General features: G+C 60.9%; 51 protein-coding genes, 1 tRNA gene and 1 riboswitch (2 of these 53 cut by a window edge). Of the genes, 16 read left to right on the forward strand and 36 right to left on the reverse strand.

Going from position 1 to position 57,496, the window contains the following annotated elements:
- From GNX18_RS12885 to GNX18_RS12915, 7 genes are all read right to left on the reverse strand, one after another.
- On the reverse strand, positions 1 to 288 hold the 5' portion of the coding sequence (locus GNX18_RS12885; RefSeq protein ID WP_166218602.1) for a GNAT family N-acetyltransferase. 249 nt of this gene lie to the left of the window's left edge; 288 of the gene's 537 nt are visible here — the first part of the coding sequence; the start codon lies at positions 286 to 288; the stop codon falls past the left edge of the window.
- A gap of 1 nt (position 289) precedes the next feature.
- Positions 290 to 1,165, reverse strand: coding sequence for a subclass B3 metallo-beta-lactamase (gene bla / locus GNX18_RS12890; protein WP_166218604.1), 876 nt, complete (start codon positions 1,163 to 1,165; stop codon positions 290 to 292).
- A gap of 25 nt (positions 1,166 to 1,190) precedes the next feature.
- Positions 1,191 to 1,694 carry a GNAT family N-acetyltransferase gene (locus GNX18_RS12895; protein WP_166218606.1) on the reverse strand — a complete coding sequence of 168 codons (504 nt, stop codon included), beginning with the start codon at positions 1,692 to 1,694 and terminating at the stop codon, positions 1,191 to 1,193.
- Positions 1,695 to 1,718: 24 nt separating this feature from the next.
- Positions 1,719 to 2,174, reverse strand: a complete 456-nt coding sequence (locus tag GNX18_RS12900) for a YaiI/YqxD family protein (RefSeq protein ID WP_166218608.1) — start codon at positions 2,172 to 2,174, stop codon at positions 1,719 to 1,721.
- Positions 2,174 to 2,407, reverse strand: coding sequence for a DUF3565 domain-containing protein (locus GNX18_RS12905; protein ID WP_138237114.1), 234 nt, complete (start codon positions 2,405 to 2,407; stop codon positions 2,174 to 2,176). The genes GNX18_RS12900 and GNX18_RS12905 overlap by 1 nt, the downstream gene beginning before the upstream one ends.
- A 100-nt stretch (positions 2,408 to 2,507) precedes the next feature.
- Positions 2,508 to 3,908 carry a hypothetical protein gene (locus GNX18_RS12910; protein ID WP_166218610.1) on the reverse strand — a complete coding sequence of 467 codons (1,401 nt, stop codon included), beginning with the start codon at positions 3,906 to 3,908 and terminating at the stop codon, positions 2,508 to 2,510.
- A 63-nt stretch (positions 3,909 to 3,971) separates the two neighbouring features.
- Positions 3,972 to 4,859: a helix-turn-helix domain-containing protein gene (locus GNX18_RS12915; protein WP_166218612.1), complete on the reverse strand. Its 888-nt coding sequence runs from the start codon at positions 4,857 to 4,859 to the stop codon at positions 3,972 to 3,974.
- Positions 4,860 to 5,042: 183 nt separating this feature from the next.
- On the opposite strand from GNX18_RS12915, the gene rep reads away from it, so the two are divergent.
- On the forward strand, positions 5,043 to 7,076 hold the full coding sequence (gene rep / locus GNX18_RS12920) for a DNA helicase Rep (RefSeq protein WP_138237117.1): 2,034 nt from the start codon (positions 5,043 to 5,045) through the stop codon (positions 7,074 to 7,076).
- A gap of 268 nt (positions 7,077 to 7,344) precedes the next feature.
- Here rep and GNX18_RS12925 read toward each other — a convergent pair whose 3' ends face one another.
- The 4 genes from GNX18_RS12925 to GNX18_RS12940 form a co-directional block, all read right to left on the reverse strand.
- Positions 7,345 to 7,764, reverse strand: a complete 420-nt coding sequence (locus tag GNX18_RS12925) for a cytochrome c5 family protein (RefSeq protein ID WP_166218614.1) — start codon at positions 7,762 to 7,764, stop codon at positions 7,345 to 7,347.
- Between the two features lie 150 nt (positions 7,765 to 7,914).
- On the reverse strand, positions 7,915 to 9,027 hold the full coding sequence (locus GNX18_RS12930) for a purine nucleoside permease (protein WP_166218616.1): 1,113 nt from the start codon (positions 9,025 to 9,027) through the stop codon (positions 7,915 to 7,917).
- A gap of 30 nt (positions 9,028 to 9,057) precedes the next feature.
- Complete coding sequence (locus GNX18_RS12935; RefSeq protein WP_138237119.1) at positions 9,058 to 10,533, reverse strand: adenosine deaminase; 1,476 nt, start codon at positions 10,531 to 10,533, stop codon at positions 9,058 to 9,060.
- A gap of 94 nt (positions 10,534 to 10,627) precedes the next feature.
- Positions 10,628 to 12,853, reverse strand: coding sequence for a TonB-dependent receptor (locus GNX18_RS12940; RefSeq protein ID WP_166218618.1), 2,226 nt, complete (start codon positions 12,851 to 12,853; stop codon positions 10,628 to 10,630).
- A 636-nt stretch (positions 12,854 to 13,489) separates the two neighbouring features.
- Here GNX18_RS12940 and GNX18_RS12945 point away from each other — a divergent pair.
- Positions 13,490 to 13,566 (forward strand) — tRNA-Arg (locus GNX18_RS12945).
- Between the two features lie 221 nt (positions 13,567 to 13,787).
- On the opposite strand, the gene dkgB is transcribed toward GNX18_RS12945, so the two are convergent.
- Both dkgB and GNX18_RS12955 read right to left on the reverse strand, forming a co-directional pair.
- Positions 13,788 to 14,594, reverse strand: coding sequence for a 2,5-didehydrogluconate reductase DkgB (dkgB, locus tag GNX18_RS12950; RefSeq protein ID WP_166218620.1), 807 nt, complete (start codon positions 14,592 to 14,594; stop codon positions 13,788 to 13,790).
- Positions 14,595 to 14,665: 71 nt separating this feature from the next.
- Complete coding sequence (locus GNX18_RS12955) at positions 14,666 to 15,865, reverse strand: MFS transporter (RefSeq protein ID WP_166218622.1); 1,200 nt, start codon at positions 15,863 to 15,865, stop codon at positions 14,666 to 14,668.
- 91 nt (positions 15,866 to 15,956) lie between these two features.
- Here GNX18_RS12955 and GNX18_RS12960 point away from each other — a divergent pair, with 91 nt between their 5' ends.
- Positions 15,957 to 16,844: a LysR family transcriptional regulator gene (locus tag GNX18_RS12960; RefSeq protein ID WP_166218624.1), complete on the forward strand. Its 888-nt coding sequence runs from the start codon at positions 15,957 to 15,959 to the stop codon at positions 16,842 to 16,844.
- 89 nt (positions 16,845 to 16,933) lie between these two features.
- Here GNX18_RS12960 and GNX18_RS12965 read toward each other — a convergent pair whose 3' ends face one another.
- The 9 genes from GNX18_RS12965 to GNX18_RS13000 all read right to left on the reverse strand — a co-directional run bounded on the left by GNX18_RS12965 (position 16,934) and on the right by GNX18_RS13000 (position 23,492).
- Positions 16,934 to 17,698, reverse strand: coding sequence for a HesA/MoeB/ThiF family protein (locus GNX18_RS12965; protein WP_138237125.1), 765 nt, complete (start codon positions 17,696 to 17,698; stop codon positions 16,934 to 16,936).
- Between the two features lie 28 nt (positions 17,699 to 17,726).
- Positions 17,727 to 18,182 (reverse strand): molybdopterin synthase catalytic subunit MoaE, encoded by a 456-nt coding sequence (moaE, locus tag GNX18_RS12970; protein WP_138237126.1) that lies wholly within the window; start codon positions 18,180 to 18,182, stop codon positions 17,727 to 17,729.
- Positions 18,183 to 18,188: 6 nt separating this feature from the next.
- Positions 18,189 to 18,434 (reverse strand): MoaD/ThiS family protein, encoded by a 246-nt coding sequence (locus GNX18_RS12975; protein WP_138237127.1) that lies wholly within the window; start codon positions 18,432 to 18,434, stop codon positions 18,189 to 18,191.
- A complete protein-coding gene (gene moaC / locus GNX18_RS12980; protein ID WP_138237128.1) occupies positions 18,427 to 18,918 on the reverse strand; it encodes a cyclic pyranopterin monophosphate synthase MoaC in 492 nt (163 codons plus the stop codon). Before moaC ends, GNX18_RS12975 begins: the two co-directional genes overlap by 8 nt.
- Positions 18,919 to 18,922: 4 nt before the next feature.
- Positions 18,923 to 19,465 carry a molybdenum cofactor biosynthesis protein B gene (moaB, locus tag GNX18_RS12985; protein WP_138237129.1) on the reverse strand — a complete coding sequence of 181 codons (543 nt, stop codon included), beginning with the start codon at positions 19,463 to 19,465 and terminating at the stop codon, positions 18,923 to 18,925.
- Positions 19,466 to 19,480: 15 nt separating this feature from the next.
- Complete coding sequence (locus GNX18_RS19765) at positions 19,481 to 19,615, reverse strand: hypothetical protein (protein WP_256367320.1); 135 nt, start codon at positions 19,613 to 19,615, stop codon at positions 19,481 to 19,483.
- Between the two features lie 3 nt (positions 19,616 to 19,618).
- Complete coding sequence (moaA, locus tag GNX18_RS12990; protein ID WP_166218626.1) at positions 19,619 to 20,596, reverse strand: GTP 3',8-cyclase MoaA; 978 nt, start codon at positions 20,594 to 20,596, stop codon at positions 19,619 to 19,621.
- Positions 20,585 to 20,723, reverse strand: a riboswitch (molybdenum cofactor riboswitch). It overlaps the preceding gene by 12 nt.
- 143 nt (positions 20,724 to 20,866) lie before the next feature.
- Complete coding sequence (locus GNX18_RS12995; RefSeq protein WP_166218628.1) at positions 20,867 to 22,072, reverse strand: alginate export family protein; 1,206 nt, start codon at positions 22,070 to 22,072, stop codon at positions 20,867 to 20,869.
- Positions 22,073 to 22,190: 118 nt separating this feature from the next.
- Positions 22,191 to 23,492 (reverse strand): nitrate/nitrite transporter, encoded by a 1,302-nt coding sequence (locus GNX18_RS13000; RefSeq protein ID WP_166218630.1) that lies wholly within the window; start codon positions 23,490 to 23,492, stop codon positions 22,191 to 22,193.
- Positions 23,493 to 23,809: 317 nt separating this feature from the next.
- On the opposite strand from GNX18_RS13000, the gene GNX18_RS13005 reads away from it, so the two are divergent.
- From GNX18_RS13005 to GNX18_RS13025, 5 genes are all read left to right on the forward strand, one after another.
- Positions 23,810 to 25,288 (forward strand): NarK family nitrate/nitrite MFS transporter, encoded by a 1,479-nt coding sequence (locus GNX18_RS13005; protein WP_166218632.1) that lies wholly within the window; start codon positions 23,810 to 23,812, stop codon positions 25,286 to 25,288.
- Positions 25,289 to 25,302: 14 nt separating this feature from the next.
- Positions 25,303 to 27,105, forward strand: a complete 1,803-nt coding sequence (locus tag GNX18_RS13010) for a bifunctional protein-serine/threonine kinase/phosphatase (RefSeq protein ID WP_166218634.1) — start codon at positions 25,303 to 25,305, stop codon at positions 27,103 to 27,105.
- 129 nt (positions 27,106 to 27,234) lie between these two features.
- The gene (locus GNX18_RS13015; RefSeq protein ID WP_166218636.1) at positions 27,235 to 29,319 is read left to right on the forward strand and encodes a ribonucleoside triphosphate reductase; all 2,085 of its coding nucleotides are present in this window, start codon (positions 27,235 to 27,237) and stop codon (positions 29,317 to 29,319) included.
- 47 nt (positions 29,320 to 29,366) lie between these two features.
- Entirely contained in the window at positions 29,367 to 29,528 is a 162-nt protein-coding gene (nrdD, locus tag GNX18_RS13020; protein ID WP_138237134.1) for an anaerobic ribonucleoside-triphosphate reductase, read from the forward strand.
- Positions 29,529 to 29,644: 116 nt separating this feature from the next.
- Positions 29,645 to 30,283 carry an anaerobic ribonucleoside-triphosphate reductase activating protein gene (locus tag GNX18_RS13025; protein ID WP_138237135.1) on the forward strand — a complete coding sequence of 213 codons (639 nt, stop codon included), beginning with the start codon at positions 29,645 to 29,647 and terminating at the stop codon, positions 30,281 to 30,283.
- 12 nt (positions 30,284 to 30,295) lie between these two features.
- Here GNX18_RS13025 and GNX18_RS13030 read toward each other — a convergent pair whose 3' ends face one another.
- The 9 genes from GNX18_RS13030 to GNX18_RS13070 form a co-directional block, all read right to left on the reverse strand.
- Positions 30,296 to 30,682 (reverse strand): putative zinc-binding protein, encoded by a 387-nt coding sequence (locus GNX18_RS13030; protein ID WP_138237136.1) that lies wholly within the window; start codon positions 30,680 to 30,682, stop codon positions 30,296 to 30,298.
- A 111-nt stretch (positions 30,683 to 30,793) separates the two neighbouring features.
- Positions 30,794 to 31,627: a peptidylprolyl isomerase gene (locus GNX18_RS13035; protein ID WP_138237137.1), complete on the reverse strand. Its 834-nt coding sequence runs from the start codon at positions 31,625 to 31,627 to the stop codon at positions 30,794 to 30,796.
- 41 nt (positions 31,628 to 31,668) lie between these two features.
- Positions 31,669 to 32,541 (reverse strand): U32 family peptidase, encoded by an 873-nt coding sequence (locus GNX18_RS13040; RefSeq protein WP_138237138.1) that lies wholly within the window; start codon positions 32,539 to 32,541, stop codon positions 31,669 to 31,671.
- 42 nt (positions 32,542 to 32,583) lie between these two features.
- On the reverse strand, positions 32,584 to 33,576 hold the full coding sequence (locus tag GNX18_RS13045) for a peptidase U32 family protein (protein WP_138237139.1): 993 nt from the start codon (positions 33,574 to 33,576) through the stop codon (positions 32,584 to 32,586).
- A gap of 32 nt (positions 33,577 to 33,608) precedes the next feature.
- A complete protein-coding gene (locus GNX18_RS13050) occupies positions 33,609 to 34,091 on the reverse strand; it encodes an SCP2 domain-containing protein (RefSeq protein ID WP_166218638.1) in 483 nt (160 codons plus the stop codon).
- 12 nt (positions 34,092 to 34,103) lie between these two features.
- The gene (gene narI / locus GNX18_RS13055; protein ID WP_166218640.1) at positions 34,104 to 34,799 is read right to left on the reverse strand and encodes a respiratory nitrate reductase subunit gamma; all 696 of its coding nucleotides are present in this window, start codon (positions 34,797 to 34,799) and stop codon (positions 34,104 to 34,106) included.
- A gap of 9 nt (positions 34,800 to 34,808) precedes the next feature.
- Complete coding sequence (gene narJ, locus GNX18_RS13060; protein WP_166218642.1) at positions 34,809 to 35,546, reverse strand: nitrate reductase molybdenum cofactor assembly chaperone; 738 nt, start codon at positions 35,544 to 35,546, stop codon at positions 34,809 to 34,811.
- A gap of 22 nt (positions 35,547 to 35,568) precedes the next feature.
- Complete coding sequence (narH, locus tag GNX18_RS13065) at positions 35,569 to 37,116, reverse strand: nitrate reductase subunit beta (RefSeq protein WP_166218644.1); 1,548 nt, start codon at positions 37,114 to 37,116, stop codon at positions 35,569 to 35,571.
- Positions 37,113 to 40,874 (reverse strand): nitrate reductase subunit alpha, encoded by a 3,762-nt coding sequence (locus GNX18_RS13070; protein WP_166218646.1) that lies wholly within the window; start codon positions 40,872 to 40,874, stop codon positions 37,113 to 37,115. The genes narH and GNX18_RS13070 overlap by 4 nt, the downstream gene beginning before the upstream one ends.
- Positions 40,875 to 41,171: 297 nt before the next feature.
- Here GNX18_RS13070 and GNX18_RS13075 point away from each other — a divergent pair, with 297 nt between their 5' ends.
- The 3 genes from GNX18_RS13075 to GNX18_RS13085 all read left to right on the forward strand — a co-directional run bounded on the left by GNX18_RS13075 (position 41,172) and on the right by GNX18_RS13085 (position 43,885).
- Positions 41,172 to 43,025, forward strand: a complete 1,854-nt coding sequence (locus GNX18_RS13075; protein ID WP_138237145.1) for an ATP-binding protein — start codon at positions 41,172 to 41,174, stop codon at positions 43,023 to 43,025.
- Positions 43,026 to 43,052: 27 nt separating this feature from the next.
- A complete protein-coding gene (locus GNX18_RS13080; protein ID WP_166218648.1) occupies positions 43,053 to 43,436 on the forward strand; it encodes a SirB2 family protein in 384 nt (127 codons plus the stop codon).
- A 152-nt stretch (positions 43,437 to 43,588) separates the two neighbouring features.
- Positions 43,589 to 43,885, forward strand: coding sequence for a hypothetical protein (locus GNX18_RS13085; protein WP_166218650.1), 297 nt, complete (start codon positions 43,589 to 43,591; stop codon positions 43,883 to 43,885).
- A 9-nt stretch (positions 43,886 to 43,894) separates the two neighbouring features.
- Here the strand turns inward: GNX18_RS13085 and GNX18_RS13090 are convergent, their stop codons facing one another.
- Positions 43,895 to 44,341 (reverse strand): Rrf2 family transcriptional regulator, encoded by a 447-nt coding sequence (locus GNX18_RS13090; protein WP_166218652.1) that lies wholly within the window; start codon positions 44,339 to 44,341, stop codon positions 43,895 to 43,897.
- A gap of 429 nt (positions 44,342 to 44,770) precedes the next feature.
- On the opposite strand from GNX18_RS13090, the gene GNX18_RS13095 reads away from it, so the two are divergent.
- Both GNX18_RS13095 and GNX18_RS13100 read left to right on the forward strand, forming a co-directional pair.
- Positions 44,771 to 45,448 (forward strand): DUF542 domain-containing protein, encoded by a 678-nt coding sequence (locus GNX18_RS13095; RefSeq protein WP_166218654.1) that lies wholly within the window; start codon positions 44,771 to 44,773, stop codon positions 45,446 to 45,448.
- Positions 45,449 to 45,484: 36 nt separating this feature from the next.
- Positions 45,485 to 47,770 carry a nitric-oxide reductase large subunit gene (locus GNX18_RS13100; protein WP_138237150.1) on the forward strand — a complete coding sequence of 762 codons (2,286 nt, stop codon included), beginning with the start codon at positions 45,485 to 45,487 and terminating at the stop codon, positions 47,768 to 47,770.
- Between the two features lie 100 nt (positions 47,771 to 47,870).
- Here GNX18_RS13100 and yegQ read toward each other — a convergent pair whose 3' ends face one another.
- From yegQ to GNX18_RS13115, 3 genes are all read right to left on the reverse strand, one after another.
- The gene (gene yegQ / locus GNX18_RS13105) at positions 47,871 to 49,166 is read right to left on the reverse strand and encodes a tRNA 5-hydroxyuridine modification protein YegQ (protein ID WP_166218656.1); all 1,296 of its coding nucleotides are present in this window, start codon (positions 49,164 to 49,166) and stop codon (positions 47,871 to 47,873) included.
- On the reverse strand, positions 49,163 to 50,338 hold the full coding sequence (locus GNX18_RS13110) for an NnrS family protein (protein ID WP_138237152.1): 1,176 nt from the start codon (positions 50,336 to 50,338) through the stop codon (positions 49,163 to 49,165). Before GNX18_RS13110 ends, yegQ begins: the two co-directional genes overlap by 4 nt.
- Positions 50,339 to 50,409: 71 nt before the next feature.
- On the reverse strand, positions 50,410 to 52,023 hold the full coding sequence (locus tag GNX18_RS13115; RefSeq protein WP_138237153.1) for an MFS transporter: 1,614 nt from the start codon (positions 52,021 to 52,023) through the stop codon (positions 50,410 to 50,412).
- A 334-nt stretch (positions 52,024 to 52,357) separates the two neighbouring features.
- Here GNX18_RS13115 and narL point away from each other — a divergent pair, with 334 nt between their 5' ends.
- The 3 genes from narL to GNX18_RS13130 all read left to right on the forward strand — a co-directional run bounded on the left by narL (position 52,358) and on the right by GNX18_RS13130 (position 56,817).
- Positions 52,358 to 53,014, forward strand: coding sequence for a two-component system response regulator NarL (gene narL / locus GNX18_RS13120; protein ID WP_138237154.1), 657 nt, complete (start codon positions 52,358 to 52,360; stop codon positions 53,012 to 53,014).
- A gap of 44 nt (positions 53,015 to 53,058) precedes the next feature.
- Entirely contained in the window at positions 53,059 to 54,297 is a 1,239-nt protein-coding gene (gene glp / locus GNX18_RS13125) for a gephyrin-like molybdotransferase Glp (protein WP_205827905.1), read from the forward strand.
- A 267-nt stretch (positions 54,298 to 54,564) separates the two neighbouring features.
- Complete coding sequence (locus GNX18_RS13130) at positions 54,565 to 56,817, forward strand: TonB-dependent receptor (RefSeq protein ID WP_166218658.1); 2,253 nt, start codon at positions 54,565 to 54,567, stop codon at positions 56,815 to 56,817.
- 157 nt (positions 56,818 to 56,974) lie between these two features.
- Here GNX18_RS13130 and GNX18_RS13135 read toward each other — a convergent pair whose 3' ends face one another.
- On the reverse strand, positions 56,975 to 57,496 hold the 3' end of the coding sequence (locus GNX18_RS13135; protein WP_205827907.1) for an alkaline phosphatase. It continues 1,176 nt past the right edge of the window; 522 of the gene's 1,698 nt are visible here — the last part of the coding sequence; the start codon falls outside the window, past its right edge; it ends in the stop codon at positions 56,975 to 56,977.

Consider the following 57,496-nt stretch of genomic DNA (forward strand, 5'->3'; position numbering starts at 1 on the left):
ACCGATCTCCACGGACGGCGCAAACGGCATATCCTCGGTCACGTTTTTGATGCCGACAAAACCGATAAACTGCTGGTCCTCCAGCGTTTCCACCGCCCAGAATCCCCAGCCGTGCTGTTCGATATGCGCGATCTGACGGTCGATTGCCGCATTGCTCTCGGCGCGGCTCAACAGTGCCGGAAAAAATTCCATCACGGCCGGGTCCGCATTCATCAACGCAAACGGTACGCGGTCGCTGTCCCGCCACTGGCGCAGTTGCAGGCGCTGCGTTGTTGGCTCGATGCGCATATCAGTGTTTGTCCTGCTTTTTTTCCTGACGCTGCTTTTCCAGCTGTTTGTCGAGCTGAAGCTGTGCCTGCACCGCATAGCTTTTGCAGTCCATTTCTGTTTCCTGTTTTGCTTCCTCGACATAGCGCCAGCCACTGGCGCCCGGGTGCGGTGTCAGCAACAGGTCGCAGGGGAGATCGCGTACCTTAGCGAAGGTAAAGCGGAAGTCGTTCAGCAGGTGCGGGTAGCGCGGGTTGTCGAGCAACTGATATCCCGGCGCGGTCAAGCTGTCCACATAGGCGATGTCCACAACTTTGCCATCGCGCCTGTCCTGCCAGGTCCACGCCATACTGCCGGGAGTGTGGCCAGGAATAAAATGCACTTGAAACTGCACATTCCCCAGTTCGACAGTTTCGCCATCCAGGACATAGCGATCGACGTTCACTGGCGGAAACATCAACCCGTCGCCAAAGTGAATATCCCCTGCACCGCCGCTCGCCAGCAGCCGCCCGGACTCGGCATTACTCACCAGGCGCGCGCCAGAGATACGCCGTATTTCCGCCAGCGGGCCGGCGTGATCGGCGTGCGCGTGGCTGTGGAAAATAAACTTGAGTTCCGAAGGCTCGATACCGAGTTTGCGCATATTCGCCAGCAGATGCTGTGCCGCCTGCGGCATGCCGCCGTCGATCAGCACCGCTCCGGCATCGGTTTTCACCAGCAGGGCGGTGAGCTCCTCAGTGCCGATCTGCCAGGTGTGCTCGGCAATCTGCAGCGGCACCACCGGCGTGCGCCAGGGTTCCGGCACCTCGTATGCCTTGAGCTGTGGCAGTGGCTGCTCCGTTGCGGCGGCGGTGATGGCCGTTGTGGCAGCGGCAACCGCGAGGAAAATTTGTTGCACAAGTGCACCGAAACCATTTTTCACCTTAATGCTCCACTTCCAGTAATTTTTCCATCGGCGCAATCATGTAGTGACACTCATCCAACCAGTCCACGGTTTCCGGATAATCACACACTTCAAAGCCCAGTTTTTCGTACAGTGCCTTCGCCGCGGAATTATTTTTCAATACAAACAGCGAGCACTGCGTGAAATGCAGTGCCTCACGGCCCTGAGCCGCCAGTCCGCGCACGAGCTGCTTCCCCACGCCGCGCCCGCGCGCGGACGGCGCAACTATCAGCCGCCCAAGATGGCAGTGGTCGAGGCGGTTATAAAACTGTCCGAACGCCAGCAGTTCGCCCTGCGCATTCTCGAGTGCAAAACTTGGCAGCTCTTTCCAGCGACAGTCCTCGGAAAAGCTCTGAGAATCAAACGGGTAGCGAAAACCGGGGCCACCCCACTGGGTGCACTGCTGCTGCGAACCAATCCAGCTCATCAGCTTCGGCAAGTGTTTTTGGTGAAACGGAACCAGTCGATTTCCGTACGTATCCATCGCTATACCTTGCGGGTTATCGGGTTAGTTTTTTCTGGCCTGTGCCAACCAGCGGTCCAGCTGATCGGCAAACGCCTTGCGCTCCTGCTGCCCCAGCGGCGGCGGGCCGCCGGTGTGGACGCCGCTGGAGCGCAGGGTTTCCATAAAATCGCGCATGTTCAGGCGCGCGCGGATATTCGCCTTGGAATATTTTTCGCCGCGGGGGTTGAGCGCGGTGGCGCCCTTGTCGATCACCTCCGACGCCAGTGGAATGTCCGCGGTGATGATCAGGTCTCCGCACTCGCAGCGCTGTACGATTTCGTTGTCGGCAACATCGAAACCGGCGGTTACCTGCAGTGCGCGAATAAAGGGCGACGGCGGTACCCGCACGTACTGGTTGGCAACCAGCGTCAACTCAGTCTGGGTGCGCTCGGCGGCGCGGAACAGGATTTCCTTGATGACGGTGGGACAGGCGTCGGCATCGACCCAGATCTTCGGCATTAGCAGTCTTCTCGCGGTTGTTCATCCGGACGTTCATCAACAGGCGCGCCCTCGTCGCATTTCCTGCAGTCGAGCTTATGGCCGAGCATCCGCGCACGGCCCTCTGCGGTGGTGACCCAGAGGCGGTTCTGCCAGGGCGGATCGTGGCGCACGTGCTGGTTGTGGCCGCAGGCGAGCTGGGCCACCCAGTGGTTTTCGTCGTCGCGGTGATAACCGCTTATCGGTTGAAGCATCGTTGTTGAAGCATGGATATTGAAGCTTGCTCGATAGCAGCAAGAAAAAAGGCACCTCGTTGAGGTGCCTTTATAGACAAATCCGCCCTGGAGGTAAAAGTTATTCTGGTGTTTGCACCGCGCCTGCCACTTCGGCGCTCCGGTTCCGGCGCGGCAGGCTGCCGTTGATACAGATCAACAGGAATACCGCGGCGGCGAGCGCCGTCCACACGTCGAACATGGCGAGCATATAGCCGATCACCAGCGCGCAGACCATTTCCAGCGGTTTCTTCACCAGCGGCGCAGCCACCAGGATGCAGGCGAAGGCGGTGAGTGCAAGAGTGAGCATCAGGGCAATGGCCATGATGGGTTTGATCAGGCTGATCCAGGGCCAGCACAGGTAGATCAGCGGCAGGCCGAAGCCGTAGTAGGAGCCGATGCCGCTGTGCAGGTCCGCCATTTTGTCGCGACCGCGGCGCCAGGTCTGGATGATCACCGCGTGCACGCCGGTCCACAGCAGGCCCTGGTAGGGAAACAGCGGCGCGAGTACGGCAGAGATTCCATTGCGCGCGGCCACCGCCAGCTGGCTGCGGCCGAAGTCCGCGTCGATGGGGTCGTCACCGCGCGCTGGCTGCGCGCTGCGAATCATTTCCGAGCCGGTGACGAAGTCGCCGAACAGGATCACATAGGCCACAAATGCCAGCGGCAGCACGTCCACATACATAGACAGCGGCGGCCAGCCGATGCTGAAGGGGGAGACCTTGGCGAGGGTTTCCGTCACCGGCGGAATGAACAGACCCCAGCGGATATCGAAGTGGATCTCGCCGGCGATCACCCCCACCACCGCGGCGGCGACAAAACCCGGCAGCAGGCCGAGGCTGCACAGGCTGTCGAGCCACTTGTGGCGCGCGCGCAGCATCTGTACCGGCGCTGAGAAGGTAAACAGCAGCGCCACCACCAGCGCGGTAGTGGCGCTGACGGGATGGCTCTGGAACAGCGCGATATCTTTCACGAACACCCGGTCCAGCGCGGAGATCGCCGCACCGAAAATGATCCCCGCTTTCAGTGCCACCGGCAGCGCGCGCATCAGTCGCTGCGATAGTCCAGACAAGCTGAACACCGTGGCGATGGCGGCGAGCGACAGCGACAGCGCGGTCATCACCTGGAAGCGCTCCGGCCCCTCGGGGTAGCCGCCGACAATGAACGTGAGCACCAGCGGGAAGGCGGGCGTGAGCATCCCCGGTGCGAAAGGCTCGCCGAACAGCAGGAAAGACGCACACAGGATGGTGTTGGCCAGCAACAGCAGTGCCAGGGATTCCTCGAAGCTGAGGCCGAAGTAGCCGATCAGCACCGGTGCCATGATCAGGCTGGTGCCGCTCGCCACCACCACACCCTGCACGAACTGCGAGGGCACGAACTTTAAATGCAGGAAGGGTACGCGGAAGGTAAACGGGCCCCAGCGCCAGCCGCGTTGCGACGCACTGGCATCAAGGGAAGTATCGGTGGAGTTGCTCTGGTCCATCGCCTGCTGCTCTTTATTGTTATCCAGTGTTTCGAGCTTAGGCGCGGCCAGCGAGGGCGGCCATTATTTATCAGGTAATGATCCGGCGCGCAGCAATTGGCGGTACAGCAGCGGGTGATCTTCGGGTACCGCCGCCAGCTCCGCGTCACTCACCACCCGGCGGTTGTCGTCGCGGTAGATACGGCCGATCAGCAGGCGCGGTTGCACCAGTTGCGAGGTGGACGAGAGGGTATCGTTATACACAGTGAGATTGACGATGCCCTCGCCGGTGTTCAGTGCCAGCGGGTAATCGCTGGTGTGGATGAGGCGGCGCGCGAGCTGCGGCCAGTTGTCCGGCAGCGCCCCCGCGGCCTCCAGCCGCGCCAGCATGGCCCAGCCCTCCGGGGAGTCGCTCTGCAGGGTTTCCATGGTCAGGTACAGGGCCAGGCCGCAGGACAAGGCTGTGCCATTGTGCAGGTATGGGCGCAGGCCATTGGGATTCATCACCAGCTCGTACATGTTGGGCGCCTCCAGCAGTGCCGGGTCCACACGCGGCAGGAAGAAGGCGAGCCAGGCCCGGTTGACCGAAATCACGCGGCCGAAGTTGTCCAGCGCAAATGCCGGCTCGGGCTCCGCGCGCGCCATGGCGTTCTGCATGGACTTATTCATCCACACCGCCAGTTCCGGGGTCTCAAACACCGATTGGTCGGCAGAGAAGCCCGCGGCAGTGAGCAGGTAGGCGCGGTCGCGGGCGCTCAGGCCGAAGCATTCCGCGAGGGCGCCGGCCACCAGTCGCGACGGCTGCGAGCGGCCGGTTTCCAGAAAACTGATATGGCGGGTGGAGACCCCGAGGTCTTCCGACAGCTGCTCCTGGGACAGACCCAAGGTCTTGCGCCAGAAATGCATCAGGCGCCCAAAGGCGCTTTCACTGCGGGATTGGTCCACCAGGGACAGCGGTGTACTGGTCTTCATGGTTCGGCCTGCTTTTTGTTATCTGAGCCTGCGCAGCAGGATTTCTCTCTGGCTGCTCGCTGGTAATTCTCTCGTCGCGTTGGTCAATATAAATCCAACCCCGGGCGCAGCCAACCCGGGGCGCGGCTGATAGAATCCGCACCTTCACGTTGTTTCAGTCGCTGCCAACTCCGCTGTACCCCTATGACCAAACTCAATCCGCGCCAGGCGGAAGCTGTCAAATACGTCGATGGACCCTGCCTGGTACTGGCCGGCGCCGGTTCCGGCAAGACCAGTGTGATTACGCGCAAAATCGCCTATCTGATCGAAGAGTGCGGCTATCAGGCGCGAAATATCGCGGCACTGACCTTCACCAACAAGGCCGCGCGGGAGATGAAAGAGCGCGTCGGCAAGCTGATCGTGGGCCCGGACGGCAAGAAGTCCAAGGCCTCCCACGGCCTCACCGTGTCCACCTTCCACAACCTGGGCCTGAACATCCTGCGCAAGGAGCACCGCGCCGCCGGCTTCAAACCCGGCTTCTCCATTTTCGACGCCGAGGACGCCCGCGGCCTGATCAAGGAGCTGATGCTGCGCGACGGCGATCTGGACACCGACCTGCTGGACCGGGTGCAGAACCAGATCTCCAACTGGAAGAACGACATGCTCACCCCGCGCAAGGCGCTGGAACTGGCGCAGAGTCCCGGGGAGCAGGCGATGGCGGTGGCCTACGGGCGCTACTGCGAGGCACTCAAGGCCTACAATTCCGTCGACTTCGACGACCTGATCCTGATCCCGGTGCAGCTGTTCGAATCCGATCCGGAGCTGCTGTACCGCTGGCAGCGCAAGATCCGCTACCTGCTGGTGGACGAGTACCAGGACACCAACAGCTCCCAGTACCTGATGGTGAAACTGCTGGTGGGCAGCCGCGGCGGCCTCACCGTGGTGGGCGACGACGACCAGTCCATCTACGCCTGGCGCGGCGCGCGCCCGGAGAACATGAGCCAGCTCAAACAGGACTACCCAAACCTGCGCCTGATCAAGCTCGAACAGAACTACCGCTCCACCAGCCGCATCCTCAAGGTGGCCAACCACCTGATCGCCCACAACCCGCACGAATTCGACAAGGCGCTGTGGTCCGACAAGGGCCTCGGCGACGAAATCCGCGTGCTCAAGACCACCAACGAGAACGAGGAAGCGGAGCGCGTCGCCAACGAGATCTTCCTGCAGAAGGCCCGCCGCGGCGCCAAGTTTATGGACTTCGCGGTGCTGTACCGCGGCAACCATCAGGCGCGGCTTATCGAAATGAAGCTGCAGGAAAACCAAATTCCGTATCAAATGTCCGGCGGCACCAGCTTCTTCGCCCGCGCGGAGATCAAGGACGTGATGGCCTACCTGCGTCTGTTAGTAAACCCGGACGACGACAACGCCTTCCTGCGCATCATCAACACCCCGCGCCGCCAGATCGGCACCAGCAGCCTGGAGGCGCTCGGCAACTACGCCAAGGGCCGCGAGGTGTCGATGCTGCAGGCGTGTACCGAGATCGGCTTCAAGGAGCACATCACCGAGCAGGGCTACGAGCGCCTGAACCGCTTCGCCCACTGGCTGCAGGGTGTCGCCCGCAATTGCGTCGACAACAACCCGGAAACCGCCCTGCGCGAAATGCTCGACGACATCGACTACGCCGGCTGGCTGTCGCAGAACGCCAGCAGCGAGAAGGTCGCCGAGAAGCGCATGGAGAACGTCTACTGGCTGCTGGACAGCCTGATGAAAACCATGGAGGGCACCGACGACGAGCTGGAGCAGGATGTGCGCCTGGAACAGGCCATCTCCAAGCTGATCCTGCGCGATATGCTCGACCGCCAGGAGGAAGAGGAAGCCACCGACAAGGTCAGCCTGATGACCCTGCACGCGGCCAAGGGCCTGGAGTTCCCCCATGTATTCATGATCGGCATGGAGGAAAACCTGCTGCCGCACCGCAACAGCATCGAGGACGACAATATCCAGGAAGAGCGCCGCCTCACCTATGTGGGCATCACCCGCGCCCAGCGCACCCTGACCATGACCCTGGCGGGCAAGCGCAAGATGTTCGGCGAGAACCAGGACACCACCCCCAGCCGCTTCCTCGACGAACTGCCGCAGGAAGACTGCGTGTTCGAGGGATTTGGCAAGGCGACGCCGGAGCAGAACCAGGCCAAGGGGGCGGAGACGTTGGGGTCGCTGCTGAGTATGTTTGACTAAACGGCAGGGCCGAAGGCGCCGTGAATACCTGGAGCGGCCGGAACGCTGTTTAGCACAGCCGAAGGCTGCCCGAAGGGCGAGGTGATGCGGCACACCGACCATGGATGGCCCGAGTGACTATCTCCGCCATGCCGGACTCGATCCGGCATCCAGCCCCACTGGGCACCGGCCCGCGCCGGTGTGACGGGCGAGAGAAATCCAGCACAATCCAGAAACAAAAAAGGCCGCTCACTGAGCGGCCTTTCTATTCTCGACGGTAAGCGATCGCTTACTTGCTGTTTTCCACCATATGGTCAACGGCCGCTTTTACCTCGTCGTCGGAGCAGGTCATACACAGACCTTTCGCCGGCATCGCGTTGAAACCGTTCAGCGCGTGGGTGTAGAGCGTATCCATACCCTTGGCAATACGCGGACCCCAGGCGCCGGCGTCGCCGAACTTGGGTGCACCCGCCGCACCGGTCGCGTGACAGGCGGCGCAGTGGCCGCTGTATACATCAGAACCGCTGCGGGCACCGCCGGAAGAGGCCGCTGTCGCGGGCGCTGCCGCCGCACACTCATCGCCCTTCATGCAGGTCTGACCAGCAGGCGCAATGCGCTCGGCGATCTGTTCATCCACAGACTGGGCCACAGCCATGGCCGCGCCAGCCGCTACGGCCAGGGCCGCCACGAAATTCAAAACTACTCTCATCCAATCCCCCTGAAGGCCCAAGCCGGCCCGTAGATTTCGGCGCAATCGCCACAAACCTCTGTCAAACAGCCGCGCATTATAAGCATAGCGCCGGCCCCTGCGAAGGCCTGTGCCGCATCCGCTTGCCCCGGTGGGGGGAAATCGGGCAAGTCAGTGGGCGTTTGCGGCGTAGGGCATCTGGTCCCGATAGGTGTCCCAGTCGTTCACCAGGGTATCCACCACGCGGCTGCCCACGCGGTAGGCGCTCTCCAGTGACAGCTGCAGGCCGGCGTAGTCCTCGCCCTCGCTGAGCAGGCTTTCCGCTGCGGTCATTCCCGGGTGCGGCACGGTAAAGTTGCTGGCGGTGCGCAGGACCATCAGGCGGTTGTAGTCCGCCCTGCCGGCACGGTCGAGGTAGGCCAGGGATTGAGCGGTGCCGGTGTCCTCCATCGCCGAGGAAACAAAGCTGCCCTGCCCCTCACTCCAGTAGTCCACCCACTGGTTCGCCCAGCGGTTCAGGTGGTCACCGTGCCAGAAAGTCATACCCGCCAGATTGTCGCCCTTCAGCACAAACGGTTTGCGCTGCGCGTTGGGGAAGTCGGTGAGCTTTTTGCGATTCTCGGCGATGGTCTCGTCATCCCCCAGATCGATATCCTTGGTAAGCTGAAATGCCCATTCGGTCAGCTGGCCGTTGATGCGGAACACCTCCCCCTGATTCGGCGGGCGTTTCTCCGGGTAGGGGCCCTTGCTGAACAGTGGAAAAATGCCGGTGGACCAATCTTCCGGCAGTTCGCGACTGTCGATTTCGTGCATCAGATCGCCGTCCACCAGCCACTCCGCCCAGGCAGCGGAACCAATAGAGGCATCCGCCGGATCGAAACCGGAGATACCAGCCACCAGCCAATAGGCCTTGCGGAGATCAAAGCGCGGATCCAGGCCCAGCGCCATCACCGCCGAGGAGGATTTATTGGTACCCATGCCGGTCACCATACCCAGCACGCCGGTTTCCGGATTCAGGAACAGGTCGTGGTGGGATTGCGGAAACGGGAAGCGCTGGCTCAGCTTCTGGCGTTCCTTCCACAGCTGGAATTCGCCGGCGGTATCCCCCTCGTCTTCACCGATTTCAAACATGTTCACCACCACGACTTTCACCGGAATCGGCAAAGACGATTGGGTACTCTGGTTTTCCGCGGGCGTTTCGGCCTTTTTTTCACATCCTGCCAATACCAGCAGCGAAAACAGTACAGAGGACAGCGTTCGTTTACAGAGCGAATGTTTCAACATCATTTTTCTCGCGGGTTCTCGTCAATAATTTCAATTGGCGGCCATGACCGGTGTGGAGAATTCACAGAGTTTGTAGTGCTTGCAGATAAAGCCGTGGCTGCGCGGTACCACGTCATCGAGTGCTGCGGAGCCGTGGCGCTGGAAGCGCTTCTTGAACTGTTCCAGCCGAGTTTCATAGTCCTGTAACAGTGCGCGCTTGGTTTCGTCGTCGGCAAAACTGTGTTGCAGGGAGTTGCGGGCCAGGGAGGTCAATTCCTCCCACGACAGGTTGAACTCTTTGACGGCAACAAAATATTCATCGGTCATATTGGAATCCCACATGCCGCGGTCATCGGTGGACAGCGCCACCGGAATGCCCATGCGCAGGTATTCCGGGAAGGGGTGCTGGCTGTAGTCATCCACATAGTCCAGCAGCAGGTTACTGATCAGGTTGATCTCCACCAGATAGTCGCTGTTGCGCATCAGCAGCATGGTGTCCGGGTCGCTAATCAGGTTTACCCCATGGCCGATCCGCGAAGCGCCCAACAACAGCGTATCGCGCACATGGTGATTGGGTTCATCCACTTCGCCGGCGTGAATCGCCAGCGGGATGCCCGGAATATCCCGGCGCAACTTGCGCAGGGTGGGCAGGAAACGCAGCGGGTAGCCTTTGTCGTTGTCCTCGCGGCCGACCATGTTGATTCCCACAAACAGGTCGCGATTTTTATTCACAAAGCGGTAAATCCATTCCAGGTCTTCCTCGGCGTTGCCGATAAATCGCAACAGGTAATACTGCATGCGCGCAGTCACGCCGGTGGCTACGGCATCGGACTGCGCCAGCCGTTTGCGGAAAATATCCGCCACCTCGTCCGGGGTAAACGCGCTGCCGTCGGGGCGGGTATAAAAGCGGGTCCCTTCCATGGTCTCGAGATAGCTGAGACCCTCGCGGGCGAAGGCCTGCATATTTTTCACCAGCATCTCGGCATTGATGTACGGGTTGCGGCCGAGATCGTTGAGGCGCTGCCAGTGGGTCTGGAAAAATTCCTCGCGTCCCTCGTGCTTTTTATCCAGGCGCAGACTGTTCATCCAGGCAGTTTTTTCCCCTGGATCCAGCGCGTCGATTTTTTTGTACTCGCCTTTTTCGCAATCGGAAAGTGCTTGATAACTGGAGGCCTGCAGATTGCGGAAATACATAAGATAGGGGGCCATGCCGAACATGTCGTGGCCGTAGCCGGCGCAGTTGTCGATGCGCACGCGGGTGTAGTATTCGTAGCCGCCGTTCAGTTTTTTATTGGTGGCCAGCTGGTACCACCATTCGCTGAAGTTGGAGCCGGTCAGGTGATTGTGCAGGTCTCCACCCTTCGGCAATGCGTAGAGAAAACGGTAGAGATCGCGGTCGTCGGCGGAGGCCTTGAACGCCTCGAACCATTGTTCAGCCGCGCCGGCGGATGGACTCACAATGCCCGCCAGCAGGCTCGCGCAGATACCCAGTGTGCGGAAGATGGCAGGCTTGAATCGCTTGGCCATGGTAACGATAAAACTCCAGCTGCAGAAACAGGATTAACCCGGAAAACACGCCCAGAAAAGAGTGTACCGGGTGAATGTGGCAATTGAATGCGAATCAGAAATTCTTGCGGAATTCCACCCCGAGGACACGCGGGTCGTTGACGAAGCCGGTCAGATTATTGAAATCGATCTGACCCTTGATGTTTTCCTCGTCGGTAATATTGCGCCCGAACAACGCCACCTCGTAGTCGCCGACAAAGCTGGTGTACCCCAGGCGCAGCCCGCCCTCAAACTGGTTGTCGATGGTGTACTCCTCAGCAGTATATAGCGCCAAGTGGGTCTCGCCCTGATAGGCCCAGTCGGTAAACAGAAACATTTCACCTTCGCTGCCCACTGGCAGGCTGTAGCGCAGGGTAAAATTGAACACGCTCTCCGGCGCGGACTGGAAAGGATTGCCGTCGATCATGGCGAGGCCGTCAACCGGCACCGGATCGGTAACGGTACACTGGCCGGACCCACAGTAGGCTGTGGTAAGGCCGGCATCCTGGATTTCGGTATCCGCGAAGCCGGCACCGGCGGTAAGCAGCAGATTGTCCGTCGCCACCCACTCCAGATCTACCTCAAAGCCCTTGCCCACGCCCTTGTTCGCATTCAGCAGACGATTGAAGTTGCCGCCGCCACCAACGGCGGTCAACTGGATATCGTCAATCTGGTAGTAAAACACCGCGACATTGAGGCGCAGAGTATCTTCCAGCAGGTCCGCCTTGTAACCCACTTCAAAGGACGTGATGGTTTCCGAGTCGGCGATGGATGGGCTGCCCTCGAACGCCACATCGCGTGCCTGGATGGACTGGGCGCGGAAGCCTTCCGCGATACGGCCATAGACACTGGATTCGTCATTGAGAACATAGTTCAGGCTGGCCTCCCAGCTCAGCTGGCCATCGTCGATCTCCACCGGCTCGTAGTCCTGGATACTGGCGGCATCGATGACCAGGGCAAACCCGTCGACGTTCTGCTCACCGACCACCAGCGACTTTTCGTCGTAGGTGTAGCGCAGGCCCAGGGTGCCGGTGAGCGCATCGCTGAAATCGTAGGAGGTCTGGCCGAACAGCGCCCAGGAGGTGTTGCCGTGACGGACGGTGGTAGCGCCGTAGAAGCCATCGATACTGGTGACATCCAGGTCCGAGTCGTAATAGAAACCACCCAGCTGCCACTGCAGCGGATCATTGGTATTGCTGGCGAGGCGGATTTCCTGAGTGAGCTGGGAGACATCCGCCCGGTCTTCGGTGAGCGCATCAAACGGAATAAAGCCGGGGCCGTCGCCTACCACACCGCCGTCGATATCGCCTTTGCTGGAGCCGTCGGCACGCTCGTAGGCGGAGATACTGGTCAGCAGCATATCGCCCAGGTTCCATTCCAGCTTCAGGGAGGAGCCGGCGCTTTGGTATTTCTGCGGGTTGTTGTCACCATTGTCGAAGTACACCGAATCGCGGTCGAAGTTTTCCTTGAGTTCACCCTGCGCACCCTGTTCATAGATATTTGCGCGGAATACGCTGGCGGTGCCGTCGAGATCGCGTTGGTGCACATTCAGCAGCCCGGAAAAGTTATCCGTCGGGGTCCACAGCAACTGCCCGCGTGCCGCCAGCTCGGTGAAGCCGCCCATCACATCGTCTTCACCGGTGTAGCGGTTATCGATCCAGTCGCCGCGCTCCTGCCTCAGCAAAGACAGGCGGCCGGCCAGTTTGTCTTCTACCAGCGCGCCGCCAAAGGCGCCCTCGATATTCGCGGTGCCCAGTTCCCCCGCCGCCACTTTCATATAGCCGTCGCTTTCCCAGGTGGGCCTGCGGCTGTCGAACTTGATCACACCCGCGGTGGTGTTGCGGCCGAACAGCGTACCCTGGGGACCGCGCACCACCTCCACCTGTTCCACATCGAAAATCGGGAAACTTTTCAGCACCACGTTTTCCTGCACCACGTCGTCAAAGACAATGGACACCGGCTGCGACGCGGCGAGATCGAAATCCGCGTTGCCCAGGCCGCGAATATAGAACCTCGGTGCGGCGCGACCGTTGGAAGACTCGGCATAAAGATTCGGCACTCGCGCCGCCAGCGCGAGAATGTCGTCGCCCGCGGTGAACATGCTGTCAAGGCGCTCCCCGGACAGGGCGGCCACAGAAATTGGCACTTCCTGCAGACCCTCGCTGCGACGCTGGGCCGTCACGGTGACTTCTTCCAGCACCGCCGCTTTGTGCCTTGTCTCACTCTCAGCAGCAACGGCCACAGCGGGCAGGGTTGCGACAATGGCGGTCGCGAGGAGGGTATGAGTGAAGGCCTTGCTCATTTGTCAGATTCCTTAGCACCGCACCCGGACTGACAGGTCTGCCGGCCAGTGGTCTTCGGTGGTCGTTATGGTTGCTGATGTGTATTCCGTAAATCCTTGCACCATAAAGAGCAACGACCGTGCCAATCATTAACCGTCCGGTCAGGTTTTTCTCAGGAATCCTGACCGCCCATGTGCCTGCCGCAACCACACAGGATCACCCCGATTGCAATTTCACTGACATGTGCGATGCTGATTTCATCCTATTCGCGGCGGTTGCTGGTCAACAGCACCACTATCTGGCCCCGCCTTGGGTTTCCGCACCGTTTTAACTCAAAGGTATCGCCCGGTTCCGGGGTGCCCACTATTTGCGCGGCTAAAATCCACTTCGGTACTGTCCTCCTGGCGCAGCAAAAGGCGCCGCCTGCAGCCGCTATCAGCTTCGAGCAGACCCCAAACGCCCCCAACACGTGACGGCTAACCCCGCGGCAGATGACGCCCGCCTTGGGACGTATTCGACACCCCGCCGCCGGCACTCCGATCATCCCGCCACCTCCCACAGACAGCCGGATGGCCGGGCACTCAAATCCGGCCTTTGCCCCGCCCCCCGGCTTCTGTATAATCCGCGTCCGCGCTGGCTGTCCCGCCGCGCGTTTTCCGCCCGTAGCTCAGCTGGATAGAGCGTTGCCCTCCGGAGGCAAAGGTCAGAGGTTCGAATCCTCTCGGGCGGGCCATATATAAAAAGGCCACCCGTTGGGTGGCCTTTTTATATATCGTCCCTTGTCCGCGGGTTTCGACCAAATCCCAGGTTCGACTCGCAGGCGCAAAGCGCCGGAGAGCAGCGAGTCCAAAGGGCGAAGCTAATCCTCTCGGGCCACTAGGCAAAGGCCACCTCCGGGTGGCCTTTCTCGTTTATGGCTCGCGGGGCGCCACACCACCAAACTCGGCACAGGGCTCAATCATCCCACGCCGGGGCAAACCCGGGATTCACCAGCCGCTCTCCCCGCTCCAACGCATCTATTTGCCGCAGTTCTGCCGGCGTCAGCTGCAGAGACTGTGCGGCGAGATTACTGGCCAGGTGCGTCCGGTTGGTTGACGAGGGAATGGTGACAACGCCCCGCGCCAAGCTCCAGGCAAGCACGACTTCCGCAATGCCGACTCGGTGGCTCTCGGCAATCTGTCCCAGAGTTTCATCATTGAGTACCTTGCCATAGGCCAGTGGCATATAGCCGGTGACGGCAATACCACATTGGCGACAGTACTCAACCACTCGACGGTTCTGGAAATAGGGATGTATTTCCACCTGATTGGTCGCGATTACGCCCTCGCCCAGAGCCGCGGCCGCTTCCTCTACTTGTGTCGTGGTGAAGTTGGATACACCAATGGCCCGCGCGAGGCCGGATGTTTTTGTGTCCGACAATCGCTTCAGATAGTCGGCCATCGGCGGCCCCGGCTCTCCCGCCGGCCAGTGAGTCAGCAACAGGTCCACATAGTCGGTGTGCAGCTTTTGCAGGCTTTCACGCACACTGTCGAGAAAGCGATCCTCGCCGAGATTTTCCAGCCACACCTTGGTGGTCAGGAAAATTTCCGCGCGCGGTATACCGCTGCCGGCAATCGCCCTGCCTACATCCGCTTCATTGCCGTATATCTGGGCGGTATCTATATGGCGGTATCCCAGTTCCAGTCCCATCCTGACCGATTGCTCGGCCTGTTCACCTTCGAGCCGGAAGGTGCCCAGTCCAAATTCGGGTATTTGCGCCATGGTTTTTTCTACTCCGTTCAAGCTGATTCAAATTCGGTCATCATTTTTTAACGTGTTGTTATCGCGGTTGCTTATCCGCGATTACCACCAGCCGCCAACGCCGTGCGGCCTGCGTCACGGCGATCCAGCAGACCGGACAGGCGCGTCAGCACCAGCGCAAGCAGCACGATCAACGCGCCGATCCAGGGGGTATCCATAAGCTGGCGGTGCTCGATCACCGCACCGCCGAGCACAGCGCCGATGGCAATGCCGATATTGAACGCGGCGATATTCAGGCCCGACGCCACATCCACCGCCTGTGGTGCGTGTTTCTCGGCGAGCTGCACCACATACACCTGCAGCCCGGGCACGTTGCCAAACGCAAAGGCACCCCAGACCAGCACCGTCAGCACCGCCGCCAGCGGATAGCCCGCGGTGAAGGTAAACAGGGTGAGAATCGCGGCCAGTGCGGTGAAAATGATACTGAGCGCCGCCACCGGACCGCGGCGATCCGCCAGTTTGCCGCCCCAGATATTCCCCACCGCAACGGACACGCCGTACACCAGCATGATCAGCCCGACCGCCACCGGGGCAAAACCGCTGACCTGTTCAAGGATCGGCGCAAGGTAGGTGAATGCGGTAAACGTACCCCCGTAGCCCAGCGCGGTCATCGCATAAACCAGCAGCAGGCGCGGTTCGGTCAACACTGCCAATTGCTGTTTGAAGCTGGCGGGCGTGGATTGCCTGAGATTGGCCGGCACCAGCAGCGCACTGCCCACCAGCGCGATCAATCCCAGCGCAGACACGATCAGGAAAGTGGCGCGCCAGCCGAAGTGCTGCCCGATCCAGGTACCGAGCGGCACGCCGGTAACCAGCGCCACCGTGAGTCCGGTAAACATCAGAGCAATGGCACCAGCCTCTTTGTCTTTGCTCACCAGACTCGTGGCGATGGTAGAGCCGATGGCGAAAAACACGCCATGTGCCAGTCCGGTCACGACGCGCGCGGCAATCAGCGAACCATAGCCCGGAGCCAGCCAGGCCAGCAGATTACCCAGGGTAAACAGGCCCATTACGCTCAGCAGGACCGCCTTGCGGTTCCAGCGCCCGGTCAACGCCGTGAGCACAGGTGCGCCCACGGCGACACCAAGGGCATAGAGACTGACCAGTAACCCCGCTGAAGGCAGGGACACCGCCAGGTCATGGGCGATGGTTGGCACAAGTCCGACTATCACGAATTCCGTTGTGCCAATGGCGAAGGCGCTGAGCGCCAGTGCCAGTAATGCAAGGGGCATATCAATCACTCCGCAGGTTTCTGTTGCGGCGGAGTATGGCGATGGCTACCTTTCACAAAAATAGTGGCAAACACAAAAGAATTTTGCAGATATGACAATAGTCTCGCGCACCGAAGACCTGGAAATCCTGCTGGCAGTTGTAGATACCGGCGGGTTCTCCGCCGCAGCCAGGTTGCTGGATATCCAGGTAGCCCGGGTATCCCGCGCGGTAACCCGCCTGGAGTTCGAGCTGGGAGCCACGCTGCTGAACCGCACCACGCGGCGGGTGGAGTTGACCGAGGAGGGACAGAGTTTTGTCGCGACCATTCGCGATGGCCTGCAGCTGCTGACCTCCGCCGAGGAAAATCTGCGCGTGCAACATCGCCGCCCCGCTGGCCGTTTGCGGGTGGATGCCGCCACGCCGTTCCTGCTGCACCAGCTGGTGCCGCTGGTGCCGGCATTTCGCGCGGCCTACCCGGAAATCCGACTGGAGCTGATTGCCAACGAACAGATCATCGATCTGATCGAACGGCGCACCGATCTGGCTATTCGCATCGGTACGCTGGAAGATTCCAATCTGCACGCGCGCTTGCTGGGGCGCAGCCCGTTACACCTGGTCGCGAGCCCGGCGTATCTCGAGCAAGCGGGCACGCCGCTGCACATCGCAGATCTCGAGCAGCATACGTTGATCGGATTTGCCGACGCCGCGCACCTCAACATTCTGCCGTTTCGCCAACCGCAGCCATTTCAGCCACAAATCGCGTCCAGCAGCGGGGAAGCCATACGGCAACTGGCACTCGCCGGTCAGGGCATCGCCCTGCTGTCGAATTTCATGGTTCGCCAGGACATTGCGCATGGGCATCTGGTCAGTGTGCTTGGCGAAGCGCTGCAGAGCCCGAACCCGCGCGAGCCGGTGCAGGCGGTTTACTATCGAAGCGGTGCCGTTTCGCCGCGGATTGCGGCCTTTCTCGAATTCCTCGGTGGGCGGTTGCAACTTTGAGCCGGCCCGCCGCCCTCACTCATGCGGGTCCGCAGCAGCGTATGAACCACTATATGAACCACTAGTCGTGCATGCGGAAAGATGTGCGCTCAACGCGCTATCGCCATAGGCTCCGCACAACCTGCACATCGTTCCTTCCCAAGCGAGAGGCGGCGCCAGTCGAGCGTTTCCGCCTCGAAAACTTGCAGGGTATCCAGGCTGCCAAGTGGCAGGCCCGCCAATAACTTGATCGCTTCAAGTGACTGAGCACTACCGACAATTCCCAGTGCAGGTCCAATAACACCTGATGTCTCACAGTTATCCACTCGTTCCTGTTCAGTATCCGGAAAAAAACAGGTGTAGCATGGTGAACCCTTTCGACGAAAATCAAAGCTTACCAACTGACCCGAAAAGCCCTGCACTGAGGCCATGATCACGGGTACCGCCATCTCCCTGCAGACCCGATTAATACTCTGGCGAATTCGCTGGTTATCGGTACAGTCCAGTACCAGATCCACGCGAGACGCGTGTTCTGAAAGCCAGGCCTCGCTTGCCTTTTTTACATAAGGCAGTATCCGGATATGTGGGTTCACGGCCCCCAATTGCTGGGCGGCAACCAGCGCCTTAGGCTTGTGAATGTGGTTTGATTTGTACAGGATCTGGCGCTGTAAATTCGACAGCGCCAACGTATCTCCATCGACCAGATGCAGTTCACCAATACCTGCTGAAGCGAGATATAGCGCGGCCGGACAACCCAGGCCTCCCAGCCCCACTACCATCACCCGGGCACTGGCAAGCTTCTCTTGGGCCGCTTCGCCCATTTGCGGCAACATGATCTGGCGACTGTAGCGGATACGATCTTTATGACTGATCACGTAGTTTTCCCATCGAAAATTCACATTGCTATCGGGCCCACTTTTCCAGCTCCCGTCGGTCGCTGTCGCGGGCGGCCACCCAGGTGTCGCCGGTCTCGCCGGATTCCAGCTTCCAGAAGGGGGCCTCCGTCTTGAGGCGATCCATAATGTATTGGCAGGCAGCGAACGCCGCCTGGCGGTGGGGGCTGGTTACTCCCACGAATACGATATCCTCCTCCACGGCCATGGCGCCGACACGGTGCAGCAGGCGCACCCGGCCCAGTTCCCAGCGGGTGCGTGCGTCACTGACGATGCGCTGCAGGCTTTTTTCGGTCATGCCCGGATAGTGTTCCAGCGCCAGGCCGCTGACACCGACCCCGGCATTGAAGTCGCGCACCGAACCAACAAACAGGGCGCTGGCTCCGTCGCTGCGGTTGTTCGCGCGCAGTGCCGCATACTCATCGCCCACCGCAAAGGGCGCCGTGCGGACGTCAATAAAATCCATCGCCTCTTAACCTCCGGTGACCGGCGGGAAAAATGCGACTTCATCGCCATCGGTAATCCGGGTAGTCGCCGCGGCGATCTCCTGGTTGACCGCCGCCTGAATATCGGCAGCTTGCAGCGGCGCCTGCCAGTCAGGGAACAGCTCACCGAGACGGTTGCGCAACTCGGCCACGCTGCCGGAAAAATCTTCCAAACAGTGCTCGGCCGTGCCCAGGCGCGCGCGCAGGCTGGCAAAAAACAGAACCTTAACCATGTGTCACCTCATCACAGTGCCAGTGCCCCCGTTTGCCGCCGGATTTTTCCACCAGGCGGGTGGGGCCGATCTCCATTGCCGGGTCCACGGCCTTGCACATGTCGTAGACGGTCAGTGCCGCCACCGCGGCGGCAGTCAGTGCTTCCATTTCCACCCCGGTACGGCCGGCAAGGCGACAGTAGCTAAAAATGTGCACGCAGTGCTTCTCGGGCAACAATTCAAATTCCACGTCCACTTTGGTCAGTGCCAGCGGGTGGCACAGCGGAATCAGCTCAGAGGTTTTCTTCGCCGCCTGGATACCGGCAATGCGCGCCACTGACAGTGCATCGCCTTTCCTGTTGCTGCCGGTCACCAGCAGCTCGAACGCTTCGGCACTCATGTGCACGGCACTTTCGGCGCGGGCACTGCGTTCGCTTATGGCTTTATCCGTGACGTCCACCATGTTTGCCTCACCGCGCTCGTTGAGATGGGTCAACCGGCTCATCCCATCACTCCCGGGATTCGCAGGCTGGCTGCGCCGCGCGGATATGCGGCACGAAATTACAGGGGCGGTGACGCGAGTCCAGCTGCTGGAGCAGGATGCCTTCCCAGGCAGTGCGACAGGCGCCGGTAGAGCCGGGCATACAGCAGATCAGGGTGTGGTTGGCCAACCCGGCGAGTGCGCGCGATTGCACCGTGGAACTGCCGATCTCGCCGAATGAAATATGCCGGAACAGTTCGCCGAACCCCTCCACGGTTTTGTCGAACAGTGGCAGCAGTGCCTCCGGGGTGGAGTCGCGATCGGTAAACCCGGTGCCGCCGGTGACCAGCACCACCTGGATCTGCGGCTCGGCGATCCAGCGCGAGATCACCGCGCGCAGCTGGTACACATCGTCGGGGGCGATCAGTTTTTCCATCAGCCGGTGGCCCGCGTGCTGCAGCGCATCCACCAGATAGGCGCCGGAGGTGTCGTTGTCGCTGGTGCGGGTGTCGGACACGGTCAACACCGCGATATTGAGGGGCTCGAAAGTTTGTTCAGCGTGTCCAGCCATAATGCGTCCGTCCGTTCAGTCTGATTCAGGTAAAAGTTGTTGCGGGTAGTTCGCCGCGTATTCGGCGGGGGTATTCATGTTGCTGAAGCTCTGCGCACGCACAGGCATCGTCAGCTGGCGCGCGCCACAACTGGTGAACTGCCGGGACACCGTTCAGCCTCCCAGCATCGCCAGGTTGCGGGTGGCACCGGTAAAGCCGCTGGCCAGCTGGTGACTGGCATTCTTGCCACACACGGCGGCGCGGATCTGCTCCGCCAGCGCCTGGTGATCGCCGCCGCCGATGGCATCGCGCAGATCGATGCCCTGCTCTGCAAACAGGCACAGGTGCAGCGCGCCCTGGGCAGACATGCGCAGCCGGTTGCAACTGACACAGAAATCTTTGCTATAGGGCATGATCAGGCCAATGCGACCGGCATAGTCCGGATGGGCGTATTCTTTCGCCGGCCCGGCATCGCGGGGACGCACCACCTGCTCCCAGCCGGTGCGCAGCAGCAGCTTTTCGATATCGCTGCCGGCTACATGGTTGCTGGCAAAGAAATCGCGGTTGTCGCCGGTGCGCATCAGCTCGATAAAGCGAAGGCTCACCGGTGTGACCCGGATCCACTCGAGAAAGTGATTGTACTCGGCGAAGTTGTGCTCGCGCAGTAACACCGCATTGACTTTGGTGGGAATGCCCAGTGCCAGCGCGCGGTCGATACCACACAGGATTGTATCCAGCTTGTCGTGGCCGGTAATTGCCCGGAATTGCTGCGGGTCCAGGCTGTCGATACTGACGTTGAGTTGATCCAGCCCGGCGCGCTGCCAGGCGTCGATTTCCATGGGGAGTCTGTAGCCGTTGGTAGTGATGGCGACACAACGGATGCCGTCGACGCTTTTGACGGTTTCGATCAGCTGCTCCAGATCTTTACGCAGCGACGGTTCTCCGCCGGTAAGGCGTACCTTTTCCGTGCCGAGGGAAGCAAAGGCTCCTACCACCGTGCCCACCTCGACAACGCTGAGCGGATTTTCCCGCGCACTCGACTGGCCGCACTGATAGCCATCCGGCAGGCAGTAATTGCAGCGGAAATTGCAGATGTCGGTCACGGACAGGCGCAGGTAGTAGAACCTGCGCCCAAAACTGTCTTGTAACATTAAACGCCTTTCCAGATTCAGGAGGCCGCGCGGTTTCCCGCGCAACCCTGGTGGCCGGTATGGCCACGGTCCCGGCACCCTGCGGCAGTGGCCGTGTAGGTAAAGGGACTCGGTGTTTAAACCGCAGTCAGTGTATCAACACCGTATTATTCCGCTCGGGGCAATGGTGGTACTCCCGGGGGAGGAGTGTATGTCGCGAGCAGGAGAGCCCCGTTTTAGCGGCTTGTTGAAAAACGTCATCCACAACCTTTTACAACCCGGGTTTGCGCTTCAGAAATTCGCAGTGAACATCAGCCACACTTTGTCGGTATCCACGCTGAAGGTGTCGGCACGGTAACTGGCGTACTTGATTTCGCCACTCAACTGCTCGGTCAGTTTGCGTGCAAAGCTGAGGTCCCACTCACCGCCGTAATCCGCCCCACCCTCGCTGGCGCTGAAGCTGTGATAGGTTATGTCGAGGTTGCCTCCTGCAACCTTCATGGCGACACCGACATACAGATCCTCGACGCCATCTGCCGGTGTTGCCAGGAACTTGTCGGCGAAGCCCTGATATTTGTGCAATGTGGCGAGCGGCGTGGCAAAGCCGCTGCCGTTGTCGGCCCCCAGCACTTCGCCGCCAACCCACATGTTTACCGTGCCCAGCGCCGCACCAAGTTCCGCCAGATAGTAGGGGGCACTGTACGCCAGGGCGCTGTCGCCGGTTTCGGTTTGTCTGGCGTAGCTTAGCCTGGCCTTGAGCGGGCCGAAGCCACCCTTGTAGTCGACGCCCAGAGTTCGGCTGGATGCGTTTGCCGCGCGGTCGAAGTCCAGCTCGTAGACAAACGCGCTGAGCCTGTGGCGCTCTGTCACCGGGTAACTTCCATGGAACAGCTGGATATCGCCGCTGAGGTCGGCATTGACGCTGTCTTCGCCGAAAATCCGGTTGACGTTGTATACGTAGCTGTAATCCAGCTGCAGGCTCTTTTCCGAGCCGTACTGGTAGCGGTATCCGTCATAGGTCTGCTCGTTCTGGCGCCAGCCCACACCGCCGACAAAGCGCTGGCCGTCGAGATTGATACGCTGGCGGCCGGCGGTTGCCACGGAGTTTTCCCCGCGGTATCGGATATAGGCCTGATTGACTTCGGTCCCCACCGGGTCCACTACCACCGGGTAGGTGCTGTTGTCGTTGATGGTGGAGTTGTAGTGTGGATTGCCGATGGCGCTGACATCATCCAGTTCCAGCACGCCGGTGAAGCCGCGGTAGTCGCCGCTGGTCCAGGTGAGGCGCGAGCGCAGGGTGGAGGCGCTCGCGTCCTCGCTGAAATTGTCCTGATCCACGCCTTCGAAGCGGTAGCGGAGCCCCAGGCGCGCGTCGCCGCCCATCAGGGCATCGGTGACAGTGTTCACGGTCTCCGCGACGGTGGGCAGGGTAACGACACTGCCGGCGGCGATGAACAGGGTGTGGCGGACGGCATGGGCAAGGCGGCATGTTTTCATGGGGTTTCCTCAGCGGCGATGACAGTTCCGGGTAGGGAAACTATCGCGACTGCGCCGTGCGGGAAATTCACCCGAAAGTGGCACAGCGCGGCGCCGCTACTCCCCCGGTCGCGCCACGCTACTCCCGAAGGGGCAGATCCGGCAGCGTATCGGCGTCGTGCAGAAAGTTATGCGCACGGGCAAACATCAGCCGCTCCCGCGTGCGCTCGCGTTCAAGCGCCAGATACATCACCAGCATGCAACAGGCCAGTACGCCGTAGAGCACCATGAATGCGGCGCTGTGAATACCCACAATGTCCTGTGCCAGGCCGAACAGCACCGGCAGGCTGAAGCCGCCGAGCGCGCCGATGGAGGACACCAGCCCGCTGACACTGCCCATCTGCCGCGGGTACTTGTCGAACACGATGCGGTACACCGAAGCGCGCCCGAAGCCCTGGGCAATACCGATTACAAGGATCAACAGGGTAAACAGTTCAATGCCCACCTCGATATTCAGTTGCACATCCCGCTCGACACCGTGGATGGTCATGCTGGTGGGCGGGTAACTGAGGAAGAACAGGCACACCAGACAGGTCCAGAACACGCTCCAGTTCACCGCGCGCGCGCCATAACGGTCGGCAAACCAGCCGCCCACCGCGCGCACCGAGCTCGACAGGGTGGCGAACAGCAGCGTCAGCAACAAGGCGGTTTTGGTGTCCGCGCCGTAGGCGGACACGTAATAGCGCGGCAGCCACAATAGCAGCGCGAGAAAACTGCCGAAGACAAAAAAATAATACAGCCCGAAGCGCAACACCCGCAGGTCGGTAAGCGGCTCGAGATGGAACGACAGCGGCGGCTGCCGGCGGCTGCGCATATAGGGTGTTTCCTTCGGCGCCCACAGCGCGAACAGCAGCGTCACCAGCAGCAAACCGGCGGCGAATACCGGCCCCACCATCGCGTCGCCCAGCCAGTTGGCCACCGCCGGCGCGCAGGCGAGCGCAATGGCCGCCCCCACATTGCCGGCGCCAAATACGCCGAGCGCAAAACCCTGATTGCGCGACTCGAACCAGGGGCTCAGGTAACGAACCCCCAACACAAAGCTCACCCCCGCAATCCCCAGCCACAGCCCGAGCCACAACAATGCTACATAACCATGCACCCGCGGCAGCAACAGCAGCGCGGGCACCAGCAGCAGCGATTGCCACACCAGCAGCCGGCGCGCGGAACAGCGTTCACTGAGCAGACCCGCCGGGTAACGCAGCAGTGCACCGCTCAGCATCGGCGCCGCCAACAGCACACCGAACTCGGTGGCGGACAACGCGAGGCGCGTGGCGAAATCCAGCCCGATCACCGCGTACAGAATCCACACGGAGAAATTGGCGGTGAACAGGGCAGTGGCGGCGATCAGGGCGCGGCCGGCCAGCTGTTGCGTGTAGTGCATGGGGTGTATTCCTCGGGAATAAAGCAGGTCGGGAATATGTTACGCAGCCGTGCGGTTGGCGACGCCACTTTACCCCCAATGACACCGCACCCGCGCACCCACCTCTCCGGCCTACCTCCTTCAGGGTAGGCGCCCACGTTTTTGCGGCATTTTTCCCGCGATTTTCCCCCGCGCCACCTCTCCCCAAGTGAGTAGTTCCACCCCAGCCGCTACCGGAGTTACCACTCCCGCGCGCTTTTCCTCCGCCGCCAACGCTCTAGCATCGGCGCGAACCTGCTGATTTTTTTCTTCCAGAATTCACAAGGAGCTGCGCGGCGATGAAGACAGACGATGGCCACTTTCAATTTTTTTCGTTGAGAGACCCGAAGATAAAAACGCTGCACATCACCTGGTTTGCATTTTTCCTGACATTTCTGGTGTGGTTCAGCCACGCGCCGCTGATAGTGTTCATCAAGGAGGCCTTCGAGCTCAGCAGCCAGCAGATCAAGGCGCTACTGATCCTGAACGTGGCACTGACGATTCCCGCGCGCATCGTGATCGGTATTCTCGTCGACCGCTTCGGACCGCGGCACATCTTCAGTATGCTGCTGATCATTTCCTCCTTCCTGTGCATGGGATTCGCGTCTGCCAGCAGCTACGAGGCGCTGGCACTGTTCCGCTTCCTGCTGGGGTTTGTGGGTGCGGGCTTCGTGATCGGCATCCGCATGGTGGGCGAGTGGTTCCCGGCCAAACAGGTGGGCCTCGCCGAAGGCATCTACGGTGGCTGGGGCAATTTCGGTTCCGCCGCCGGCGCCATGACCCTGCCGACCCTGGCGCTGCTGTTTGGCGGCGACGATGGCTGGCGCTACGCGCTGGCCTCTACCGGCGTGCTGACCTTCTTCTACGGTATCGTCTACTTCCGTATCGCGCGCAACACCCCCAAGGGCTCCACCTACTTCAAGCCGAAGAAAAGCGGCGGCCTCGAAGTCACCAGCAAGCGGGACTTCCATTTTTACCTGCTGATGAACATCCCCATGTACCTGGCGCTGGCACTGCTTGTCTACAAACTGTCACCGCTCGGGGTGGCACTGCTCAGCCAGCAGACGACCTATCTGTTGTGGACAGTGCTGGCCCTGCTGTTCGCGTTCCAGACCCAGCAGATCTGGCGGGTGAACAGGGACAACCTCAGACACGGCGTGCCGGAGCTGGAGAAGTACAAATTCAAGCAGGTAGCGATTCTCAACCTTGCCTACTTCGTCACCTTCGGTTCCGAGCTCGCGGTGGTGTCCATGCTACCGCTGTTTTTCCTGGATACCTTTGAAGGGCTGTCTGCGGTGAGCGCCGGCCTGCTGGCCTCCGGCTTCGCGTTCATGAACCTGGTATCTCGCCCCACCGGTGGCTACTTCAGTGACAAGCTCGGCCGCCGCCGCAGCCTGATGGTGCTGATCTGCGGGCTCGCCGCGGGCTACCTTGTGCTGAGTCAGATCACCGGCACCTGGTGGATCTGGATCGCGGTGCTCGCCACCATGAGCTGCTCCTTCTTCGTGCAGGCCGGCGAGGGCGCGGTGTTCGCGATCGTGCCGCTGGTGAAGCGCCGTATGACCGGCCAGATCGCCGGCATGACCGGAGCCTATGGCAATGTGGGCGGCGTGGTGTACCTGACCGCGCTGTCCTACGTCGACTACAGCAACTTCTTCCTGATTATCGCCGGGTCCGCCGCGGTCATCGCCGGGATCTGCTGGTTCCTCGACGAGCCCGCCGGCACCATCGCCGAGACCCTGCCGGACGGCAGTGTGCAACTGATCAATGTGGAATAAACCGGAGACGGAGCATGACGCAGGGCGTGGTGCGAAAACGGGTAGTGAACAGTAAGCAGGGAGCGAAACCCGCCCCGTCAAATGACAGCGGCGGCAGCGCGCCACTGCTCGAAAGTGGCCTCGCCACACTCGCCGGGCGCAAGCCCGACAACGAGGATGCGGCGATATTCCACTGGCCGGACGATCCACACCTGCGCGAATACCTGGGCGCGGTGGCGGCGGTAGCCGACGGCGTGAGCTCCGCCGAGGCCGGCGCCCACGCCAGCAAAACCGCCACCCGCCAGTTCGTCAGCGACTACTTCAACGTGCCCGATACCTGGCCGGTGGCGCGCGCCGGCGAGAAGGCACTCACCAGCATCAACAGCAAGCTCTACCGCCTGAGCCACGCCTTCACCCAGCAGGAGAAGGGTTACCTGTGCACCTTTTCCGCACTGGTGATCAAGAGCCGCACCGCGCACTATTTCCACGTCGGCGACAGCCGCATCTACCATATGCGCGGCGCCGAGCTGCGCCAGGCCAGTCGCGACCACACCGTGATACTCGGGCGCCAGCGCCAGATGCTGGTGCGCGCCCTCGGTATGGATACCGCGCTGCAGGTGGACTACGGCCGTATAGAACTCGCCCCCGGTGACCGGTTGCTGCTCACCAGCGACGGCGTGCACGATTTCCTGCCCGAGGAAACTCTGCGCGATATTCTCAGCGCGCCCGATGCCAGCGCCCAGCACAAGGCGAACGCCTTAGTGCAGCAGGCGCTGCTCGCCGGCAGCGACGACAACCTGAGTGCGGTGGTGCTGGAGATCATTGCACTGCCCGCCACCACACTCGACGAGTACAGCCGCCAGCTCACCCGGCTGCCGTTCCCGCCCCCCCTGGAACCCGGCATGCGCCTGGACGGCTTCCTGGTCGAGCGCGAACTTTACGCCTCCCCGCGCAGCCAGCTTTACCTGGTGCGCGATACCGCCAGCGGCGAGCAACTGGTGATGAAGACTCCGTCGGCGAACTATGCCGACGACTTGCACTACATCGACCGTTTCGTGCAGGAGGAGTGGGTGGGACTGCGTATCCAGCACCCGCGGGTGGCGCGCGTGCTCCGCCAGCAGCGGCCGCGCACCGCGCTCTACTACCTGATGGAATACATCCAAGGCGAAACCCTGGCACAGTGGATGCAACACAACCGCTTCCCCAAACCGACGCGCGCCTTCCGTCTGCTGCAGGAGATCGCCGCTGGCCTGCAGGCATTCCACGACCAGGAGACGGTGCACCAGGACCTGCGCCCCGCCAATATCCTGATCGACCGCGACGACCACGCCCGCATCGTCGACTTCGGCTCGGTGTACATAGCCGGCTCCGCGGAGATCTTCCGCCCGCTGCAGCACAGCAGCGCACTCGGCACGGCGAGTTATTCCGACCCGCACACCCTGCTTGGCCGCAATACCGGCATCCGCGGCGATCTCTACGCGCTCGCCACCATCGCCTACGAACTGTTCACCGGCCAGCTGCCCTACGGCGAAGAAATCAACGACTGCCGCGCGCGCGGTGACTACGAGCGCCTGCGTTACCGCGATGCGCGCCAATTCAACCCGGTGATCCCGCTGTGGTTCGACCGCGCCCTGGCGCGCGGCTGCGCCATTGATCTGGAACAGCGCTACCACACGCTCGACGACTTCATGGCGGACCTGGCAAACCCCAACCCGCGGTATCTGCGGGACGACCCCTCCGACCTGCACCACCAGCATGCCTCCCTGTTCTGGAAACTGCTGTGTGCCCTATGGGGCGTGACCCTGTTGGCGCTGCTGGCACTGTTCTCTTCGCCCTGACGCCACGCATTCAAAAATCACAACATGTTGTGTTCGAAAAACAAAAAAACACCACATCTGGTGACCCAGATCAATCCTCGCCGCAAGCGCGCCGCTAACATGGCCAAAAACAGTGAGAGAGAGTTCCCCATGCCCGACCCCACGCCTGCTTCCGCCAACGCTCCCACCCCTGCCGCAGGATCACCCGGCGGCGCACCGCGCACGGGCGGCACCGGCAAATACCTGGTGCGCAAACGCGATGGCCGCACCCTGGCGTTTGACCGCCATCGCATCACCCGCGCCATTCTCGCCGCCGGCCAGGCCGCCGGTGCTTTCGGGCAGGATGAGGCGGAGCTGCTGTCGGCCCAGGTGGTCAAGGTCATCGGCCACCGCTACGACGGCGACACGCCGGTGGATATCGAGGCCATCCAGAACATCGTCGAGCAGGTGTTGATCAGCAACAACCATCTGGACACCGCACGCGGCTACATCGCCCATCGCAGCCGCCACCAGCAACTGCGCGCCGACCGCCAGACCCTGGTGGACGTAGGGGCCTCCATCGACGAATACCTGCAGCAGGCGGACTGGCGCGTGGCTGCCAATGCCAACCAGGGTTACTCCCTCGGCGGCCTGATCCTGAACAGCGCAGGCAAGATGATCGCCAACTACTGGCTCAACCACGTCTACACCCCGGAGATCGGCGCCGCCCACCGCGACGGCGACCTGCACATCCACGATCTCGACATGCTCGCCGGCTACTGCGCCGGCTGGTCCCTGCGCACCCTGTTGAACGAGGGCCTGAACGGCGTGCCCGGCAAAGTGGAGTCCGCACCGCCCAGGCACCTGTCCAGCGCCGTGGGCCAGATCGTCAACTTCCTCGGCACCCTGCAGAACGAGTGGGCCGGCGCCCAGGCGTTCAGCTCCTTCGATACCTACATGGCGCCGTTCGTGCGCAAGGATCAGCTGAGTTATGCACAAGTGCGCCAGTGCATGCAGGAGCTGATCTTCAATCTCAACGTACCCTCGCGCTGGGGTACCCAGACTCCATTTACCAACCTCACCTTCGACTGGGTGTGCCCGGAAGACCTGCGCCAACAGGTGCCGGTGATAGGCGGCGAGGAAATGCCATTCACCTACGGCGAGCTCCAGCAGGAAATGGATCTCATCAACCGCGCCTACATCGAAGTGATGAGCGAGGGCGACGCCCGCGGCCGCGTGTTCACCTTCCCCATTCCCACCTACAACATCGCCCCGGACTTTCCCTGGCACAGCGAAAATGCCGAGCGCTTGTTCGAGATGACCGCGCGCTACGGACTGCCCTATTTCCAGAACTTTTTGAACTCCGACCTGAGTCCGAACATGGTGCGCTCCATGTGTTGCCGCCTGCAGCTCGACCTGCGGGAACTGCTGAAACGCGGCAACGGCCTGTTCGGCTCCGCCGAGCAGACCGGCTCTCTCGGCGTAGTGACCATCAACTGCGCGCGCCTCGGCTACCGGCACGCCGGCGACGAAGCCGCCCTGATAAAAGCCCTCGACCAACTGCTGGAACTCGCGTGCGATTCCCTCGAAGTCAAACGCAAGGTCATTCAACGCCACATGGACGCCGGCCTCTTCCCCTACAGCAAGCGCTATCTGGGCACATTGCGCAATCACTTCAGCACCATTGGCGTCAACGGCATCAACGAAATGATCCGCAACTTCAGCGCCGGTCGCGACGACATCACAAGCCCCGAAGGCCACGCCTTCGCCGAGCGGCTGCTGCAACATATCCGCACGCGCATGACCGAATTCCAGGAAGCTACCGGCCATCTCTACAACCTCGAAGCCACTCCCGCCGAAGGCACCACCTACCGCTTCGCCCGCGAGGACAAAAAGCGCTACCCGGACATCCTGCAGGCCGGCAGCGAACAGGCGCCCTACTACACCAACTCCTCCCAGTTGCCCGTCGGCTTCACCGACGACCCGTTTGAGGCCCTCCGCCGCCAGGAATCCCTGCAGGCCCTCTATACCGGCGGCACCGTGTTGCACCTGTACCTGGGCGAACGCCTGCCCGACGCCAACAGCTGCCGCACCCTCGTGCGCCGCGCCCTGGAAAACTTCCGCCTGCCGTACATCACCGTCACGCCGACCTTTTCCATCTGCCCGAAACACGGCTACCTGAGCGGCGAACACCCATTCTGCCCGCAGTGCGACGAAGAGCTGATCGCACAGAAACGCAAATGCGGTGAACACTGATTGACCCCACACTGACCCCAACCACAGCAAACAAAAGAGGAAAAACCATGGAAACCAAGACGATCACGCTCCGCGATGAAGAGCGCACCCCCTGCGAAGTATGGAGCCGCGTAATGGGCTACCACCGCCCGGTGTCATTCTGGAATCCGGGCAAGCAGTCGGAACATGCGGAGCGACAGTATTTTGTCGCGGAAAAGAAAGCCGGCTGACACACGCGATTGAACGGGCTGTGGAAAAACAGCCCGTTCAACCGGGTCAAGGATGGCCCGGCTGCAGCACACCATAGAACGCGCGATAGAACCGCCACCGGATTGACGCCCATACGATGAAAGAACAACTACGCGTAGGCGGATTCACTCCCTTCACCGCCATCGACTTCCCCGGCGCGCTGTCGGCCGTCGTCTTCTGCCAGGGCTGCCCCTGGCGCTGCCGCTACTGCCACAACGGCGGCCTGCTACCGGCAAAAAACGACGACCTCTACCAGTGGCCACAACTGCTGCAACACCTGGAACAAAAACGCGGCCTGCTCGACGCTGTGGTCTTCTCCGGCGGTGAACCCACCGCACAAGGCGCCCTCGAAACAGCCATTGACCAGGTCGCCGCCATGGGCTTCAAAATCGGCCTGCACACCGCCGGCATCTACCCGCGACGACTGCAAACACTCATTCCCAAACTCCACTGGGTAGGCCTCGATATCAAAGCCCTGCCACAGAACTACGCCGCCATCACCAGGGTGCGCAACAGCGGCCAAGCCGCCTGGCAAAGCGCCAGACTCCTGGCGGATGCACGGGTCCCCCTGCAGATCCGCTTGACCCGCCACCCGTCCCTCACCACTGAGAAAGAAATCGCACAGATACGGTACGAACTGAAAAAAATCGGAATTGATGAACTGGTCGTGCAGAAGTGCAACACCGAAAACTGTCTCGACCCCGCACTGCACCGCGCACTTATCCACCGCCAGTAAACCCACCGGCGCTTACTTGTCCTCGAGCTCCGCCAGCCGCGGCGAGATCACCGTTTGCAGTATCCGCTCGATTTCTTCCGGGGCGGGATCGGTGTGCATTTTTTTGCGCACACCTTCCTGCGACAGGTCTATGTGTACGTCGGGCACGATGCCCTGGCGGCTGAGACAGCTGCTGGCGCAGTGCAGGGGGCAGCCGTCCAGTACCAGTTTGCGACGGCCGGATCTGGCAATCCGCAACAGTGCCGGCACTTCGCCGCCGACGCCGGAAATGCAGGACATTTCCGCAAGTTTCATGCGGTCCAGCTTGACCGCCAGTGCGTTGGTGAGTTGTGCGGCGCTGGAGCAGCCGGAACAGGCATAGACCAGTGGCAACTCGCGATAACTCTTTTTGTCGGTCATAGGCAACCTCCCCCGGTGGCGGGCGCTATCACCCAGCGCACGCGCTCGAATCAACAGGGCCGAATCATGGATTCGACCCCGGCTGTGTTTACTCTGGATTGGAGATCTGACTCAGTTCGGTATTCCCGCCTCCGCCAGCATATCAATCCCCCCAATCTCCGCCGCGGCCACCAGGCCGTGCATATAGGCATCCAGCGCCGCGCGGCGACGGCGTTCGGCCAGATACTCGCGGATTTTTTCTTCCACATAGTCGAATTCCAGCTGACGGCCGAGCTGGACCTGCTCCACGTAAATCAGGTGCCAACCGTATTCGGTGCGCACCGGATGGGGGACCAGGCCGGTATTGCCGGTGAAGACGGCCTGGTCGAAGGCACGCACCATTTGGCCGCCGCTGACCTGCCCGAGGCTGCCGCCGGTTTTGGCGGACTCGCAGGCGGAATCCGCGCGCGCGCGATTGCAGAAGGTCACCAGCGGATCGTCGGCGAGGGTGATTTCCTGCAACAGCTTTTGCGCCAGCGTCTCTTGTGCATCGACCGCCGCATCGTCACCGGGGGTGACCGGGAGCAGGATATGCCGGACTTCCGCCAGTGGGGACGACAGGAAGTGGTGGCGGTTGTTGGTGTAGAAATCTTCGCGCTCGGCGCGGCTGCTTTCCGCGATATCCAGTGACTGTGCCAGCAGTTGCTCCACGACGGACTCGAAAGCTTCGCCGTTGATGTCTTCGTTTTCGGCACACAATCCCTGTGCGGCGGCCTCGGCGCGCAGCAGGTGGCCGAGTACCAGCGCGCGGGCGGCGCGGTACGCTGCCTCCTGCAGGGTGGGTGCGGGGTAGTACTGCATTTCCGCATAAATGTGCGCGTGTGGAATCTCGATTCCATTGACGGTGACCGGGGCGAAGAACAGTTGCTGCTCCGCGGTTTTGTCGCTTGCCAATAGTGGGCTCATAAGAATCTCCAGTAGTGTGTCCGGAAACGGAGAGCGAACGCTCAGCCCGATGCAATCAGGTCAAAGCCGCACTGGCCGCGCCAGTAACCATCGACGCCGAGGAGTAACAATGTCAGATCGGTGTCGCCATTTCGGGCGCGGTCGAAGGCATCGATCACCGCCCGCATGTCGTGTACCTGCGGCGACAGGCGCAGCAGGTCGACGCCAGTGGTGCGCAGGCTGTCCATCTGTCTCAGCAGGTTTACGGGTTCGCCAGACAGGGTCTGGATGCCGTTCATTACAAACAGCGATTGATCCTCCTGCGAGGTGAGCGGGATACCACTGGCGAATTCGATGCAGCGGCGGCCGCAGTTGTCTTTGCTGAGCCCGAGATGGCGGGCGGTAAAGCAGCGCGCAGAATAGGCCAGGGGCAGCAGGCCGTGGGCGAGCACTTCGACCTCGGGTTTGTGCGTGAGCCGGGTCAATACTTCACCCAGTTGGTGACCGCTCATTTCCACCGGCGCGGTCCAGCGCTGCATGCCCATAGTCATCAGTTGCGCCACCGCACGGTGGTTGTACAGATTGATCGCCGGGCCACAGGTAAATGGCAGGCCGGCCTCCGCCAGCAGTTCCACCGCGGCCATATCGTTGGCCTCCACCAGCAGGCGACCGTTGTCGCAGACCTTGCGCACCCAGCTGAAGTCCGCACCGGATTCCAGCAGCGCGAGGGTGGACAGCACCACCTGTTTGTCCGAGTTGTCGGCGAGTGCACAGGCCAATTCGATCCAGTCGGCCGCGCGCAGTTCATCGCGCTTGCCGCACACCACTTCGCCGAGATAGATCACATCCAGCGGAGTTTCGAGCATCTGTTCATAGAACAGGTTGATATCGGTACGACGCCAGTAAAATTGGTTGGGTCCCAGGGACAGGCGCATAAAAAACTTCTCCGCAATCCGGTTACCGCCAGGGGCGTTCGATTATTGCCAGGGGCGCTCATAGGCCCCGAGGGTGGTCTGCTTGCCTTCCGAGTTCCGACTGAGGGTATCCGCCCAACGCGGATCGATGTGGAATTCGCCCCCGCGGGCCAGCCGGTCGATGGCCTCGCGCCAGGTGCGCACCACCTGCGCCACATAGGAAGGGCTGCGCTGGCGGCCCTCGATTTTGATTGCCTTTATGCCGGCGGCACACAACGCTGGCAGCAGCGCCATGCTGTTGAGGCTGACCGGCTCCTCCAGCGCGTGGCCGGTGCGGTCGTCGGCCACAAAGCGGCCCTTGCACAGGGTGGGGTAGCCGGCGTTTTCACCGGCGCCGAAGCGGTCGATCAGCACACCATTAAGACGTGCATCCAGCCCGGCCGGCGTCGGTTGCCACTCCACCGCTTTTGCCGGCGAGCACACACCGTTCATATTCGGCGATTCACCGGTGACGTAGGAGCTGAGATGGCAGCGGCCCTCGGCCATGATGCACAGGCTGCCGAAGCCGAACACCTCCAGCTCCACCGGACTTGTCCGAGCCAGCTGCTGCACCTGTTTCAGTGACAGCACCCGTGGCAGCACCGCGCGGCGGATGCCGAAATTGCGCCGGTAAAACGACAGCGCTGCGGCGCTGGTGGCCGAGGCCTGCACCGACAGGTGCAGGGCGAGATCCGGGTAGCGTTCGGCGGCGTAATCCATCAGGCCGATATCCGCGAGGATCACCGCATCCGCGCCGAGATCCACGGCGCGGTCCACAGCACTCTGCCAGCGGCTGAACCTGTCCGGGCGCGCATAGGTATTGATGGCGACGAACAGGCGGCGGCCGCGCGCGCGGATTTTGGCAAGCGCCTGTTGCGCGCGGCGCTCATCAAAATTGAGACCGCCGAAGTGCCGTGCGTTGGTCTCGTCGCGAAAGCCGATGTAGACCGCATCGGCACCGTTGTCGATGGCGGCTTCCAGGGCCGGCAGACTGCCGGCGGGACACACCAGTTCCATATTTTTCTCCGACGTTTTATGCAACCCGGTTGCTATGCCACACGGGGCGCAAGGGATTCCGCCATTGCACGGATGGCGCGCTGCAGCGCCGGCGGTATGCGACCGCGGTCGATGGCGTCGAGGCGGTTCTTGGCGGTGAGCCCGAGCTCGGTGTCACCGCTGATGGTCAGGCGGCGCTGGAAAAAGAGGGTATCCGGGTCCTCACGGCCGCTGACGATCGCGAGAAAGTCCGCCGCGCAGGCGGCAATGGTGGCGTCGGCGCGACACTCGGGTTTCGCGCGGGGTAACGCCACCAGGGACGCCGCGCGCTTGCCAATGCGCAGTTGCAGGCCGAGATCGGTGACGGCGATATCAAGCTGGCGCCCGTCGAGAAAATCGAACTCCCCGGCAATAAGCTCCTCTGCCAGCTGGCGGTTCAGCATGGTCACCGCCGCCAGCTCCAGCGGCCGCGATGGCAGCCGCTTCGCCACGGTTACGCCGAGCCTGAAGCCTGTTCTGAGAACATTGCTGTGCATACGCATCGCCGGTTACAGCTCGCTCACACGGCGCGCGCGCACCACCTGGTAATTGCGACGGAAGTACTGCACCGGCACGCTCCACACATGCACCAGGCGGCTGAACGGGAACAGCAGGAAAAGGGTCATACCGAGGAACACGTGCACCTTGTAAATCCAGTGCACACCGCTGATGGAGGCCGCCGCGGCGCCGCCGTTCAGGGTGACGATGGACTGGGCCCAGCTCATCAGGTGCAACATTTCCTCGCCGTCGAGATGTCCGGCGGAGACGAAAATACTGAGCAGGCCGAGAATCAGCTGCACATACAGCAACAGCAGAATGGCGATATCCATGCGCGAGGAAGTGGCGCGCACCCGCGGGTTGGTGAGGCGGCGATGGATCAGGATGGTCATGCCGATAAAGCAGATGGTACCGAACAGGCCGCCGGCGCCCATCGCCAGCATCTGCTTGGCAGAGGCGGAGACGCCGAGTAAATGCCACACCGCTTTCGGCGTGAGCAGGCCGACAAAGTGTCCGGCAAGCACCGCCAGCACCCCGACGTGGAACAGGATGCTGCCGATGCGCAACTGGCGCGCTTCCAGCAGCTGGCTGGAGCCGGTACGCCAGGTGTACTGGTCGCGGTCGTAGCGCACCAGGCTGCCGAGCAGGAAGACGGTGAGGGCGATATACGGGTAAATGCTGAACAGAAGTGTATTGAGATAATTCATGCTGAACTCCTATTGACCGCCGGTAACGTTGGCGGCCGGGCTGGTGCTGGCAGCGTCCGCCTCCACCCAGTTGAGTGCGCTGTCGTCGCGGTATTGCCGGGCATCGGGGCGGCTGAGAGCCTGGTCGCAGGTGCTCGCCTGGTTCGCGCTGAAGGTGACCATCTCCTCCTCCCACACCTTGTCGATAGCTTCCGGGGTGTCGTCAGGCTCTTCACCGCGCACTTTTTGTGTGAGCGCCTCCATGTCCACCGATACTTCAGCCAGCGACATCAGCACCGCGTAAAGCTCGGCGTAGGGAGAATTTTTTTCCTGCAGGCGCGCGGCCACCAGTGCCAGCACGTGGCCCACATCGGCGAGCCAGCCCAGGGCCTGTTCACCCTGGGTGGCACAGAATTCGAGGTAGGTGGGCAGGAAGTCCGGCAGCTCGCGCTCCGCCAGATCCAGCCCCGCCGCGCGGTACTCCGCCATCAAGTCCACCATCGCCTGGCCGCGGTCGCGGGACTCGCCGTGAATATGCTCGAACAGGTGCAGCGAGACGGCGCGGCCGCGCTCGAACAGGCCGTCGTACTCGCTCTGCCAGTCGAGCAGGTCGTACTGTTTGAAATGGTCGACAAAGCGCAGGAGCGGCTCCCGCACCCTGTCGACAAGCTCCTGTGAGTGCAGGAATGCAGTGACCTCGGGGAGCCCCCGATACAGGGCCTCGTCCGGGTAATCCAGCAGCCGCGATACCAGCCGCAAAATTCTCATGGTGTTTTCCACAGTCATCTCCTCAGTCGACCATTTTCGCGGGAATCACCTGGCGCACGGTCTGGGACTTGCCACCGAAAATGTTCACGCTGTCGTTGCCGGTGCCGCAGCCGTTGCCGAAGCTGAAACCGCAGGAGGACTTGATGTCGTAGGCATTTTCCGCGTAAGCCTTGTGGCTGGAAGGCACCACGAAGCGGTCCTCGTAGTTGGCCAGCGCCATATAGCGGTACATTTCCTCCACCTGCTGTACGCTCATACCGGCTTCCTCCAGTAGTTCACGATCCTGCACCCCGTCCACGTGGATGCCGCGCATATAGGCGCGCATCACAATCATGCGCTCGAGTGCGCGCGCCACCGGTTGCTCATCGCCGGCGGTGAGCAGATTGGCGAGATACTTGAGTGGAATGCGCAGGTTGGAAAGATCCGGAATCTCCGCGTTGCGACCCACGGTGATGGTCTCGACGTGCCCAGCCTGCACCGCATTCTGGATCGGTGACAGCGGCGGCACGTACCACACCATCGGCAGGGTGCGGTATTCCGGGTGCAGCGGCAGTGCGATCTGCCAGTCGATGGCCATCTTGTACACCGGTGAATTCTGCGCGGCCTCAAGCCATGCCTCGGGAATACCCTCGGCGCGCGCGGCTTCCTGCACATTCGGATCGAACGGGTCGAGGAAAATATCGCACTGGGCCTTGTACAGGTCTTTGTCATTTTCCACTGCGGCGGCTTCCTCGATGCGGTCGGCGTCGTACAGCAACACACCGAGGTAACGGATACGGCCGACACAGGTTTCCGAGCACACGGTGGGCTGGCCGGACTCGATGCGCGGGTAGCAGAAAATACACTTCTCGGATTTGCCGGTTTTCCAGTTGTAGTAAATCTTCTTGTAAGGGCAGCCGGACACGCACATGCGCCAGCCGCGGCACTTGTCCTGATCGATCAGCACGATGCCGTCTTCTTCGCGTTTGTAGATGGCGCCACTCGGGCAGCTCGCCACGCACGCCGGGTTCAGGCAGTGCTCGCACAGCCGCGGCAGGTACATCATGAAGGTGTTTTCAAATTCACCGTAAATATCTGCCTGCACCTGCTCGAAGTTTTTGTCCTTTTTGCGCTTTTCAAATTCGGTGCCGAGGATTTCTTCCCAGTTGGGACCCCAGTCGATTTTTTCCATGCGCTGGCCACTGATCAGCGAGCGCGGACGGGCCACCGGCTGGTGCTTCTGCTCCGGCGCCTTGTGCAGTGTCTGGTAATCGAAATCGAACGGCTCGTAGTAGTCGTCAATCTCCGGCATGTTGGGGTTGCCGAAAATATTTGCCAGCACACGGCGCTTGCCGCCCTGGCGGGGTTCCAGCTTGCCATTCTTTTTGCGCACCCAACCACCCTGGTATTTGTCCTGGTTTTCCCAGTCTTTGGGGTAGCCGATGCCGGGTTTGGTTTCGACATTATTGAACCAGGCGTACTCGACTCCCTCGCGGGAGGTCCACACGTTTTTACAGGTGACGGAACAGGTGTGACAGCCGATGCACTTGTCGAGGTTCAGCACCATGCCGATCTGGGCTCTTACTTTCATTGTGTTACCTCCGCAGTGTCCGGGGCCTCTTTCACGGCTTCACCGTCGTGCCATTCGATCTTGTTCATTTTCCTGACGATCACGAATTCATCCCGGTTACAGCCCACGGTGCCGTAGTAGTTGAAACCGTAGGACTGCTGCGCGTATCCGCCAATCATATGCGTGGGTTTCATCACCGCGCGGGTTACTGAATTGTGGATACCGCCGCGGGTGCCGGTGGTTTCCGCCCCCGGGGTGTTCACAATCCGCTCCTGGGCGTGGTACATCATCGCCATGCCGTCCGGCACCCGTTGCGACACCACCGCGCGCGCGGCGATGGCCCCGTTGACGTTGAAGATTTCGATCCAGTCGTTGTCCTCGATACCGGCGAGTTTTGCGTCGGTTTCGCTCATCCATACGATGGGACCACCGCGGGACAGCGTCAGCATCAGCAGATTGTCGGAATAGGTGCTGTGGATACCCCACTTCTGGTGCGGGGTGATCCAGTTCAACAGGATTTCCTTGTTGCCGTTGGACTTTTTGTTCAACACCGGTGCCACTGTTTTGAGGTTGATCGGCGGTTTGTACACACACAGGTTCTCGCCGAAATCGCGCATCCATTCGTGGTCCTGGTAGAACTGCTGGCGGCCGGTAATGGTGCGCCATGGAATATGTTCGTGCACGTTGGTGTAGCCGGCGTTGTAACTCACATGTTCGTCTTCGAGCCCGGACCAGGTGGGCGAGGAAATGATTTTGCGCGGCTGCGCCACAATATCGCGGAAGCGGATTTTTTCCTCTTCCTTGGGCCTGGCCAGATGAGTGTGGTCGCGGCCGGTAAATTCTCCCAGCGCTTTCCACGCCTTCACCGCCACCTGGCCGTTGGTTTCCGGCGCCAGTGACAGGATCATCTCCGCGGCGTCGATGGCGCTGTCGATGCGCGCGCGGCCGTCGCGGTCAGAATCTTCGCTGTAAGTGCGGTTCAGTTTTTTCAGGAAATCCACTTCCGCATCGGTATTCCAGCTGATGCCCTTGCCGCCGTTGCCGAGTTTTTCCAGCAGCGGGCCGATGGAAGTGAATCGGTTGTAGGTGTTGGGGAAATCCCGCTCCACCACAACCAGGCTCGGCGCGGTAACGCCAGGCACCAGATCGCACTCGCCCTTCCACCAGGCGTTTACGCCGAACGGCTGCGCGATTTCTGCGGGTGTGTCGTGGTGGATCGGCAGGGTCACCAGATCTTTCTCGACACCCAGATGACCAGGGCAAAGTTCGGAGAATTTCTTTGCCACGCCCTTGAAGATTTCCCAGTCGCTGCGCGCCTCCCACGCCGGGTCCACCGCTTTGCTGAGCGGGTGGATGAACGGGTGCATATCGGAGGTGTTCATGTCGTCCTTTTCGTACCAGGTGGCGGTGGGCAGGACGATGTCGGAATAGAGGCAGGTGGTGGACATGCGAAAATCCAGGGTTACCAGCAGATCCACCTTGCCCTCGGCGGCCTGGTCGCGCCAGCTGACGTCTTCCGGTTTCTTGCCACCGGACTCGCCGAGATCCTTGCCCATCAACCCGTGGCGAGTGCCCAGCAGGTGCCGCAGCATGTACTCGTGGCCTTTGCCGGAGGAGCCCAACAGATTGGAGCGCCAGATAAACAGGTTGCGCGGAAAGTTCTGCGGGTTGTCCGGGTCTTCACAGGCAAATTTCAGTGCGCCACTTTTCAGTTGCTGCACCGTGTAGTCCTGCGCGCTCATGCCGGCGGCCTCGGCGTCGCGCACCAGTTGCAGCGGGTTCACACCCAGCTGCGGCGCAGACGGCAGCCAGCCCATACGCTCAGCACGGCTGTTGAAGTCGATGATGGAGCCACTCCACTTGGACCGGTCGGCGAGCGGTGAAATCACCTCCTCCATGTCCAGTTTTTCGTAGCGCCACTGGCTGGCGTGATTGTAGAAAAACGAGGTGCCGTTCATGTGCCGCGGCGGACGCTGCCAGTCGAGAGCGAAGGCGAGCGGGGTCCAGCCGGTCTGCGGGCGCAGTTTCTCCTGCCCGACATAATGCGCCCAGCCGCCGCCGCTCTGGCCGATACAACCGCACAGCATCAGCATGTTGATGAGGCCGCGGTAGTTCATGTCCATGTGGTACCAGTGGTTCAGCGCCGCACCGACGATCACCATGGAACGGCCGCGGGTCTTGTCTGCGGTGCTGGCGAACTCGCGAGCCACGCGGATCACGTCACTGCGGTTGACGCCGGTGACGCGCTCCTGCCAGGCCGGGGTGTAGGGTTTGTCGTCGTCGTAACTGGATGCACAGTTGGGATCGCCGAGGCCGTGTTCCACGCCATAGTTGGCCAGCGTCAGGTCAAACACGCTGGCCACCAGAATGTCGCGGCCATCGGCACCGGCGATTTTTTTCACCGGTACCCGGTGCTGGATCACGTCACTGTGATCGGTGTGCTGGAAATAGTCGTACTCGTGGGTCTGGCCACCAAAATAGGGGAAGGCCACATCGCGCGCGTCATCGGCGCAGTCTTTCAGACTGAGCTTCAGTTGCAGCTCAGAACCGTCGGCGCCGTCGCGCTGTTCGATATTCCACTTCCCTTTTTCACCCCAGCGATAACCCACGGAACCCTGCGGGGAAACCAGGCGGCCGTCGTCGTTGATGGCGATGGTTTTCCACTCGGGGTTGTTGGCCTGGCCCAGGTTGTCCACCAGGTCGGAGGCGCGCAGAAAGCGATCCTGTACCAGTTGGCCATCGCGCTCTACCAGCGTCACCAGCATCGGCATATCGGTGGTGGTGCGCACGTATTCGGTAAAGTAGGCGCTCGGCTTGTCTACGTGGAATTCCTTCAGGATGACGTGGCCGAAGGCCATGGCCAGGGCGGCGTCGGTGCCCTGGCGCGGCGCCAGCCAGGTGTCGCCGAATTTCGAGCACTCGGAGTAGTCGGAGGTGATGACGCAGGTCTTGGCTCCCTTGTAGCGCACTTCACTCAGGAAATGGGCGTCCGGGGTGCGGGTCTGGGGCACGTTGGAGCCCCACACGATCAGGTAGTTGGAGTTGTACCAGTCGGCGGACTCCGGCACGTCGGTCTGCTCGCCCCAGATCTGCGGCGAGGCCGGCGGCAGGTCGCAGTACCAGTCGTAGAAACTCAGGCAGTTGCCGCCGATCAGTGACAGGTAACGGGCGCCGGCGGCGTAGGACACCATGGACATGGCCGGAATCGGTGAGAAGCCGGATACCCGGTCGGGCCCGTAGACCTTGGCGGTGTAGACGTTGGACGCGGCGATGATCTCGTTCACTTCGTCCCAGCGCGCGCGCACGAAGCCGCCCATCCCGCGCCGCTCCTTGTAGGACTTCGCCTTGGCCGGGTTCTCGACGATGCTGGCCCAGGCGTTCACCGGGTCGCTGTGTTGTACCTTGGCCTCGCGCCACAGGCGCAGCAGGCGCTTGCGCACCTTGGGGTATTTGAGGCGATTGGCAGAGTACATGTACCAGGAGTAGCTGGCACCGCGCGGGCAGCCGCGGGGTTCGTGGTTCGGCAGGTCCGGGCGGGTGCGCGGATAGTCGGTCTGCTGGGTCTCCCACGTGACCAGGCCATCCTTCACATAGATTTTCCAGCTGCAGGAACCGGTACAGTTGACGCCGTGAGTGGAGCGCACGATCTTGTCGAACTGCCAGCGGCGGCGATAGCCATCTTCCCAGCTGCGGTCATCCTGGTTTTTTTCACCGTGACCATTGGCGAAGGGTTCAGTACGTTTTTTGAAATATTTGAGTCGATCCAGAAAGTGGCTCATGGGGCCTCCAAGACGAACAAACGGGCCAGAAATGGCGAGCTGGGGCCGACTATAAATTTCGTCTCGGGAAGAGGCACTGCACCAAAAGTGGTACAATTCCGCCGTATTACCGGCCCGCCCTACCCCTTTGTGGGTAGGGAAATATGAATGACCGGTGCTGGAAATCCAGTAAGCGCGCCGCCGGCCGCCCGCCTCCGTCGCGCCTGCCACTGAGCGGAAGATATATGGCTCATTAGAGGTACTCCCTCTAACCACAACCTTTGGCAGAATAGGCCAGTTGCCTTCGGAGGCCTGCCCATGCCCACTCGAGTTTTCAACCGCATCCGTCAATCCGTGGTGTTCCGCATCGGAGCGCTGATGCTCGCCACTGCATTGGTGGCGGTCAGCTCAATGGTGGCCTCCTACGTTATTTCCGATGCTGCCGAAAACGACGCCGCCGCGGTCAACCAGTCCGGTTCGGTGCGCATGCTCGCCTATAAACTCGCCGCCAGCGCCATCAACACCAATCCCGATACTGCGCGCCTGGCGGCCGATGAACTGACCAGCCGGCTCAATAAAATCGGTGGCATTTCTGATCTCAACGGCAACGACCGCCAGGCCGGGGCCGAACAATTCGCGCGCGTGCGCGCGCAGTGGGAAACACAGATCCGCCCCTACATGCTCGCGATTGCCAGCGGTGAACAGGTATCGGACCACGAAGCTGTCATCGCCGTAGCGGAACATTTTGTCGACGAGGTGGATGCGCTGGTGTTGGCTTTTCAGCACTCCGCCGAGGCCACCGTGGGACTGCTGCGACTGATGCAACTGGGTTCACTGTTCGCCACGGTTACCCTGGTGTACCTGTCCCTGTTCACCCTGTCGCGTTCAGTGGAGCAGCCGCTGAAACAGCTCACCGACTGCTGCGCCAACATCGCGCGCGGCAATTTCCAGTACAACCTGGAACTGAAAAGTGACGACGAGCTCGGCCTGCTCGCGGACACCATCAGCGGCATGAGCAAAGTGATCGAGGAAACCCATCGCGATCTCGCCAAACGCGTGAAAATCAAGACCACGGAGCTGCAGCACAGCCACCGCATTCTGAATTTCCAGTTCCGGCTCGCCAGTGCCATCAGCGAGGGCGAAATCAGTCATAGCGGCCTGCAGCAGTGGCTGGAGGAGTTCAGTGAAGTGACGGGCCTGGATAATCTCGACTTGTGCCTGATGACCCCGGAGGGCGACACGCCCTACAGCCACCTGACACACGGCGATGACAATGCCGCCTGTGGTACCGTCGACTGCCAGAGCTGCGCGCGCGGCTGTGATATCGAAATGCCGGACGAGGCCAACGTCTACCGCTTCCCACTGGAGAGTGGCGCGCGCAATTACGGGGTGCTGGTGTGCAGCCAGCCCCCGGGGCAGAAGCTGCCGTGGCAACAGGTACAGCACCTGAGTGCGTTTGCCAATGCGCTGACCACCGCCAGCACCTTGCGCGAGCGTGGCGAGCAGGAGCGGCGCGCGGCACTGTTGGATGAGCGCAGCATCATCGCGCGCGAATTGCACGACTCACTGGCGCAGTCGCTGTCGTACCTGAAAATCCAGGTGGCACGCCTCAACCGTTGCAACAAGTCCGAGGACACCAGCCGGGAGGACATCAGCGAAATCATCGAGGAACTAAAGCGCGGCTTGCAGAATTCCTACCGCCAGTTGCGCGAATTGCTCACCACCTTCCGCTTGCAGATTGCCGACGGCGGTCTGCGCGGCGCGCTGCTGAAAGCGATCGAGCACTACCGCGAGCAACACCCGGAAATCGGCATCGAACTGGAGTACAACCTGGCGGAAGTGCCGCTCACTCCGCAGGAGGAAATCCATCTTCTGCAGCTGGTGCGTGAAGCCTCACAGAACGCGGTGTACCACTCCCACGGCGATCACATCAAGATCCGCCTGAACATGGATTTTTACGGTGAGATCCACGTGCACGTGGAGGACAATGGTATCGGTATCGGCGAATCCCCGGAGAAGCGCGATCACTTCGGCATGTCGATCATGCGCGAGCGCGCCCACAGCCTGGCAGGCTCCATCGAAATCTGCCAACGCGCCGAAGGCGGCACCGCGGTGCAGTTTCACTTCACCCCGGACTATGCGCGCGAGCGCAAGCTGCACTGGCATGCCTGACACACCGCAACCCGATCGAGAAGTTCCGTGGATTACCCGACCCTGAAAACCCTGCACATCACTCTGGCGCTGCTCTCCGGCACTGGCCTCGCGCTGCGCATCGGCGCACACCCGGGGAATGCCAATTGGATCAAACATCGCGCCGCGCGCGCGCTGCCACACCTGCTCGATACCGCGCTGCTGGCAAGCGCCATCGGGTTGCTGTGGATGTGGCAGTGGATACCGCTTACCCAGCCCTGGCTGCAGGCGAAGCTGGTGGCGCTGGTGGGATATGTGATGTGCGGGGCTGCGGCGCTACGCAGCTCACCGCAACAGCTGTCACGCTGTCTCGCGTTCACCACCGCGGCGGCGGTGTGTTTCATGTTCATCATTTCCGCAGCCATCAGCAAACGCGTCCTGCCCATTGGCTGACTATTAACCGGCAATCAAATATTTCGTCGTGAACTATTTGATTGTCGCCCTTGAAATACCGGCAAAGATGCGTGGATTTTGTTGTATTTCAGGGCTCGCGTCAGACTGCGGCACATCCTTGTGCCGCAGAAATTACACAAATGGAGTCGCCGATGAACCCGGAGACCAGACCCTCGGCAAAACCGGATACCCGCACCGCAATCCGCCAGATCATCAAACAGGCGCGCGACACGCTGCCGTTCACCATGCCCGCCGCCGAACTCTGCGCCGGTCCCTGCAAGGGCTGTGCGAAAAAACTGCTGGAACTGCTGGATGGGGAAATCGTGGACTGGGAACAGAAACTGGACCGCGGTGAAATTCCCACCCTCGGCGACGTCAACAAATTCGGCCGCCTGTGCCAGAAAATCTATCGCGCCATTGCTGCCAACGGGCTGATCAAAACCGCCTGAATCCCTTATTCACGACGCGGCGTTGATAAAAAGCAGCTCCTGCACCGCCGCCTTGCGCTTCCCGCCCACCAGGTCCTGCAGGGTGTAGGCATCCAGGGTGCGAAAAAAATTTTCCATCGCCTCGGCAAACATGGCCTTCAACTGGCAGGCCGGGGTAATCGCGCACTGGTTGTCGCTGCCGAAGCATTCCACCAGTTTGCTGCCCTGCTCAAAGGTCCGTACCAACGACCCGATATTGATGGTGTCTGTATCCGCATTCAGGCGGAGCCCGCCGTTTTTTCCGCGAACCGCCAATAGATAGCCCCGGGCATTGAGGTCCTGGACGATCTTCATCAGGTGGTTTTTGGAAATGTCGTAACTCTTGGCTATTTCACCAATAGTGCAGAGTTTGCCGTCGTTGGCGGCCAGGTAGATCAGTACACGCAGTGAGTAATCGGTGTAACGGGTAATGTGCATAAGTGTCTCTGCCCGGAATTTTCTGATCCGGGTTATTTCCGTTCCTGAGGCGAAGTGCCCAATCCAGATTCAATGGTCGTGGGGAGGCGCCAGATAAAACCCAGCACCGCGCAAAACAGTAACGCCACCCCCAGCAAGAGCAGCGGACGGACTCCGAGCGCCAGACAACACCAGGCCAATATCACGTAAAGGTGCCGGTAGCGCGGGGTCGCCAGCGTCGATGCCCGGTGCCGATCTGGCGTGTCGCGCTTTCTGTTCATCGCATACCCACAAATAGCCGCCAACAAAACATGTATTTATTTTACATCTTTAAACCACAGGCGTACACTCGCACAAAAAGATGCAAATTAAATACATCTTTTTTGAGGACTGACGGCCATCTCCCGCAACCTTCCACCCACCGCGCCCCGCGGCGCACAAGGAGAAAGTATGGATCTACTGGATATCCCCATCGCCACACTCGCCCGGGAGCTGCCCGGCGCCACGGCGCTGTTCAATCGTCACAACCTTTCCTCCTGCTGCGGCGGGAACAAGACCCTGCGCGGGATATTTGCCGGTGATACCCCCCGTCTCGATCGGGACCAACTACTGGGCGAGCTGCATACCCTGATCGCCCAGCCGGTGGCCGAGCGCGACGAAAAAAACTGGCACGAGGCCGACGACCACGAGCTGATCGAACACCTGTTGCAGCGCTACCACGAAGTGCACCGCCGGCAACTGCGGGACCTGGTGCACCTCGCGCAAAAAGTGGAGCACACCCACTTCGAGCACCCCGCCTGCCCCATCGGCCTCGCCGATCACCTGCGCAACATGGCCGTGGAGCTAGAGCAGCACATGCAGAAAGAGGAGCTGATCCTGTTTCCGATGTTGAGTCGCGGCCAGGGTGCCATGGCCGGTGGGCCTATCCGGGTGATGCTGGGTGAACACGACGACCACACCGCGGCCATTGAGCGCATCGACGCACTCACCGACACCATCACTACACCGGACGGTGTCTGCAACAGCTGGCGCGGACTGTACACGGGGCTGCAGGCGTTCAAACGCGATCTGCAAAAACACATCCAACTGGAAAACGACATTCTGTTTGCACGCCACCTGGCGGCATAAGTTCAACCGAACACACAACATGGGTAAGGGGAAATTATGAACAGGTACTACAAACTCTGGTGGACGCTGATTGCGGTACTGGGGGTCACTTTCGGGATCTTGGGGTATGTCGGCAAGGAGGTGTACCGGGTAGCGCCGCCGATTCCGCAGACGGTGGTCTCGGAAAACGGCGCACCACTGATGACAAAAGACAGCATCCTCGACGGCCAGACCGCGTGGCAGTCTGTGGGCGGCATGCAGCTCGGTTCGATCTGGGGACACGGCGCCTATCAGGCACCGGACTGGACGGCCGACTGGTTGCACCGGGAGCTGCTCGCATGGCTGGACCTGGCAGCACAGGATGAATACGGCAGGTCCTACCGCGAACTGGAGCCCGCACAGCAGAATGCGTTGCAGTACCAGCTCAAGCAGGCCTACCGCCACAACAGCTATGACGCGGCCAGCGATACTCTGGTATTGAGCGAGCGCCGGGTAAAAGCGATCGAGACCACGGCCGATTACTACCATCGTCTGTTTGGCAGCGCGCCGGAACTACAGCAGACCCGCAGCAGCTATGCGATGAAGGAGGATACGCTGCCGAGTGCGGAGCGCCGTGAGCGCCTGGGCGAGTTTTTCTTCTGGACCGCCTGGGCGGCCGCCACCGAGCGCACCCCCGGTGAGGCCACCTACACCAATAACTGGCCTCATGAGCCGCTGATCGACAACGTGCCCACGGCAGAAAACGTGGTCTGGTCCATTGTCAGTGTGGTGCTGTTGATCGCCGGGATCGGCGGGCTGGTGTGGGGCTGGGCCTTTATGCGCGGCGAGGATGAAATAGAACCGACCCCGCCACACAGAGATCCGCTCACCACTATCGCGCTGACACCCTCGCAGAAAGCGCTGGGCAAATATCTGTTTATCGTGGTGGCGCTGTTTACCCTGCAGGTCTTTCTCGGCGGTCTCACCGCCCACTACACGGTAGAGGGACAGGGGTTCTACGGCATTGAACTGTCCAAATGGTTCCCCTACAGCCTGGTGCGCACCTGGCATATTCAGGCGGCACTGTTCTGGATCGCCACCGGCTTCCTCGCCGCGGGTCTGTTTCTGGCGCCCATTATCAATGGAGGCCGGGATCCGAAATTCCAGAAGCTCGGTGTCAACATCCTGTTCTGGGCGCTGGTGACGGTGGTTGCAGGCTCCTTTATCGGCAACTATCTGGCCATCGCGCAGATCATGCCGGAGAACTGGAATTTCTGGCTCGGCCACCAGGGTTACGAGTATGTGGATCTCGGCCGCCTGTGGCAGATCGGCAAGTTCACCGGCATCGCCTTCTGGCTGGTGCTGATGTTGCGCGCGATCGTGCCGGCACTGCGCCAGCCCGGCGACAAGCACCTGCTGGTCCTGCTCACTGCCTCTGTCGCCGCCATCGGTCTGTTCTACGGCGCCGGCTTCTTCTATGGCGAGCGCACACATATTTCCATCATGGAGTACTGGCGCTGGTGGATCGTGCACCTGTGGGTAGAAGGCTTCTTTGAAGTGTTCGCCACTGCTGCACTGGCATTCATCTTCTGCAGTATGGGGCTGATATCCAAGCGCATAGCCACTATCGCCTCACTGGCTTCCGCCTCACTGTTTATGCTCGGCGGCGTACCCGGCACCTTCCACCACCTGTATTTCTCCGGCACCACCACACCTGTAATGGCGGTGGGCGCGACCTTCAGTGCGCTGGAAGTGGTGCCCCTGATCGTGCTCGGTTACGAGGCCTGGGAGCACTACCGCCTGCAACACCGCGTGGAGTGGATGCAGCGGTTGAAGTGGCCGCTCATGTTCTTCGTCGCCGTGGCCTTCTGGAACATGCTCGGAGCCGGCGTGCTGGGCTTCTCCATTAACCCGCCGATCTCGCTGTACTACGTGCAGGGGCTGAACACCACCGCCACCCACGCACACGCGGCGCTGTTCGGAGTCTACGGATTCCTCGCCCTCGGTTTTGTACTGCTGATACTGCGTTATATCCGCCCACATCTGGAATTCGGCGAACAGCTGATGAAAACCGCGTTCTGGTGGATGAATATAGGCCTCGGCATGATGCTGTTCACCAGCCTGTTGCCGGTGGGTATCATCCAGTTTGTTGCCAGCGCTTCAGAAGGTCTGTGGTATGCGCGCAGCGAAGGATTCATGCAGGGCGACCTGCTACAGACGCTGCGCTGGATACGTACCATCGGTGATGTGGTGTTTATCATCGGTGCACTGGCGGTAAGCTGGCAGGTGGTGAAAGGATTGCTCAATATCGGCGTCCAGCCGCCGGTAGTTTCAAACGACGTCCAAGCCTCTAATATCCTGTAAATACGGATTACCATCACAGCCCCGTGGAGACCCGGGGCTGTCACTCACAGGACTTGCTGCACCGATAGAATATCCGTGCAGCTTTTTTTTGCGTGATCGTTCAGGCGCTGTGGCGCATCAGCAGGGTGAAACCACTGCCTGATGTCGGCAATGCATGTGGCAGTGGCAGCCGTACCTGGTGGCCGGAACCGGGAGCGACAATCAGCGATTCGCCGCTGTGACTTTGCAGCTGCTGCAGGCGAAAGCGGTAATTGCCCGCGGGAGAAATCAGCTCCAGTTCATCCCCCAGTTCAAACCGGTTTTTAACCGCCACGGTTATCCAGCCGTCGCGCACCTCCAGCGCCTCCCCCACAAACTGTTGTCTGGGGTTAGTGGATACGCCCTTTTCGTAATTCTGGAATTCACCCGGCAGGTGACGGCGATAAAAGCCCTCCGTATAACCGCGGTTGGCCAGGTGCTCGAGGTCTTCCATCAGGGAAAAATCGAATGGCAGACCGGCGATGGCATCGTCGATAGCGCGACGGTAGACCTGCGCAGTGCGCGCTACGTAGTAGTGGGATTTGGTGCGGCCTTCAATTTTCAGCGAGTGAACCCCCATATCGACCAGGCGCTGTACATGTTGTACCGCACGCAGGTCTCTGGAATTCATGATGTAGGTACCGTGTGCATCCTCGTACACCGGAATCAGCTCTTCGGGGCGATTCTTTTCCTGCAACAGCACTGGGGCGGGATCGGTGTTGGGCGGCTGCGCGACGACGAGGTCGCCAGTCTCGGTCTCCCGCGCCGAGTGGGCGTTGTATTCCCAGCGGCAGGCATTGGTGCAGGCGCCCTGGTTTGCATCCCGGTGATTAATATAACCGGACAGCAGGCAGCGCCCGGAATAGGCCATGCACAATGCGCCGTGCACAAAGACTTCCAGCTCCATCTCCGGGCAGCGCATGCGGATCTCCTCAATCTCGTCGAGAGACAGCTCCCGCGACAGGATCACCCGCGTCAGCCCCTGGCGCTGCCAGAATTTTACCGTCGCCCAATTGACCGCGTTCGCCTGCACCGACAGGTGCACCGGCATGTCCGGCCAGCGCTCGCGCACCAGCAGGATCAGCCCGGGATCGGACATGATCAGCGCATCCGGGCCCATGGCGACCACCGGTTCCATGTCCCGCAGGTAGCTGCGCAGCTTGTCATTGTGCGGCGCCACGTTGCTGGCCACATAGATTTTCCTGCCCAGGGCGTGAGCCTCATCAATCGCCGCGGCGAGATTCTGCGGGCGGTTGAATTCGTTGTTTCGCACTCGCAGGCTGTAGCGCGGCTGCCCCACATACACCGCGTCGGCACCGTAGGCGAAGGCAAAACGCAGGCTTTTGAGGGTGCCGGCGGGGGAGAGAAGCTCCGTCATCCCGGTTGCCCATCGGTGCGCGGCGCCAGCAGCATGGGGCCGTAACGCCAAAGGAAGATGCCGTACCCCAGCAGCCACAGGGCGGTGGAAAGCCAGTAGGCCACCATTGCCGGCGCCAGCAGTACCCGCGCCAACACCGCCGCCAGCAACAGCACAAACGCCAGGGCGGTGGCGGATGGCGGTTGCATTGGCGAACGCCCGGTGTGCCCGAGGGTGACGCGACAGATCATCGACAGGATCACGCTACCAATGCCGCCCACCGCCATGGTGTGAATTGCAGCGCTCTCCAGCAGAAACATGTTGACCGGCAACAGCCCACACCAGGCGACGCCCAACAGCAGAAGCCCGCACACCAGTGACCAGTACCCGATATGCAGTGACCACAGCATCGGCTCGCGCCAGATCAATGCCACCCGCCAGCGCGCGCAGCGCAGTATCTGGATAAGCCCCAACACCAGTGCCGCGCACCCCGCCCAGGCTTTCGGCAACGACAGTGCCACCGCCAGTAGCAGGGCAATGCACAGGCCGTGGCCGGCGAATTCGAGCCACGTCCATTTGGCCCGCGCCGTTTCCCCAAAGCGGCGCGCAGTAAAAAACGGAATCACCCGGCCGCCGAACACCAACACCATGGAAGTCACCAGCAGCAGCGCCAGCACGGCCACCGAATGCGATTGCGTCTGCGCCAGTGCATGCCATGCGGACAGCCCGGCGAATGCGAGCAGCGCGGGGATCAGGAACAGATTGCGCCACTGGCGCACGGCGATCACCCGGCGCCCCACCGCCCAGGCGGCACCGGCAAAAAACGCCAGTTCCGCCGCCACTGGCAGCCACAGCGGCACCGCCCAGATCAGATACCCCAGCCTCGCCAGCAGCCAGCAACTGCTCAGGCCGACCAGCGCGCGCCCGCTTGGTGAACGCAATCCAGTCCAGGTCTGACTGGCGGTGCACACAAAACCCACCACCACCGCGCCGGCAAAACCGAACAGCATTTCATGTGCGTGCCACTGCGGGCTCACACGCAAAACGGCGCTACCCTGTCCCAACAGGGTCAGCAGCCAGAGCGCCAGCGCCACACAGCTCCATATCGCGGCCCCAAGAAACAGCGGCCGAAACGGCATGCGCCACAACGGGTCGAGCGCATTCTCCTTCGCCTTGTCGGTGATCTGTAACATCGAACCAGCTCTCCGGAAAAATAAAAAAGGGGGAGATTCCTCTCCCCAAAGACGACACCGTTTAAAACGAGTCAGGGATTGTAGAATTCTCCGTTTTTACGCAGGTAGAACCCCTGGTTCAGTACAATGCACGCTGCGTAAAAAACCGCAAAACCGATCAGCGCGTACTCCGGGGTGGTGGCAGCAATCTGCTCACCCAGCACCTGCGGAATATAGAAAGCGCCATAGGCGGCCACCGCGGAAGTCCACCCCAGCACCGGGCCCGCCTGTTCTTTCGGGAACACCATGGCGATGGTGCGGAAGGTGGAACCATTGCCAATTCCGGTCGCTGCGAACAACAGCAGGAACACCAGGAAAAAAGGCACAAAATATTCTTCCGGGGTCGCCGAAGCGTAGGCCGCCTTCATGTAATAGGCCGCGGCCAGCGCGCACAGGGTTATCACCACCGCGCACACCTGAGTCACCAGCGCACCGCCGAGACGGTCGGCAATCCAGCCACCCACCGGCCGTACCAGGGCGCCGATGAACGGCGCCATCCACGCGTACATCAGTGCACTGGGGCCGTTGGGGTTGGCGGTGTCGTGGGTCAACACGCCGTCGACCATTACGTGGCTGTATCCGAAGATTACCTTGATCGCGAGGGGAAAGGCCGCAGAGAAACCGATAAAACTGCCAAAAGTCATGGTGTAGATCACACTCATCACCCAGGTGTGTTTGTTGCGGAAAATACCGTACTGACGGTTGAGGCTGCTGCGGATTTCTCCCGGCAGCGCCTTCATGCCATACAGGGTGCCGAGTATCACCAGCACCAGCACCAGCTCCTTGGGAATACCCCAGCCCGATCCGTTGGCGCTTTCCGGCAGCAGCAGCCACAGTCCCAGCACTGCCATCACCAATCCGATCATCAGCATGCCGGTCATCCTGGCAAAACTGCCGAGTGAGCTGCCGATATCCGGCGACACCTCTTCGGTGCGGATGTTGTTCATGCCAAACCAGACCGCAGCGATCAACGGCAGCAACAACAGCAGCCACACGAACCCGGCGTTCTGAATCCAGGCCTCGGTGCCGGCGGGAATCTTGCCAATCAGGGTCCCCGAGCTGTTTACCAGCACCATCGGGTCACCACCGAGCGCGCCAAAGGCGCCAAAGGTCATGAACAGCGGCACGATGATCTGCATGGTGGTCACGCCAAAATTGCCGAGCCCCGCATTCAATCCCAGCGCCAATCCCTGTTTTTCCCGCGGGAAAAAGAAACTGATGTTAGACATGGACGAGGCAAAATTACCTCCGCCAAAACCACTCAGCAGTGCCAGCAACTGGAACATCCACAGCGGGGTGTGCGGATTCTGCAGCGCGAGCCCGGTGCCAAGCGCGGGGATAATCAACAGCGCGGTGGTAAACAGGATGGTGTTGCGCCCGCCGCACAGGCGAATAAAAAAACTGCTGGGAATTCGCAGGGTGGCACCAGTAAGACCCGCAATCGCTGTGAGGGAAAACAATTCCGCCTTGGCGATGGGAAATCCGAGATTGAGCATCTGCACCGTGATGATGCCCCAGTACAACCACACCGCAAATCCGCTCAACAGGCATGGAATGGAAATCCACAGATTGCGATTGGCGATCGTTTTTCCGCTGGATTGCCAGAAGTGGCGATCCTCCGGGGACCAGACATGAATATCGGACACTGTTGCGCCTCCTGGGTGGCAAACCGTTATAGATTCGACTTTGGCAGCTCGCCCCGCCGCGCTCAATTACCATCAGTAAGTACCTATTTTTCTCCCAGCATTTTTCCGCTCATGCACTTGCCGGGACGCCCGGCTTCCGCGCCATGCAAACCGCCCGGTCATGTCGCCCGATGCAAACAAAAGCACCGCCACTTACCCTGACGACACCACGGCGGCAACGGAATACCCCATTGGGGTTAGCTGCAATTTTGTGCCAACCGCTGTGATACCATGCACCCATCACTGATTCGCATACATCCGGTAGTCGACAGGGATCTGATACAGGGAAAAAGCCATGCCCTCAACTGCACGCGTAATGATGGTCGATGACCACCCCCTGTTTCGCAAAGGGCTGGTGCAGCTCATCAGCCTGGAACCGAAACTGGAACTGGTGGGCGAAGCCTGCAGCGGCGAAAGCGCACTGGCGCTGGTAGCAGAGTGCGACCCCGACATCATCCTGCTGGATCTCAACATGCGCGGCATGGACGGCCTCGACACCCTGCGCGCAATGCGCGCCGCCGACGTTACCGCACGCATCGTGATGCTCACGGTTTCCGACAACAACGCCGATGTGGTCGCCTGCATCCGCGCAGGGGCCGATGGCTACCTGCTGAAGGATATGGACCCGGAAGAAATCCTCGACCAGATCCTCGCCGCGACCCACGGCAAGCTCGCCATCAGCCAGCGCCTCACCGAAATTCTCGCCACCGCCCTGCGCAAACCCGACCGGACCGGTGCCGATCTGCTGTCCACACTTACCAGTCGCGAACTGGAAATCCTGCAGCTGATTGCCGACGGTCTCAGCAACAAACTGATCGCCCGCGAACTCGGCATCTCCGACGCCACCGTCAAGGTGCATGTAAAACACCTGTTGAAAAAACTGGGCATGCGCTCGCGTGTGGAAGCGGCGGTATGGATGGTGAATCAGAAGCGCAACCAGGGCGCCCACTGACAGCAATCGCTGCGACAACAATATGTTTCGCGAGGTAATCTTCCATGATGGACTGCTGTAGCCAGCCCGGACTGATGCCCATAGAGACGGCGCGCAGCCGCCTGCTTGCGGAAATCAAACCGGTAGCGGGAGTGGAGACTGTTTCGCTGAAAAATGCCGTCGGCAGGATTCTGGCCGTTGGTGTGCGCTCCGCCGTCGACCTGCCGCCCTGTGATAACTCGGCGATGGACGGCTACGCGCTGCATAGCACCGACCTGGATGCGCAGGCGCCGCTACGGCAGATCGGCAAATCGTTCGCCGGTGCGCCGTTTACCGGTGAAGTGTTGCCGGGAACCTGCGTGCGTATCATGACTGGCGCGGTGCTGCCCGCGGGTACCGATGCGGTAGTGATGCAGGAACATGTCAGCGCAGACGGCGATGACATTCATATTCACGGCGCGGTGCGCCGCGGTGCGCATATCCGCCGCCGCGGCGAGGACGTGTCCGCAGGCGAGATACTGCTCGGCGCAGGCGTGCGTATTTCAGTGCCGCATATTGCGCTGTTGGCCGCCGCCGGCATCGCTACGCTGAACGTGGTACGACGCCCCAAAATAGGCGTTTTCTCCAGCGGCGATGAACTCAGGCAGCCCGGAGATTCCCTTGGTAAGGGTGACATATACGACAGCAATCGCACCGCCCTATTGGCTGCGTTATCCGAACTGAAACTCGACATACTCGACCTGGGCATACTCCCGGATGATAAAAACGTTATCCGGGAAAAGCTCGCGCAGGCCGCCCGCGAGGCGGACGCCATCGTCACCTCGGGTGGCGTGTCCGTGGGCGAAGCGGATTACACCCGGGAAGTACTCGAGGAAATGGGAGAAATCGGATTCTGGAAGGTTGCCATGAAACCCGGGAAACCCTTTGCCTTTGGGCGACTGGCCGGTATCCCATTTTTTGGCCTGCCGGGAAATCCGGTATCAGCGCTGGTGACGTTCTACCAACTGGTGGTACCCGCGTTGGAAACGATGCAGGGGGGAAGCTGGTCCGGTGCGCCGACTCTGCGGGCGAAACTGCTCAAACCGGTGGAAAAAAAGCCGGGGCGAACCGACTTCCAGCGCGGTTTTTATTGCAACGATCCAACCACCGGTTTGTGCGTCGAGCCGATGGGTACACAGAGCAGCCACATTCTCTCCGGCTTGGCCGCCGCCAACTGCTTTATTGTGTTGGAGCAGGACAGCGGCTCAGTGGAAACCGGCGACCTGGTCACCATCGAACCCCTCCGCCCCCCACTTGGCGGTTAACGCAATCTCGCCCAGATTCCGAATCGCCGTATTTCGAACAGCCCCGGCCTTTTCGGTGCGCCACACATTGCGGCTTTGTGTCATCGCGGTAAATTCCCGGTTGTTTCGAGCGGCCCACTATAAAAGATCCAGCAGTATTTCTGGAGCCAGCCGCATCGCCTGCCCCGGCATCATTCGAGGGACTGTCACAGCCCGGTCACAAGGCCGTATCAATTCACCACTAACATCCGGCTTTTGGCACCACTCACGATAAAAGCTGGAGTTATCATGAACCATCCGTTGAAGGGATCATTCCCCCTGTCCATCCTGGCAACACTGGTTGCCGCAGCGGCACTGCCGCTGCAGGCACAAACCGCACCGGAAAATCTTGAAGAAGTGATCGTCACCGCGCAGAAGCGCGCGCAATCCATTGTGGATGTGCCCGTGACCATCAGCAGCCTGGACGGAGATACTCTGGAGGCACTGGGCATCGATCGCTTCGACACCCTGTCCGACATGGTACCGGGACTCGTGGTACAGCAGCAGAGCGTGAATAACAATGGTTATGTGATCCGCGGTATCACCTCCGATGACGGCAGTGCACCCGGTGCGGCGCGGGTATCGGTGTACCTGAACGGGACCGATGTATCCCGCTCGCGCGCCTCTTATTTCGAGGTGTACGACATGGAGCGCGTGGAGGTGGTGAAGGGCCCGCAGGCAACGCTGTTCGGCACCGCCGCCTCCATCGGTGCCATGAGCTTTATCACCGCCAAACCGCAGCAGGACTTTGCCTCTTCGCTGACCGTGGGCGCGGGTAATTATGATATGCGCAAGCTTGAGGGTATGGTCACCGGCGGCAATAAAATGCTGCAAGGCCGGCTGGCGTTCACCACCCGCGAGCGCGCGGGTTATGTTGAAAATACCAGTGGCGAAGCGGACTTGAACGGCTACGAGCGCGAGGCGTTCCGTCCGAGCCTGCGCATCACCCCCAGTGAAGACCTGACCATCGATCTGGTTTACAACTACGACAAGGCGACAGACCCCGGCACTGCCTTTGTCAGCCGCGAGCTGCTGTTTACCGACGACGCCGCGCTGAGTGTGCCCGACAACAACGTGCTGGGCATGAACGACGTGGGCGTGGACCGCACGGTAAAAGACTTCAATGCGACCGTGAGCTGGGATATCAACGACCAGTTGGTGCTCACCTATATCGGCGCACAGCGGGATTACGATTCCCTGGAAGCATTCGACGCGGATGGCACCGGGTTTGAAATGCTGAATTTTTCCGAGGACGCCAGCGGCGACCAGACCAGCCACGAACTGCGCCTGAATTTCAGCGGTGAGCGTATCAACGGTTTTGTCGGTGCCAGCTACTTTGAAGAGAGCGCCGACCAGTTTGTGGGCTTCGCCAGTGAAGAGGGCACCTTCCTCAGCTGCGCCGGTGCACTGGCCGCTGCCGACATCGCCAGTTGCAACACCGACGCCACCGCGCTGCTGACCGGCGGTGCCATTGCCGCGCTGCCCTATGAAAGCCACTTTGCCAACAGCGCCGACAACAGCAACCTCAGCCTGTTTGCGGATATCGCCTACCAGGTAACCCCAAATCTGGAAGCCACGGTGGGCGCGAGACTGGTTAAGGAAGAGCGCGAGTCCGGTTATTACAGTGCCCTGCCGAATTCCGCGATCCTGGCGTCCCAGGGTATCAACAGCGACCTCTTCTTCGGCTTGATCCCCAATACCGGCGGCGAGGCGCTCAGTGGCGATACCGACAACTCTGCCCTGTTGCCCCGCTTCAACCTGCTCTATGCCCTGAATGACAGCGTCAATGTATACGCGACCGTATCCCGCGGGGAGCGCTCAAAAGTCATCGATATGTCTTCCGGTACCGAAAGTATTCTGCCCTCCGAGGAAATTGACAATTATGAGCTGGGGATCAAGGGACGCTTGGCCAACTCACCACTGGACTATTCCCTGGCGGCTTTCTACCAGAACTACGAAAATTTCCAGGTCAACGTGATCGACCAGGACAGCGGACAGACCCGCACAGAAAACGCCGGCTCCGCCACCAACACAGGTCTTGAAGCCGAACTGCGCTGGTACCCGACGGAGCAATTGCAGCTGGTGGCCAACGCCGCCTGGATCGATGCGGGTATCGACAGCGACGCCGGCAATGGTACTTACGCGGGCAACCAGTTCCGTCTGCAGCCAGAGCTGACCGCCGCCGTGGGTTACGTATACGAAACTCCAATCAGTGGAGCGCTGTTGCTGACCAGCAGCGGCAACTGGAGTTACCGCTCGTCGGTGTACTTCGATATTGCCAACCAGTACGAAGAAGACGCGGTGGACCTGCTGAGCCTGCGCGCGGGCATCGCTGCCAGTGATCGCAACTGGGCGCTGACCCTGGCGGCTACCAATCTGCTGGATGAAGAGTACATCATGGATGCCGGGAATACCGGCGGCTCCTTCGGCTTTCCCACCTATATTGCGGGTGCGCCGCGAATGGTGAGTGTCGAGTTCAACAAACGCTTCGGCGCATTCTGAGCGGCACCTGCAAACAAGAATGCCCGCGCGGTAACGCGCGGGCATTCTTGCTGTAATGAATCCGCTTGTGCGCTGTAGGAGCTTGCTTGCAGGCGAACAGGAGATGCGACACAAACCTTCGCCTGCAAGCAGGCTCCTACAGCGCGCCCGTTTATTCCTAAGTATTTTGCAGCAGACTGTGATTAACCCTGTGGCTGCCTGCCTCCGCGAACTCGATGCTGTCGATATTGTCCACGTACTTCCACTCCGCCTCAATGCCATCGCGACGGAATGTAAGCGACATATAACCGCGCTGGTGCAAATTGCAGTATTGCAGGCCATCCACCAGTAGCGACATGCCATCGGCTAGTTCCCGCGCCGCCTGCTCGTCGAGTTTGAGATAGGTTTCCATCCCTGGCGAGGTCACACTGGGGGTAGCGAATTCCAACCCCACCATGTGCCCATCGCCGTCTTTTAGGTGGTTAAACCACGCGTTATGGGTATCCCCGGCCACCACCACGATGTTTTTGTTCAGCGCGCGCATGTGCCGGTACAGTTCTTCGCGCTCCGCGGCGTAACCGTCCCAGGCATCGAGATTGTATGGCACCTGCCGCTGCAGCCTTGCCAACTGCGCAGGAGTCAGGGATTCGCCGCGCAGGCTCGCGGCTTTGAGACGGATCAACTCCCCGGTGAGATTTTC

The organism is Microbulbifer sp. SH-1 (assembly GCF_011326135.1).
GTDB classification, from domain to species: Bacteria; Pseudomonadota; Gammaproteobacteria; order Pseudomonadales; family Cellvibrionaceae; genus Microbulbifer; species Microbulbifer harenosus.

Excerpts from the sequence above, each read along its gene's own strand:
- GNX18_RS12895 (WP_166218606.1), bottom strand. The coding sequence starts at position 1,694 with ATGGATACGTACGGAAATCGACTGGTTCCGTTTCACCAAAAACACTTG.
- GNX18_RS12900 (WP_166218608.1), bottom strand. The coding sequence starts at position 2,174 with ATGCCGAAGATCTGGGTCGATGCCGACGCCTGTCCCACCGTCATCAAG.
- GNX18_RS12905 (WP_138237114.1), bottom strand. The coding sequence starts at position 2,407 with ATGCTTCAACCGATAAGCGGTTATCACCGCGACGACGAAAACCACTGG.
- GNX18_RS12910 (WP_166218610.1), bottom strand. The coding sequence starts at position 3,908 with ATGGACCAGAGCAACTCCACCGATACTTCCCTTGATGCCAGTGCGTCG.
- GNX18_RS12915 (WP_166218612.1), bottom strand. The coding sequence starts at position 4,859 with ATGAAGACCAGTACACCGCTGTCCCTGGTGGACCAATCCCGCAGTGAA.
- rep (WP_138237117.1), top strand. The coding sequence starts at position 5,043 with ATGACCAAACTCAATCCGCGCCAGGCGGAAGCTGTCAAATACGTCGAT.
- GNX18_RS12925 (WP_166218614.1), bottom strand. The coding sequence starts at position 7,764 with ATGAGAGTAGTTTTGAATTTCGTGGCGGCCCTGGCCGTAGCGGCTGGC.
- GNX18_RS12930 (WP_166218616.1), bottom strand. The coding sequence starts at position 9,027 with ATGTTGAAACATTCGCTCTGTAAACGAACGCTGTCCTCTGTACTGTTT.
- GNX18_RS12935 (WP_138237119.1), bottom strand. The coding sequence starts at position 10,533 with ATGGCCAAGCGATTCAAGCCTGCCATCTTCCGCACACTGGGTATCTGC.
- GNX18_RS12940 (WP_166218618.1), bottom strand. The coding sequence starts at position 12,853 with ATGAGCAAGGCCTTCACTCATACCCTCCTCGCGACCGCCATTGTCGCA.
- dkgB (WP_166218620.1), bottom strand. The coding sequence starts at position 14,594 with ATGGCGCAAATACCCGAATTTGGACTGGGCACCTTCCGGCTCGAAGGT.
- GNX18_RS12955 (WP_166218622.1), bottom strand. The coding sequence starts at position 15,865 with ATGCCCCTTGCATTACTGGCACTGGCGCTCAGCGCCTTCGCCATTGGC.
- GNX18_RS12960 (WP_166218624.1), top strand. The coding sequence starts at position 15,957 with ATGACAATAGTCTCGCGCACCGAAGACCTGGAAATCCTGCTGGCAGTT.
- moaE (WP_138237126.1), bottom strand. The coding sequence starts at position 18,182 with ATGGATTTTATTGACGTCCGCACGGCGCCCTTTGCGGTGGGCGATGAG.
- GNX18_RS12975 (WP_138237127.1), bottom strand. The coding sequence starts at position 18,434 with ATGGTTAAGGTTCTGTTTTTTGCCAGCCTGCGCGCGCGCCTGGGCACG.
- moaC (WP_138237128.1), bottom strand. The coding sequence starts at position 18,918 with ATGAGCCGGTTGACCCATCTCAACGAGCGCGGTGAGGCAAACATGGTG.
- moaB (WP_138237129.1), bottom strand. The coding sequence starts at position 19,465 with ATGGCTGGACACGCTGAACAAACTTTCGAGCCCCTCAATATCGCGGTG.
- moaA (WP_166218626.1), bottom strand. The coding sequence starts at position 20,596 with ATGTTACAAGACAGTTTTGGGCGCAGGTTCTACTACCTGCGCCTGTCC.
- GNX18_RS12995 (WP_166218628.1), bottom strand. The coding sequence starts at position 22,072 with ATGAAAACATGCCGCCTTGCCCATGCCGTCCGCCACACCCTGTTCATC.
- GNX18_RS13000 (WP_166218630.1), bottom strand. The coding sequence starts at position 23,492 with ATGCACTACACGCAACAGCTGGCCGGCCGCGCCCTGATCGCCGCCACT.
- GNX18_RS13005 (WP_166218632.1), top strand. The coding sequence starts at position 23,810 with ATGAAGACAGACGATGGCCACTTTCAATTTTTTTCGTTGAGAGACCCG.
- GNX18_RS13010 (WP_166218634.1), top strand. The coding sequence starts at position 25,303 with ATGACGCAGGGCGTGGTGCGAAAACGGGTAGTGAACAGTAAGCAGGGA.
- GNX18_RS13015 (WP_166218636.1), top strand. The coding sequence starts at position 27,235 with ATGCCCGACCCCACGCCTGCTTCCGCCAACGCTCCCACCCCTGCCGCA.
- nrdD (WP_138237134.1), top strand. The coding sequence starts at position 29,367 with ATGGAAACCAAGACGATCACGCTCCGCGATGAAGAGCGCACCCCCTGC.
- GNX18_RS13025 (WP_138237135.1), top strand. The coding sequence starts at position 29,645 with ATGAAAGAACAACTACGCGTAGGCGGATTCACTCCCTTCACCGCCATC.
- GNX18_RS13030 (WP_138237136.1), bottom strand. The coding sequence starts at position 30,682 with ATGACCGACAAAAAGAGTTATCGCGAGTTGCCACTGGTCTATGCCTGT.
- GNX18_RS13035 (WP_138237137.1), bottom strand. The coding sequence starts at position 31,627 with ATGAGCCCACTATTGGCAAGCGACAAAACCGCGGAGCAGCAACTGTTC.
- GNX18_RS13040 (WP_138237138.1), bottom strand. The coding sequence starts at position 32,541 with ATGCGCCTGTCCCTGGGACCCAACCAATTTTACTGGCGTCGTACCGAT.
- GNX18_RS13045 (WP_138237139.1), bottom strand. The coding sequence starts at position 33,576 with ATGGAACTGGTGTGTCCCGCCGGCAGTCTGCCGGCCCTGGAAGCCGCC.
- GNX18_RS13050 (WP_166218638.1), bottom strand. The coding sequence starts at position 34,091 with ATGCACAGCAATGTTCTCAGAACAGGCTTCAGGCTCGGCGTAACCGTG.
- narI (WP_166218640.1), bottom strand. The coding sequence starts at position 34,799 with ATGAATTATCTCAATACACTTCTGTTCAGCATTTACCCGTATATCGCC.
- narJ (WP_166218642.1), bottom strand. The coding sequence starts at position 35,546 with ATGAGAATTTTGCGGCTGGTATCGCGGCTGCTGGATTACCCGGACGAG.
- narH (WP_166218644.1), bottom strand. The coding sequence starts at position 37,116 with ATGAAAGTAAGAGCCCAGATCGGCATGGTGCTGAACCTCGACAAGTGC.
- GNX18_RS13070 (WP_166218646.1), bottom strand. The coding sequence starts at position 40,874 with ATGAGCCACTTTCTGGATCGACTCAAATATTTCAAAAAACGTACTGAA.
- GNX18_RS13075 (WP_138237145.1), top strand. The coding sequence starts at position 41,172 with ATGCCCACTCGAGTTTTCAACCGCATCCGTCAATCCGTGGTGTTCCGC.
- GNX18_RS13085 (WP_166218650.1), top strand. The coding sequence starts at position 43,589 with ATGAACCCGGAGACCAGACCCTCGGCAAAACCGGATACCCGCACCGCA.
- GNX18_RS13090 (WP_166218652.1), bottom strand. The coding sequence starts at position 44,341 with ATGCACATTACCCGTTACACCGATTACTCACTGCGTGTACTGATCTAC.
- GNX18_RS13095 (WP_166218654.1), top strand. The coding sequence starts at position 44,771 with ATGGATCTACTGGATATCCCCATCGCCACACTCGCCCGGGAGCTGCCC.
- GNX18_RS13100 (WP_138237150.1), top strand. The coding sequence starts at position 45,485 with ATGAACAGGTACTACAAACTCTGGTGGACGCTGATTGCGGTACTGGGG.
- yegQ (WP_166218656.1), bottom strand. The coding sequence starts at position 49,166 with ATGACGGAGCTTCTCTCCCCCGCCGGCACCCTCAAAAGCCTGCGTTTT.
- GNX18_RS13110 (WP_138237152.1), bottom strand. The coding sequence starts at position 50,338 with ATGTTACAGATCACCGACAAGGCGAAGGAGAATGCGCTCGACCCGTTG.
- narL (WP_138237154.1), top strand. The coding sequence starts at position 52,358 with ATGCCCTCAACTGCACGCGTAATGATGGTCGATGACCACCCCCTGTTT.
- glp (WP_205827905.1), top strand. The coding sequence starts at position 53,059 with ATGATGGACTGCTGTAGCCAGCCCGGACTGATGCCCATAGAGACGGCG.
- GNX18_RS13130 (WP_166218658.1), top strand. The coding sequence starts at position 54,565 with ATGAACCATCCGTTGAAGGGATCATTCCCCCTGTCCATCCTGGCAACA.